Here is a 57,671-nt window from a genome sequence, read left to right as displayed (position 1 = left end):
CTACTTACATCAGAATGGTTCACGGTAATCTTTCAACTATGTTACTGTTGCGTTACCTGATAATAGTCTGTGTATGTCAGTGTATTTTAGCATTGCTTATTGACTCTTATCCGAATATAAAACAAATTATAGACCAATATGTTCAGCAGGGACAAGATTTTTTGAATAAGACTAATGTAAATCGTCTTTATGGAATTGGTGCCTCATTGGATGTTGCAGGGTCAAGATTTGCCGCACTACTTGTGATGATAGCTTTCTCGGTTACTGATATGTGTAAGACAGATGAAAGAAAATACATACCTCTTTTCTTGGTTGCATTCTTCCTGATAGCTGTTATAGGGAATATGATAGCAAGAACAACAACTATAGGATTGATTCTGGCTGTGGGCTATTGGATGTATATGTCAGGAGTTCTTACTTTTAAAATAGATACGAACTACAGTTCACTATGGAGCTGGTTTTTATGGATTCTGGCGGCAACGATAGTTATAGCTGTTTTTTGCTATCATTTTGTACCCAGAACCGAAGAAAAACTGCGTTTCGCTTTTGAAGGATTTTTCAGTCTTGTAGAAAAAGGAGAATGGTCAGTAAGTTCAAATGACCGTTTAAAGGGTATGTATGTGTTCCCGGAAACATTAAAGACCTGGCTTATAGGTGATGGATATTTCTCCAATCCAAGGAATATTGACCCTTATTTTATCGGTAAAGAAATAGGTGGATACTATATGGGTACTGATGTTGGATATTTACGTTTTATTTTCTATTTCGGTTTGGGTGGTCTGTTCGCAATGTGTATGGTTATCTATAAGGCCGGCAATTTCTGTATAAATAATCTTTCCCGTTATAGGGATATGTTTTTATTATTGCTGTTAGTAAACTATGTGGTCTGGTTTAAAGTCTCTACAGATATATTCCTTGTATTTGCAATGTTTCTTATGGTTGCCCGTAGCGAAGAGGAAGACAAACAATTACAGCACAAAATATGAAAATCGTTTATTGTATAGCAGGTACCTGTCATTCCGGAGGAATGGAAAGGGTATTGGCAAACAAGGCAAACTATTTGGCCGGGAGGGGATATGAGATTGTTATTGTAACTACCGACCAGCACGGAAGACAGCCTTTCTTCCCTCTGAACGAGCAGATCCGGTGTATTGACCTGGATATAAATTATGAAGACAATAACGGGAAGTCTTTTTTGAATAAACTGATGCATTATCCTGTTAAACAGTTGTTACACAGGAAAAGGCTTGAATCAGTTCTTATGAGGGAAAAACCTGACGTTACGGTCTGTATGTTCAATAATGATGCATCGTTTATAACCGGTATAAAGGATGGAAGCGCAAAACTGTTGGAGATACATTTCTCTAAATTCAAACGTTTGCAGTACGGACGCAAAGGACTGTGGAGAATAGCCGACAAGTGGAGAAGCAAACAGGATGAAAATATTGTCAGAAGATTCGACAGGTTTGTGGTTCTTACTGAGGAGGATAAGAGATATTGGGGTGAACTGAATAATATAGAAGTAATACCTAACGCAATTACATACATACCATCTGAGAAATCAAATCTTGAGAATAAAAAGGTGGTAGCAGTAGGAAGATATAGCTTTCAGAAGGGATTTGACAGGCTGATTGAAGCCTGGAGAATAGTGGTAAAAGATTTTCCGGATTGGAAACTTGATATCGTGGGGGATGGAGAAGAATATGAAAAGCTTAAAAAGCTGATATCAGGATATGGACTGGATAATTCGGTAGCATTGATAAAAACGAAAAAGAATATAGGGGATGTGTATAGAAACGCATCTGTATATGCAATGACATCACGCTATGAGGGCTTGCCGATGGTATTGCTGGAAGCCCAGTCATATGGTCTGCCTGTTGTGTCTTTTGACTGTAAATGCGGTCCAAAAGATATCATAGATGAGGGGGAAAACGGTTTTATCGTGGATGATGGGAACATCACACTATTTGCAGGAAGGATGGCTGAACTTATGATGGACATGTCGTTAAGAAAAAGAATGGGAGAAAAAGCCGGGATATCAATCCTTAAATATGATGAAACGACTGTCATGGATAAATGGATTCAAACATTCAAATCAATATCAGATAGATGAAAACTATTGTTGTTTCAGCGGTAAACCTGCGTAAGGGAGGCACACTGACTATTTTGAGAAACTGTCTGGAGTATCTTTCGCAGCTGGCTCAAAACGGAGAATATAAGGTTGTGGCACTGGTGCATAACAAGAATCTGGCGATGTATCCCGGAATAACATATATCGAAATGCCCTGGACTGTGAAAAGCTGGTTCTGCCGTATATGGTGTGAGTATATAACAATGTATAAAATTTCGAAGCAACTTTCTCCCGTTTATTTATGGCTGTCCTTGCATGACACAACGCCTAATGTAAAGGCTGAGAGGCGTACTGTTTATTGTCATAACCCTTTCCCGTTTTATCCCTGGAAATGGCGTGAGCTTTTCATGAATTACCGTATCGTATGTTTTGCCTGGTTCACAGAATATATTTACAGAATAAATATTCACAAGAATTATAAGATTGTTGTTCAGCAGGATTGGATGAAAAGAGAATTCATCAAACTTTTCAATCTTCATAAAGACAAAATTATTGTAGCGCTGCCGGAGAATAGAACGGATACTGTGGATATAAGAAATAAATATAAGTCTTCCGAATCAACTTATAATTTTATATACCCATCATACGGAGATATTCATAAGAACTTTGAACTGTTGTGTGAGGCGGCTGCTATGCTGGAAAATGAAATTGGAAAAGATAAGTTTAAGGTTTATATGACAATATCCGGTACAGAGAATAAATACACAAGATGGCTGTACAGGAAATGGGGGCATGTCAATTCTTTAGTTTTTACAGGATTCTTGGACCGTGTGAAACTTTATGAATTATATGGTAATGCCGATTGTCTGATATTTCCTTCGAAAGTTGAAACATGGGGATTGCCTATAAGTGAGTTTGCACAGTTTGAAAGGCCAATGCTGTTGGCTGATCTGCCATACGCGCATGAAACGGCAGCCGGAAGTGCAAAGACTTCATTCTTCAATATCCATGATGCAAATATTCTTAAGGGGAAAATGAAGAAACTGATTGATAACGACAATTCTTTTCTTGAACCGATATCCAAGTACGAACCAGAGGCTCCAGTAAGTCATACATGGGAAGAACTATTCAAGATGTTATTAGGATGAAACCGTATCTTTCATTTATAGACATATCTACATTCTCAGCAAAAGAAAGGATATCGTTACAGAAACGTTATGCCTTACACAAAAAATATGAGAAGGCTGTAAACTTATATATAGACACAGATATGTCGCAAAAGGCAATTGCCGAAAAATGTAATGTATCTTTAGCCGGACTCGGAAACTATCTGCGAAGGTATTGGAGAGAGCAAGTACTAATCAGGCATCAGATTCCTGTAGATAAAGTTGAGCCCGGCAAAATCAAAATAATTGCTGCAGGAAAGCAAAGTGTAAAAGCCCACGAAAAGTATAAGGATGCTATTGCTGCATGTGATTCATTAACTTATATTGAATTCAATATATCACAGATAGCAAGAAAATTCGGATTGAATGGAACTGCATTGGCCAATCATATGCGTATACACTATCAGGAAACTTTGGTCTTTAAGTCTATAGCAAAAAGATTTAATATCAATTATAACAGCTTAGGAGGATTTGTACGTCGTAACCGTCCTGACGTAATAATAAATCACAATAATCTACTTAAGGATAAAGAATAAAGCTATTTATTAGAGTTTATATAGAATAAGGAACAGGAATTATGATTATCAATACCCTAAACCTTATTCTATATAATGTCTATTATTTCAATAAATAAAATAATGGAAGAATCTGAAAGAAAAATACTTCAGCTGGGTAAGTTTTATCCAATTTATGGAGGTGTAGAAAAAGTCGAGTTCGAGCTTATGCTCGGGCTGTCGGAAAAGAACATTAAATGTGATATGCTATGTGCGGCATTGGAGGGGAAAAGCAAGAAATATGAATTTAATGATAAAGCGAAGCTACTTACCTGTCACTCATGGACAAAGGCAGCAGCTACAATGATTTCTCCTGCGATGATTCTCACTTTAAGAAGGTGCAAAGATGATTATGATGTAATACATGTACATCACCCTGACCCTATGGCTTCACTTGCATTGCTCATGTCCGGTTATAAAGGAAAGGTCGTATTACACTGGCACAGTGATATATTAAAGCAGAAGTTACTTCTTAAGTTTTATAAACCTATACAAGATTGGATAATTAAGCGAGCAGATATTATAGTCGGTACTTCTCCGATTTATCTAAAAGAGTCTATATATCTGAAAGATGTTCAGCAGAAAACTATTTGCGTGCCAATAGGAGTAGAACCAATTAAACCGGAAAGAGATAAGGTATCTGAGATTAGAGAAAAATATAAAGGGAAAAAGATAATTTTTTCATTAGGAAGACTGGTCGCTTATAAAGGATTCAGATATTTGATAGATGCAGCCAGTTATCTGAATGACAATTTTGTTATTCTGATAGGTGGTACCGGTCCTTTAAAAGAAGAGTTAGATAAACAGATAAAAGAAAAAAGGCTTGAAGATAAAGTTAAGTTGCTTGGTAGAATTTCTGATGATAAGCTACCATCATATTATGGAGCATGTGATGTGTTTTGCCTAAGTAGCATAATGAAAACAGAAGCTTTCGGAATAGTGCAGATAGAAGCTATGTCATGCGGTAAGCCGATAGTAGCTACAAATATACCACAGTCTGGTGTTCCTTTTGTAAATTCACATGGGATATCCGGTCTGAACGTAGAACCGGCAAATGCTGAGAATCTTGCGAAAGCCATAATGGATATAACCAAAGATTCAGAAACTTATAACCATTATTCTTCTGGAGCGATAAACAGATATAGTGAGCTATTTACAAAAGAAAAAATGATAGAAAACAGTATTAACCTATATAATAACCTTTAATAATTATTAAATGAGAATATTAGCAACATACCAATTGAATAACTTTCTGATATATAGTGATATTATGACTAACTATAACTTTATAAAACGCTCTTTGGATATTGTTTTAAGCATTTTAGGAATTATAATCACATCGCCACTATGTCTTGTCATATATTTATTGATAAAGCGTGAAGATGGAGGACCGGTAATCTTCAGACAGGAGCGTATAGGATATGGTGGAAAACCTTTCACGATATATAAGTTCCGCTCTATGATTATAGAGGCTGAAAAGGATGACAAACCAGTATTGTGTCAGAGAAACGATAAAAGGATGACAAAAGTAGGTTATTTTTTAAGAGAGCACCATCTGGATGAAATACCGCAGTTATGGAATATATTGAAAGGAGACATGAGTCTGGTAGGTCCACGCCCTGAAAGAAAGTTTTTTGTTGACCGTATTATCTCTGTCAATCCTGATTATAAGTTGCTGTATAAACTGAGACCGGGAATATTTTCGCCGGCAACACTTTATAACGGATATACCGATACTATGGAAAAAATGTTGGAACGTCTCCGAATGGATTTGGAATATATGCGTAACAAATCATTTTGGCTAGATGTAAAAATAATATATCTCACATTAACGTCTTTGCTGACAGGAAAGAAATTTTAAAGAATGATGATTGATAATAGAATACTACATACGAAGAATAATCTTAAATTAAGAAAAATAGGCAATCAATATATGATTGTAGAAGTTCGTGATGAACTGATAAACATGAGTGATGTTTACAGTATGAATAAAACAGCCGCAAACATCTGGAAACGTATAGATAAAGGTGGATGTACTTTTGAACAACTGGTTGAGTTTATATGTGACACATATGATGTTTTAAAAGATAAGGCCTCTTATGACCTGAAAAAACTACTTGAGGAGTGGGAGTCTTATGGTCTTATTTACTGAAAAGTTTCCCTTTTGCATGAATGATGGATATATCAAAAATACATAAAGCATTCTTTTCACTTCTGCAATCCGGACTTTGGGACTATGAAAACAGAGAAATTTCAATATTTCCGCTGACAGAAACCGAATGGAAGGTCCTGTACAGGTTGAGCAGAGAACAGACTGTAACTGGGCTAATATTTGCCGGTATCCAGAAATTACCAGAAAGTATTCAACCGAAAGAAAATCTTCTTGTGAGATGGATTGCAACTATTGATGCTATCGAACGGAGTAATCTGAAGATGAACTCTGTACTGGCAGAACTCTGTGAGATGTTTAAGAAAGCCGGAATTAATCCTGTACTGCTAAAGGGGCAGGGCATAGCTTCCTTATATAAGAACCCATTGTTGAGAGAGTGTGGGGATATTGATTTTTATTTCCCGACTGAAAAAGATTTTTTAGGCGCAAAGAATTGTATACATAGGGAGGGAATCAGAACAGAGAACAAGGCAGACGGAAGTATGTCTTATTTTTGGAAAGGAGTGAAGATAGAACACCATAAACGTATGTTTGATTTGTTTACGTCACGTTCGATAAGATATTCTAAAGAACTGGAAACGAGATACGGTGTGAAATCGATAACCCTCTGTGGAAATAATGATGTTCAGATAGATATACCACATCCTATCCTTAATATAATACAGCAGAGTACTCATATACTTAAACATGCTTTTGGATTGGGAATCGGACTGCGTCAGTTCTGTGATCTTGCCATCTCTTATTACACATGGTATGGTGAACTGGCAGGTGATGATATAAGGGTGATATGTTCCAAATTGGGATTGGATAGGTGGTGTTCATTGCAATTTTCATTCTTGGTAAAGTATATCAATCTTCCCAAACAGTATATTCCTAATCATGAGATAATGGTTTCTCCTGATGTCTTGTATGCTATAGTGTGGAATGGAGGAAATTTCGGGCATAATGCAATTACAACCGGAAAATGTGATTCTGTTATATTAAGAAAAGTACATACAGCCTGGTCTTTCTATAATAACATCCGTTTTGCATATAAAATCGCGCCTAAAGAGGCTTTAGGCCTTTTTATGTATCTTATAAAAGGGCAGTTAAAATGAAAAATGATTTTTATTATCGTATAGCCGGATTTGATATTAAAATATCGACGTTCAGGAACCTGTGTATAGACAGTGTTCTTCCCTCTTTCATTCCTTTTAAGTTGGAGAAACCGGTGAATGACTCATTTCTTATCAGATGTAAGATCCGGTCGTTGGATGAAGCATCATTTGTTGAACAGAATGGAAATCTACTCGATGAAACAGAAAATGAAATGGGAATTATCCGTCTGTATAAACACGACGCCGGGTATATGCTGGCTGTAAAGACTAATTTGTGGAATGAATGGCATTATATGCTGGCTGACAAACAGTTTAAAGCAATCGTAATATATACGAGAGTGCATGATAATAATGAGAACAATGAGCTTTCTTCTTTATTGAGAATAGCATTCTCACAGTCAATACTTAAATATGAAGCTGTTTCTGTTCATGCTGCTGCCGTTTATTCAGCTAATATATCATATTTCTTTATGGGAGAAAGCGGTACGGGTAAAAGTACTCATGCACAACTGTGGATTGGCAATATACCAGATACAGTGCTTCTGAATGACGACAATCCAGTCATTAGGATTATTGGAAATGAAATATATGGATATGGAACGCCATGGTCCGGTAAAACAGCCTGCTATAAGAATCTGTCCTTCCGTTTGGGAGGTATAGTAAGGCTTAAGCAGAGTGAAGTAAACAATTTCTCTCTACTTAAAGATGTGGATGCGTTTATATCTGTTTATCCCGGATGTTCAGTTATATCGTGTGATAAGGACTTAAGCAACATCATGCATGAAACACTGATAAAGATATGTCAGACTGTAGCTGTGGGAAAACTTGAATGCAGACCCGACAGGGAAGCTGCTCTAATGTGTTATAAAAATCTTGTAGTCAAATAAATTTCAACTAAAATCAAATGATGTATAAACAAATTATTTGGGCAATAGTTTTTGCCGTATCTTTTCTGACTTCGTGTACATCGAGTAAGAATATAGTCTATATGCAGGATATGCAGACAGGTGAGAAATATCCTTATAATGACCGAAAAGAGGCTACTATCAGACGTGATGACAGGTTGAGCATTACTGTCAGCAACAAGAATCCTGAACTTGCCATTCCGTTCAATATATATGGCGGTACTTTCAGAGTAGGTAGTGAGGGTGATATAAGAACAGAAGCTTCAACAAGAGTAAACGAAAAAGGATATCGTGTAGATATAGATGGTGATATTGAGTTCCCGATATTGGGAATAATACATGTAGAAGGTCTTACTGTGAGTGAACTTAGAGACTTGATAAAAGAAAAGATAGAGAAGGGGAATTATATGAAAGACCCGATAGTGAGTATCGAATTTCTGAACTTCAAATACACTGTATTAGGAGCTGTTGGTCGTAATGGAACATTTAATGTAGAAGGAGACCGTATCACTCTTCTGGAAGCCATCGCTAATGCCGGAGATATAGCTGTGAACGCGCGGATAGACCGTGTGGCTGTTATCAGGGAAGTTAATGGAGAACGTGAAATGTTTATGCATGACCTTCGCAGTAAGGAAATTTTTGATTCACCAGCCTTCTATCTGCAGCAGAATGATGTAGTGTATGTGGAACCTAAATACCGTAAAGCCGATATAGAAGACCGAGGATGGAAAATAACAACGTTTCTGTTGTCTGTTGTTTCGGCAATTTCATCTGTTATGTGGGCTATAAAGTAATAATATCAACATAAAAGAATATGCAAACTGAAAGAAATTCGAATTCGAAGAATGATCAAGGTATAAACCTTATAGACCTGTTACTGTATTTAGCTTCGAAGTGGAAATGGTTTTTACTGTCTGTACTAATCTGTACTGGTATTGCATGGTACAAATATGCCACTGCACCTTTCATATATTTCCGTTCAGCAACTGTAATAATAAAAGACCCATCAAATAAAGCATCCTCAGGAGGACTTGACCGTTTTGATAATTTTATCAACAAAGTCAATGTTGCCAATGAAATATTACAGTTCCGATCAAAGAAACTGATGAGAGAGGTGGTGCAACGTGTACATGCCGATATCAATTATAAGTTAGAAGATGGGCTGAGAAGTATAGAACTGTATACACAGTCGCCTGTATGTGTCAGTTTTAAGGATATCATGTCAGAACAGTCAATTAACTTTACAATAGAGATAAAAGATAAACAGACAATTGTCCTCTCTGGTCTGAAAGGTTTAGGTGAAGAAAAGGTATATACATCAAGCCTTAATGATACAATATCTCTTGATAACGGAATGAATATAGTAGTGACACCAACAAACAATTTTAATGAATCGTGGTTCGGTGAAAAAATACATATCAGTAAATATCCATTGGATGCTGTTGCCGATTTTTATAAAAACTCTTTGGGTATTCAGCAGGAAGAGGAGGAAGCCTCAATCCTGACACTTTCGCTGAAAGACAACTCGGCGAGAAAGGCAGAGGATATAATAAATATGCTTATAACAGTATATAACGAGGAGGCTATCAAGGACAAGAATCAGGTTGCAATCAATACGGCCGACTTCATTAATGAACGACTGATTATAATTGAGAATGAACTGGGTAGTGTAGAATCTGATTTAGAGAACTTTAAACAGAGCAATGAAATCGTAGATATTTCATCTGCTGCCGGCATGTATATGCAGGAAACGCAGAAGTATAACTCAAATGCTCTGGAACTAGAGACACAGCTGCGTCTGGCCAACTATATCAAAGAATATCTTACTAATCCGTCGAATGACAGGGAACTTATTCCATCCAATACAGGTATCGGTGACGATAACATTGAAAGTCAGATAAGCAGCTATAACAATGCCAAACTGAAACGTGACAGACTGATAGATGACTATAGTGTGAACAATCCTATAGTAGAGGAGTTGAACAATTCTCTTCTTGCCATGAAACAGAATATAATCAGGGCAGTAGAAAATATGATTGTAAGTATCAATATGAAACGTAATGACGCACAGAGCCACGAGAAAAGGGCAAAGGAGCGTATTACATCAATTCCTACAAAGGAACGGCAAATGCTGTCAATAGAACGTCAGCAGAAAATAAAGGAATCACTGTATCTTTTCCTTCTGAACAGAAGGGAAGAGAATGCACTGTCGCAGGCTATGGTAGATAACAATGCCAGAGTCATAGACGGTGCGGATGGTGGTAGTTATCCCATATCGCCAGACCGTAACAGAATTCTATTGTTGGGATTACTAATGGGGATGGCTATACCGGGGGTAACATTTCTTGCCATACTGTTTATGGATACGAGGGTTCGAAGCCGCAAGGATTTTGATGGTGTGGTAAATATACCTTTTCTTGGAGAGATTCCTTTGGATAAGAAAAAGAATCCTAAAAGCAACGATGTCCAGCCTGAGAATGAAGCGGGTGACAGTATAACGGCTGAAGCTTTCCGTATATTACGAACCAACATGTCGTTTATGAACCGCAAAGACCGACCGGTGAAGGTTATAACACTTACATCACTGAATGAGGGCGCCGGAAAGACTTATATATCACGCAATCTTGCAATGAGCTATGTGCTTACAAAAAAACGTGTACTTCTGCTCGATATGGATATAAGGAGGGGAACCCTAAGCAGATTCTTCAAGTTGTCTAAGACAGGTCTTACCAACTATATTGCAGATACCACATTAACCGTGGACGACATTATTCAAAAGAAAGGAAGCTTTGATATGATCGCAGCCGGTACAATAGCCCCAAATCCAGCTGAACTCCTGATGGAAGATAGACTGGATATGCTGATTGAAGAATTGAGAAGCAGATATGATTATATCATTGTGGACGGCGTACCTGTGGGTATAATAGCCGATGCTACAATCTCTAACAGAATAGCAGATATGACTCTTTTTGTAGTAAGATCCGGGCGACTAGACAGAAGACAGTTGCCTGATATAGAGGAGCTATATAAAGAGAATAAGCTGCGCAATATGGCTATTATCCTTAATGGAGCAGAAATGCATCGACGCTATGGATATTACGGACGCTATGGATATTATGGATATGGTTATAAGAAGAAATAAAATAAATGTGTAACAATAAATTTTGAACAATGAAAAATCAGGAAAAAGAAATTTATGAGACACCCAGAACAAAGAGAACAAGGGTGAAGTTGGAGAACAGTATATGTGTGGCTTCAGACAGAAAACCGGGAGATGATGTGAGTTCAGACCGTCATGTGAGTATAGAAGGACATAAAGGTGGTGGTAGTTTTACTTTTGAAAGTACTTCGTGGGAATAATTTAATATAACAAAGAAAAAACAGAAACTATGAGAAAGAAATTATATTTTCATCATCTTCTGCTTGGTATGGCTATCTTTATGGGTAGCTGTAGCGAGAACGAAGATTCAATACCGGCAAACCCGGGAGACGCTATATCGTTCTCTGCTGCAACGCCGCAGAGCAGAACCTATTATAGTGAATGGTTACAGCTTGATTGGGAGGAATATGACCAGATTGGTATATATTCTGCAGAAGCTAATGCACTGGATGCTGATATAAATAAGCCGAAGAATGCTGTATATGAGATAACTAACATTTATAAAGACGAGCCTGGGCATTATCATCATGCTGATTTTGAAGCTGTTGGCGATGATAGACTTAAATGGGGTAGCTATAATGACCATACATTTTATGGCGCATATCCGGCAGAACGTATAGAGACATATCCTAATGAAGGGGATATGAAAGGTATGTTTGAGATGAAATACATGACAAATCAGGTTTGTTCCGTCTCATCTTTAACCAGTCCGTATAAAACTACTCCGGATATGAAAAATGCATACATGGTAGCAAAGAATACTTTGCCTCCTACTTCGGATAAGCATGTCCTGCTGACATTCAGACCTGTCATGACAACTCTTCAGATAAATGTAACAGCTGGAAGTACCGGTAGCGATATTGGTACAGGCATCATACCTGGGCCTACAACAATAACAGGTGTTAGTGTTATTATGCCTAGGGCTTTAAATAATGGAGAGTTTTTGTATGATGTTGATAATGGCTATTTAAAGGAAGGTTCTGTTTTAGACGATACAAAGGAATCTGTGTTTGTTTCATTTAATAATAATAATGGTGAAAGATACATTAAATTAAACGCTGAAGAGAAAATCTCATTCTTGGTATTCCTTCCTCCCGTACTTATGGATGTAAGCAGGGGCGATACTGCTAAATTAAGAATTCATACAACAGGGTATCAGAACTATGTTATACCTATGAACGGTAACCTTCAGCAGGAATACAAATTTGATATAAAACTTCCAGATTTTGACCCTGAACGTATTCAACCTAATAACTGGATGAGCTACATGGATGATAAGGTTTATGTATCACAATTGTCTATACCAGGAAGTTATAGAAACCTGCAAAGCATACCAGCAGGAAACTTATTGAATATGGGTGTCAGAGCATTGGATTTGCGTTCAGCTGGAGATGAAATGAACACTATAATTGAAGAAATTGAATCTTTCTTGGGTAAGAATAGTCAGGAGTTTGTAATTGCGCTGTGTGGGGATGGAAGTACAGTATCGTCAACTAAAAAGATTGATTTTAAAGCAGATATGACACTTGCTGAAGCACGAGGAAGTATACTTTTCATAAATGAAAATATGAGTGGTATTACATTTAATAAAGATTATTCAGAGGATAAATACAATGAAAATGAGGCAAAATATGTTATTGACAATTTAAGAAATAATGTATCTAGAGCGTGGACTGTTACCTATTGTGCATATGATAATATGCCACAAGATATAGTTAAAAGCAGCAATAAAGCCATATATGACCATATAGTAAACACACAAGAAGGAAATACAGGGATTGTCATGATACCATATGCATGTACTGAAAATGTAGTGGGAGAACCTGAAGCAGGCAAGCCACAACTGTTTCAAACATATGGAGACCTTTTCACCCAGTCCATTATCGACTGTAACTTTAAGTTTATACATCAGTTTGCAAATAAATAAAATAAAAAAATAATATGATAAAACGATTCGGCTTAATAATAGCTTGTGCTGCCATAACTTCGGCAGTAAACGCACAGAAAGTAGACTCGACTGTTGTCGTGTCGGATGTTACAGAAGAAATTCAGTATAACAATGACAAATATAAAGTAGAAACCAACCATTTCTTTGATAACTGGTTTGTCAGTGGTGGTTTCGGCGGTCAGGTACTTTTCGGAAATCATGACAAACAGGTAAAGTTCTTTAACCGTATTGCGCCTGCACTTGATATCGCTGTAGGAAAATGGTTTACACCAGGAATCGGGGTGCGACTGATGTATAGCGGACTTTCCGTAAAAGGTGCCACACAAAAAGAAGGTCATGGTGAGTTTCCGACTCATAGTACCGGAGAGGATGTACCGGGTAAAGGTGGAGACGGCTATTGGCTGATGAAGCAGAAGTTCAAGTTCTATAACCTGCACCTGGATGCCTTGTTCAATATGTCAAACATATTGTACGGGTATAATGAAAAGCGTGTATATAACTGCTCTCCATATTTCGGTCTCGGATGGACCAGAGTATGGAAATCGCCACAAAGTATGGAAGTAAGTGCAAATGTTGGTATTCTGAATTCATTCCGTCTGAACGATGCACTCGATTTAAATCTGGATATCCGAGGAGCATACGTCAGTGACCGTTTCGACGGTGAGCTTGGCGGACGATGGGGGGAAGGTTTATGGAGTGCTACGATAGGACTGACATATAAATTCAAACCACGTGGATGGGATAGAAGCAAGACAATTATACGCACTCATGACCGTACATCAGAGCTCAAGGCAATGCAAGACAAACTTAATGATATGCAGGCTCAGCTTGCCAAACGCAAGACAGACTCTATCACTGTCATAAGAACAATGGCAGCAGCAAGCTTCGTGGTGTTCAAGATAGATACTTGGGATTTGACAAACGAAGCACGCGTACAATTAAGTCTGTTTGCTGAGAATATAAAGAAAGCAGATCCAAATGTAATATATATTATTACTGGTTATGCGGATAAAGGCACTGGTAGTGTAGAAAGAAATATCGTATTGAGTAAGAACCGTGCGAGAGTAGTTTACGAATGTCTGGTAAATGAGTTTGGTGTGCCTAAGAAACAGTTGAGAATTGATCATAAGGGTGGTGTTGATGATATGTTCTATAATGACCCTCGTATGAGCCGTGCTGTTATAACAAAGATATTGGAAGAAAAAGAATAAAAGATAATAACAATGAAGACTAAAATCAATGCATTGGCCGGTCACAGAGTGACTGGCTATGCACAAATAAAAAAGCTTGTATTGGCGGTTTCGTCAACAGTTCTTCTGTCGGGAGTATTTTCATCATGTGTGGATGATGAGTTTGCTATAGCAGGAACTTCAACTGAGACAACAAGAAGTGAAACAAAGGCTGTTAATACCGGAGGGCTGATTCAACAAGATGATGGAACATGGATGTCACAGAATTGTAGAGTTCCTATAGTTGGGCCGGGAAAGGTGGTAAATTCCTCTGCTGGTGATTTATTGAAAATAATAGATACAGGTTCTGACAATTTCGGAAGTATTGTTGATACTGATTTATATAATTATACGGCTTTCTCATCATCAGTAGTAAATGGGGAACTGAATTTAAAGGAACTTGTGTCTATTAGAGATATGTATCGTGTATATTCAAAAGGACAACAAGTTGGTTTTACATATATAGAAAAAGAGAATATCTCTGTATTGAAGGTAGGATTACTGAAGAATATGAATATTGTCCTTCGCAAAAGTGGAAATGAAGTTCAAAGAGTTCCTGTATCCAATACTAAGAATGAGAGCTTATATGTAAACCTACTTTCATTGGGATCTTTATCAGAAACGAGTTGGGCTGAACGTAGTATTTCAATTATAGCTAATGCTGATTTTGATGAAGTAGCTCTTGATTTTGGAGGCTTGGATATTTCTATACTTGAAGGATTTGAATTTTGTTTGAAGTATGCTTTTGTTGGTGAAAATCCGGAGATTAGGGCTACAAGTGAAGAATATTATACATATTATTGGGGAGAAAATACACCGGTAATTAATAGTGGGTTACAGGAAGAGCATATATTAGGTGACGATTATTACACGCAAGAGTTGGAAAATTATGATAATATAATACAAGATTCCAGTTATAATGCTTCTCATCGTTTTGGAATTACAGACTTATTATCTACGGATATACGTGCAACGGTAAATTTCAATCGGGCATTGCCAAAAGGCACCGAGATTGGTTTTAAATATTCTTTTTCGAATACTTTGATTAATGTAAATATATTAGGCAATTCTGGACCGGAATTATATACATACACTAACGGTACCAAGAATGAAACATCTTTACAAAAAGTAACGCCGCCTATTTCAGTTTTAAACCTTGGGCTGGATTTAATTGACGAAACTCCTGCTTATGTTGGCATGTTGGTTGAAAATGAAAATACTAAACAATTACAGCTTAGACTGTCTGGTAATATATTAGGAGTACTGGGAAATATAGTTGACGGGTTAACCAATAAAACTTTTAAGTTATTCTATGCCTATGTTCGTGAACCGGTAAAGCTTGACCCAACTAACTATTTCGCTATTAGCAATAGTGATAAAACAAATTCCACTACTTATAAACTGAAAACACCAACAGATGGAAATGTTCAATATATTTTAGAATCATATCCCAGCAATGCATCTCCTGGTATAACAGAAGATAAACATATATTATATGGAATGACGGTACCTGGAGAATATGTTATTCAGGCTATTTATACTGATGTTAATCAAAAACAAGTAGTTCAAACCATAACTATTTCAAAAGAAGAACAGTTACCGGATGAAAACTGTAATATTTATATAACAAAAGATGGGGAGTTTGAAGCAAAGATAGATGAAGCTTATGGACCACAAGGTGGTATATCAGTAATTTCTAATACAAATAATGTAGAAAATATCATTGATGGAAATTATAATAACTATGCTACATCTATTCGTATGGTGGAAATTTTGGGCTTTAGACCGATAGCCGCAATTACAACAAATAAAAAGGTTAATTCAGAGGGAAAGAGTGTGCGTGTTGGGTTTGAAGTGCAAGCTTTAACCGGATTATTGGATTTAACAGCAATAGAAACCTATAAGGTAAAGGTCTATGATGGTAATACTGAGATAAACACAGGTACGGACGGTAGTCTTCTTAATGTTGGTGTGTTAAACTATGATAACAGTAGAGTTCGTTTGAGTATAAATGTAAACCAACAGTTTGATCACATCGAACTATGGAGAGATGGAGTTGCGGGTGTTCTTGAAGCTCAAAGAATTTACAACGTATTCTATGAAAGTACTGATTGTAAGGAAGAAGGAGCAAACGAAGCTTGTATGGAAGTAATGACGAATGTTGGACATAATCTGAACATAGATTACGAGAACACTAAGGTTGGTGAAGGAATTGGGGCTATATTGGGAAATCTTGATAACCTCGAAAATTTACTTGATGCAAGTCTCGACACTTATGCAAGTTATTATACAACAGTAGGACTGTTATCTGGAGCAACCATAAGCCTTACATTTGACGAACAACCGGCAAAACAGCCGATAGGATTCGTTTTAGGAGGAAATGGAGATTTAATCAGTACAGAAGTTCTTGGAGGTTTTTCTTTAACAGTATTTAATGGGGACACTGAGGTAGGAAGTATAACAGACTTTACTACAGCAGATGTAAATGTAATCAGCAGAAACGGAAAAGTATATCTTGAGATACCGGGTGAAAAACTAACTTCTCCATATAATAGAATAGAACTTAAAATGGCGAGTACATTAAGTGTAATAAAAACTATATATCTTCGTGGTGTATATACTCGTGTTGATTCAGACGGCGACGGTATTCCGGACTGCTCGGACGATGTAACATCTGGTGTCCTGACTCTGGCAAGCGGCATCACCCATCTGTGCGAAGGCAACGCAGCCTTGATTCCAGTAGAAAGTACCACCCTGACAGACGGCACCGTACTTTCACTGGCATGGACCAACCGAGAGAACGGAACGACCGGAACCACGAACTGCACCTTCAGCGAGGACGGGAAGATCTTACGGGTAGACGATGATGCATCGTGGAAAAAAGGAAGATATTATGTGGACATACTTCAGGAAGGAGAACACCTGTGGGACAACGCCGAAGTGTACGTCCACCCGAAGCAGACCAAATGGAAACCGCAGGGCGAGTCCACGGACTGGAACAGATGGGAAAACTGGGACAATGGCTCGCCATGGGAATGTACTGACGTTATCCTTCCTTCTGGTGCTTCTATTTATCCTAGATTGGTGGACAGAGAAGATAATATGTGCCATTTTATCTATTTTGCACCAGGAGCGGAGCTTGAAAATACTCCGGCCTTTTCAGATAATTATCCTGAAAAGGTTTTCATTGATGCTAATCTGGAAGGTGGAAAATACAGTCTGTTTTCAGCACCATTAAATGGAATGTACACAGGAGATATGTTTGTATCTAATACCAATCCTGAATGCTTCTTTGTATCTTTAAATGAGACCACATATCCTGAACAGCGTTTTTCACCAATTATATATCAGCGTTTCTGGAGTAAAACAGTAGAAATGGTAGGTGTGAGTGAGAATGGTTCTATATCTGATATTAATATAGATCAGACGGACTGGTCAGGAACATTTAATGCTGTAAGTACTGATTATCAACCTGCACAGGGATTCTCTATCCGTCCGGGAAAAGACGGAGAATCAGGGGAATATACTTTCCGCTTCCCGAAAGAACATAAGACTTATAATTTCTTCTATGCTAACGGAGTGGCTACCGGTGAAAGTAGAACAATTGGTCGAAGTTCTGTTGGAAAGTTTATAATGGATAAATATGGAAGTATAGATTTGTCAATTGAAACATCCGGCACCCGCTTCCTGTTAGGAAATCCGTTCATGACTCATCTTGATATAAGAGAATTTCTGTTACAAAACTCAACAAATGTGAGTGCCGTAGAAATATATGACGGTTCAAATTACGTATCCGTTACACTAAATGGTGGAAATCTTGTTTCTACACTTGCAGAAACACCTACTACAGTTGCACCGATGGAAGCTATATTTGTACAGGCAAAAACACAAGGAGAAAGACTGACTGTCAATTTAACTAAAGGTATGTTCCATCAGAAGAATGGATCTACACCAGCCGCATTCCGTTCACGTTCTGTAAGCAGCCGTTCTTCTGTACCGAATGGAATGTTAAGAATAAATGCTACAGTTAACGGTAAAACTTCATCGTGTGTTGTCTTACAGTCACAAAGCGCCTCTGATTCATATAGCTCTAAAGAGGACATCAGCATACTGATAGACAATGAGGTCAAGCCTGAGGTTGCCGTATATACGGTGGCAGAAAGGAAAGCACTTGCCATCCAACGCATCAAGTCCGGTAAGAGTATTCCTTTGGGTCTTTATATGAAGCAATCAGGAAGCGTAAAACTGGATTTTGACAACGGTAGTAATTTCTGGGAAGGCTGGATGTTGCTTGACAGTAAAACTGGCAAGAAACATTCACTGAGAGAAAGTATCGTATTCAGCAATATTTCCTCTGTATCAAACAGATTCTACCTGATAAAGGAATAACTGATATCAAAAACAGAAATAAAACAGAATAGAGGATGTCACACTTTTGTGAGACATCCTCTATTCTGTTTTGTTTTAAAATTATGAATTTTACTTAGTATATAAAATGTACTATAGAGCTAGGACTTTTTTATCTGACATTTCTTTGTGTAAGCAGATAGTAATCCACTCTGTATCCTTGATGTCTGTTTTTCGACCGGGAAGCTGTTATATGAAATATGGATTGACGAGTTACTGTTCGAACATTTCTTTAAACACACGCAAAATAGGAATCAAATATATACGGTAATCTCCATTGTCAGTTCGGTTACTCCATGTTTCTGCAGTCATTCCAAATCAGGGGTCAATACACCGTATTTATGTTTAAAAATCTTGCCCGAATCATCTATTATACTAGGGAAAATACTATCTTTGTGAGTGACAACAATAGCATTCACTAATTATTAATTCTCCATCATGAAATATCCTATAGGAATACAGAGCTTTGACCGTATAATAGAGGACGATTTTGTTTATGTAGATAAGACTGATATGGTTTACAGCTTGGTGAAGGAAGGTTCAATATACTTCCTCAGCCGTCCGCGCCGTTTCGGCAAGAGTCTTCTTGTGTCAACATTGAAGAATTATTTCCTTGGCAGAAAGGAATTGTTCAAGGGATTGAAGATAGATGCGCTGGAAAAGGACTGGAAGGTGTATCCGGTGTTTCATATTGATTTCAACGGTTCTAATTTTATGAAGAGGGGGATTTTGGAGAACCGTATAAACAGCTATATATCCGATTGGGAGAAAGAGTATTCATTAGACTCGGGTGATATAGAAGCGGACCTTGGAAACCGCTTTTTGAAGGTGCTTAAGACTGCCTACGAACGGAGCGGTCTCCGTGCAGTGGTACTTATTGACGAGTATGACAAGCCAATCCTCGATGTCCTGGACTACGACAAGAACCTTGAGGAAGAACATCGCAACATCCTGAAAGGTTTTTATTCCACTTTCAAGGGTGCCGATGAGTACCTTCAGTTTGTATTTCTGACAGGTGTAACGAAGTTCTCGCAGGTGAGTGTTTTCAGCGGATTCAATCAGCCCAAGGATATAAGCATGCATGCCAAATATGAGACTCTTTGCGGTATATCTCAGTATGAACTTGAAAGTTATTTCAGAGAGCCTATAGAACAGATGGCTGACGAATACAGTTGTTCGTATGATGAAATGATGAATATGCTTAAGTCGCAGTATGACGGTTATCATTTCAGCGATAGAATGACCGATGTATATAATCCTTTCAGTTTGCTCAATGCTTTTGATGCCGGAAGAATATATGATTACTGGTTCAAGAGCGGTACACCGACATATCTTATCCGCCTGTTGTCGCATTCAGACGAGAATATGAACGAGATAACAGGGAAGTATTATTCTCCTGAAGAATTTATAGACTACAAAGCCAACATTGAGCAGCCATTGCCTATGATATATCAGAGTGGCTATCTCACTATAAAGAAATTCGATTTGGAAGAAATGACATTCCTGCTTGATTTTCCAAACAATGAGGTAAAACGCGGATTTCTTACGATGGTGGCTTCATCTTATTTTGGCGATAAAATGGAGACTGCATCATGGATAAGGAAAGCTGTCTCACAATTGAAAAAAGGTGAGATAGACGATTTCCGTACCGGTATGACTGCTTTCCTTGCAAGTATTCCCTATACGATGCGACGCAAAGAGAACGAGCGCGAAAAGGAAAGATATTTCCACTATACATTCTATCTTATCATGCGCCTTATCAGTGTCTATACAGTCTATACGGAGAAGGTGCAGAGCCACGGTCGTGTAGATTGTATCGTGGAAACTCCGGATTATGTCTATATATTTGAATTCAAGCTTGACGGAACTGCCGATGAGGCTATGCGTCAGATAGAGGAGAGGGGGTATGCCCGTGAATATGAGTCTGACAGACGTAGAGTATATAAGATAGGTGCTGTGTTCTCGTCAGAGACGGGGACTATAGAGGAATGGATGGTAGGATAAGTTATTATTATTTTGCTCATTCATTGAGCAAAATATTTCGAAAAATGCTCACTAATTGAGCAAAATATGTTTTCTTTGCAAAAAAGAGTATTATGCACAGATTACAGGAAAGATTCAGTAAACTTATTCAGGAAGTAAGTACGGACTATCACCGTTACATGTATAATAAAATAGACTGGAATAACCGTATGATAGGTTTGACGGGGCCAAGAGGAGTTGGTAAAACTATGCTCATCCTTCAATACATTAAAGAAAATCTTCCCAGAGAGATTTCCCTTTATGTAACAGCCGAGGATTTTTATTTTGCCGACCATCGTCTTCTGGACCTGGCAGACAGTTTTGTGAAACAGGGTGGGAAATATCTGTTTATCGATGAGATTCACCGTTATAAAGACTGGTCGAAAGAACTTAAACTGATGTATGACTATCATCCCGGGCTACAGATAGTCTTTACTGGTTCGTCAGTTCTGGATATACATAAAGGAGTGTCTGACCTGAGTCGTCGTACATCAATGTATCACATGCAGGGACTGTCTTTCCGTGAATATCTCAACATGTTCCATGGTTATGATTTTCGTTCATACACACTTGACGAAATTTTGAATTTAAAGTTAGAATTTCCGTCTGATTTCCGTCCTTTGCAATATTTTTCCGGTTATCTGAGGCAAGGATATTATCCTTTCCCTAAAAATAATTATGAGAATCAGCTGCTACAGATCGTTAATGTCACTATAGAGTCCGACATACCGCAATATGCCGGAATGAATGTATCTACAGCACGTAAGTTAAAACAACTATTGGCTGTGATTTCGAAAAGTGTACCGTTCAAACCAAATATTAGCAGTCTTGCGTCGGTATTGAATGTAAGCCGTAACAGCATTGCTGATTATTGTCTGTACATAGAAGAGGCTGGTATGATAGCTCAACTGAGGGATGATACAGGTGGAATACGTGGGCTTGGAAAGGTTGATAAGATATATCTCGATAATACAAACCTTATTTATGCGCTTGGCAGAGAAGATTCAGACATAGGCAATATTCGTGAGACTTATTTCTTCAACCAGTTACGTGTAAACCACGATATTGTCACTTCATCCGTTGCAGATTTCATGGTCGGAGACTTTACATTTGAGGTTGGAGGTCGCAAGAAAGGCCTGAAACAGATAGAAGGTATTGAAAATGCATATATTGTTAAGGACGATATAGAATTTGGTTATGGTAATATTGTTCCGTTGTGGAGCTTCGGATTTAATTATTGATGAATGTAAGGTAGAGTAGAGGATTCAGTTAACCATAGTTAACCGAGTGTTAGCTATGAGTTAACCGCAAATCTGGTTCCAACATACGATCTTTGTCATATAAACATTAAATGAATGTATTTATGAGAAAGATTATTACCTTTATTCTATTTCTTTCGGCTGTTGTGCTGAATGCGCAGGAAACAGCCTTGTTTCGCGTCACATACTATTGTGATGCTTTGTACAGTAAGACACGCAAAACCTACAGATGGTTTCTTGATGTAGGCAAAACCCAATCCGTTTTCTATAATCCGAATAACAGGGCATGGGCGTCGGAATATGATAATATTTCCAAAGAAACGGATATTGCGACAGCCTTGGCGAGGGCACAGAATGCAAACATAAAGTATGGAAACAAGAACTCTCTGGAAGTTCTGACGGGTGCGCCATCGTCTGATGAATATACCTATATGAAGTATATCAAGACAAATAAGTTTATATACACAGAGAAACTTCCGCAGATAGAGTGGGAATTATCTGACAGTACCAAAACGATTTGTGATTATCAGTGCAAGAAGGCCGTAGCAACAGTTTATGGCAGAACATGGACAGTATGGTACACACCCGATATCCCTGTTTCGGCAGGTCCTTATGTTCTGAAAGGTTTGCCCGGTGTGATTCTTGAAGCATGCGATGCTGACAATCTTTTTCATTTTGTTGCGGTAGGTTTGGAACAGAATGTTTCTGACGCCAGAATAGAGTTGTTCGAGAAGGACAAGGCTCTGAAGTGTTCACGTTCGAAATTTATGAAACTGAGAAAATCCGAGGAAGGGAAGACTTATGGAGAAGCGGTAAAAGAATTGGGTATCAACCTGGTAAAGGCTGTTGATATCAACGGTAAAGATATAACCAATACAGTCAAGCCTGCAAGTAATTATCTTGACCTGGAATAATGCCATTTGAAAATACATCATTCGTATGGTTATGGTAAGAATCATTCTGTTGTGTTTCTCCCTTGCTGTTTCTTTGTGTCTGCCTGCGCAATCTTCTGCTGTTTTCTTTGGTAAGGTGGTTGATACATCCGAAAATGGAATGTATGGAGTGAATATTGTGGCTTATAATGAATCTGGCAGGCAGCTGTGTTATGCCATTTCAGATGCTGAGGGTTACTTTACTCTTAAACCTGTAGGTGGAATTGCATATATCAGATTCAGCTTTCTGGGGTATGAAACACAGACTGTAAAGTATAATCCTGCGGTAAATACGGTTGTTGTCAGAATGAAAGAAACAAGCTTTCAGCTTCGTGAGGTTTCTGTAAAAGCCGAACGTATAAGTGAAAGGGGTGATACTCTGACATATTCCGTAGCAGGTTTCAAGCAGATACAGGACCGCAGTATAGCCGATGTGATAAGGAAAATGCCAGGTCTGGAAGTAAAGCCTAACGGCAGTATATCTTATCAGGGAAAATCGATAAATCATTTTTACATTGAAGGTCTTGATCTGATGGGAAGTCAATATGCCCAGGCCAGCAATAACATATCGGCAGACAAGGTGGAGAGTGTTCAGGTCTTGGAAAATCATCAGGCTGTAAAGTCCTTGCGTGATATTGAGTTCAGTGATAAAGCAGCATTGAACATAGTTCTTAAAGATGATGCCAAGTCTGTTTGGACGGGTTTGGCTGATATAGGATTGGGATTGGCGGAAAAGAGTGATGGCTTCCTTTACGAGAACCGTCTGATGGAGATGAATTTCAAGAAGAATTTCCAGACATTGTTGCTTTATAAAAACACCAATACAGGGACAAATATTGCAGATGAGATTTTAAGCCTTTCCGACTTGTTGGAATATCGTGGAGAAGCGAATATTATCAGTTTGCTCGATTTGGGCGGTCCTGCCTTTGATGTCGAAAGATATACATTCAATAAAAGTCATCTTCTTTCCGGTAACTGGCTGTGGAGGACTGGAAAAGATTCAGATCTGAGAATACAGGCAAGCGGACTGTTTGACAGTGAGGAACAGCTGAGAAAGAGCTCCACTACATATCTGGATTTGGACGGTTCGCCGGTAATTACGGAGGATTGGAATGTGGAAAGCAGGCGAAAGGAGGCAAAAGGAGAAATAACATATACGCTGAATAAGGAAAGAACATATCTGAAAAGCATTTCGAAAGTGTATTCCGACTGGAATGTAAGTCATGGCAATATACTTTATAATGACAGGCTTACCGCTCTTTCAGTCAAACCTTATAAACGTATGGTCTCGGAAGATTTACTGTTGTCGCATACTACGGCAGGGGGCAATGTCATTCAGTTCAATTCTTCTACCGGTTATACCCGTTTGCCGGGACAGTTGCTTACGATAAACGGCAACAGTCAGTTGCTTGATATGGATTTATTCTCTTCGAAAAATCATGTGCAGTATAAAAAGAAATTCGGAGCATTGTATTTTGATAATATGATGGGATTTGACAGTCGTTATCAGAAGATAAACAGCACTGATTGGAAGCTTCAACAGCTATATTGGAGTCCGTCTGTGAGTATGAGGCATAAAGGACATGAGTTAACGGCAAAGACCAAGGTCAGCTATGTGAATCAGTTATTGGATAATTCGGGGAATGGGGCTGCTGATAAGCTTCGTTCTTCAGACTTCTGGATTGAGCCTAATCTGAACTGGAGATGGGAAATGTCTCCCACATCGAAACTTATTCTTGATTACCGTCTGACGGCCGATCCGTATGATGCAAAGAAACTTGTTACAGAACCTCTTTTCACTTCGTATGCTCAATGTACTGTTGGAATAGGCGAACCGGAAACTCAATTTGCTCATTCTCTGAGCGCTTCGTTAACTTATCGTAATCTCCTTTACGGTCTGTTTGCCTATCTGCGACCTGTGTATATTCACAATATAGGTAACATTCTGTATAGCGGAGAGTTGGATTCCGGAGTGTATAATATGGTGGCTACATCCGGGCGTTATAGTACTGACTCATATATCGTTGACGGACGCATAGCCAAGAATTTCTTTTGGGCAAATACCACTCTTGGGATTGGAGGGGGAGTAAACTCCTCCGAATCGCAGATGTTAGTTTCCGGAGTGTTGGCTAAAAACAGGATGAATGTGTATAATGCGTCGTTAGACTATTCATTGAAGCCTGTGAAAGGTATATCAATACAGGGTGAGTCAAAAATGATGATATGCAATAGACAGGAAAAAACAGCTCCATACAATGAAAGTGGTGTAATTGACTGGTCGCATTCGCTTGGGGTAAATTTCAATCCCGCAGGCGGATGGATATTCTCGATGAATAATGAAATATATCACAGCAATGAAAAATCTTTTGGAGTGAACAGCTTCTGTGATATCTCTGTAGGGTATAAATCGAAGAAGTGGGAACTGTCGCTTGTGGCAGACAATATTATCGGCAATTCTGTTTATGAGCAGGTTAATGTAAGTTCAATCACCCGTTTTTACTCTATGACCCGACTCAGACCTCGTGAATATCTCATGAAGTTGAGTGTGGATTTGTGATTATATTGCCTTAAAACTATTACTTTTGTTCTGTTAAACAGATTTATTTGGTATGAAGATAGATAACAAACACAGATTCCTGATTATTGCAGTAATTTCAGTTGTCATGATTGCTGCTTATGAGGGGTATTGGCTTTCGGGGCTTTACAAGTCTCAACGACAGTCGTTGGAGATGCAGATCAGTTCATTGATTTCCAAGTCTGAGCTCGCAGCTTATTCGTTTCAGTTAAAACGAGAGCAACTGACAGACTCCATAGCATTTTTGAGTCCTGATAATTTGTCTAAGATTGTATCAATAAAAAGAGACTCTTCTTCTGGCAATAAAATCAGGTCAATAAGTGTTTACAGGCGTGATGACTTTAACAAACAGGTGGCATCTTCAGTGACTTCTCCGGAATTTTATGAAATGATGGATTCCATACTTTTTCAGAATTTTAAGGAGGCAGGTATAGATGAAGTCTTCCGTCCGTTGGATAGACAGGAGTTTTTATCTAATGTAAATCTCGATTCTGTTGTTCGAAATGGATATATCATAGTTAAATCAACTTTTGGTAAAACACCTTATTCATTTGATACTGGGCTGATGACCGGATATATACTGTTGAATATGTCCGGCATTATATTCACTTCGTTGATGGTTGTCGCCATAGTGATATTCTCTTTCTGGTTTTTTATTAGAACGCTGAAAAAGCAGATGGAACTGGACGAGATGAAAAGCAGCTTTACGAGCAATATCACTCACGAACTGAAGACTCCAATTGCAGTGGCATACGCGGCAAATGATGCATTGTTGAATTATGGCTTGGCGGATAATCCTGTAAAAAGGGAGGAATACCTGCTTGATACAAGGGAACAGCTGGAAAAACTGAGTGCCCTTGTGGAACGTATTCTTTCGATGTCAATGAAGGAAAGGGGTAATTTCCGGTTGGACGTATCGGAGACAAATATTAGAGATATGTTTGAGAAAATAGTACAGGAAACCAGGTTACGTACTGCAAAAGCCTGTGATATACAGATAGAGGCCGATGAAAATCTGACTGCAGTATTCGATGCAAAACTGATGTCGAGTGTGGTTTCTACTTTAGTCGATAATGCGGTAAAGTATTCAGGTGAACCGGTGAGGATATTGCTCAAGGCAATCAGAAAATCAGATAAGTTGTTTATTTCTGTATCAGACAATGGAATTGGAATAGCTCCGGAACACCAGAGACATGTATTTGAGAAATTCTATCGTGTTCCTCATGGCGATGTACACGAAGTGAAAGGATATGGCATTGGTCTTTATTTTGCAAAAACGATTGTGGAAAGACATGGAGGACGGATTTCATTAACCAGTACTCCGGGGGAGGGAAGTACGTTTACAATTGAATTATAATGATATGGGAAAGATAAAAGTATTGCTTGTTGAAGATGAAATAACTCTGGCAAAGATAATTAAAGATACACTGGAAAGTGTTGGCTTCGACGTCTGTCTTGCATACGATGGTGAGGAGGGACTGAAACTTTTCTTTGAATCAAAACCCGATGTCCTGATTTCGGATATAATGATGCCGAAAATATCTGGACTTGATGTGGTACAGAGAATACGAAAAACAGACCAGACTACACCCGTAATATTTCTTACGGCAAAAACAGAGGTGGACGATGTGGTGGCAGGATTTGAAACAGGTGCCAACGATTATATCCGTAAGCCGTTTGCCATGAAAGAACTTATAGTACGCATAAAAGCTCTTTCCGGACGTGTCTCTTCAAAAGAAGAATCGGAACAGCGGATTTTTAAAATTGGAGATTATGAGTTTGATGCGGACAGGGGGATTCTTTTATATATACCTACTGGTGATACAGAGCAACTTCCAAATAGAGAGACAGAGGTTCTGAAAAGATTTTGTCAGAATTTCGGTTCTATCGTCCCTATGCAGAACATATTGTTGGAATTATGGGGAAACGATGATTTTTTCTGTACCAGAAGTTTGCAGGTTCTGATAACGCGGATACGGCATCGCTTGTCGAAGGATAAACGTGTACAGATTATTAATATAAGGGGGAATGGATATAAGCTTACTATAGATGAATGTATGATAATATGATTATGAATGTCGTTTCTTTTATATAACTTTGTAACCTGAAATTTACTATTGATTTATCTATCATACATTTATATAAAAGATGACTGATTATCTTGATGAACTGAATGAAAGCCAGCGTGCTGCGGTGCTTTATAATGAAGGGCCATCGCTGGTTATAGCCGGAGCGGGTTCCGGAAAGACGAGGGTGCTGACGTACAAGATAGCATACCTGCTTGATAATGGGTATGAACCGTGGTCTATATTGGCACTTACGTTTACCAACAAGGCGGCACGCGAGATGAAGGAACGTATATCGCGTGCCGTAGGTACGGAAAAGGCCAAATATTTGTGGATGGGTACTTTCCATTCCATTTTTGCCCGTATATTACGTACTGAGGCTGCGGCTTTGGGCTATTCTTCGAATTTTACGATATATGATTCATCCGATTCCAAAAGCTTGATAAAATCTCTTCTTAAAGAATTGAATCTTGACGAAAAGGTGTATAAACCAGGGTTGATACAGTCGCGTATAAGCAATGCCAAGAATCATCTTGTTTCAGCTCAGGCATACGCTGCAAGCGCTGAGTTTTTCAGAAGCGACTCAGAGGCAAAAATTCCTGCTATGAGGGATATATATATAAGGTATTGCGAACGATGCAAGCAGAGTGACGCAATGGATTTCGACGACCTTCTGGTAAATACTTATCTGTTGTTCAAAAATCATCCGGATATATGCGAAAAATATGCCGACAGATTCAGATATGTTCTTGTGGACGAGTATCAGGACACAAACTTCGCACAACATAGCATAGTGCTGCAACTTACGAGCAAGCATCAGCGTGTATGTGTGGTTGGTGATGATGCCCAAAGTATTTATTCTTTTCGAGGAGCAAACATTGACAATATTCTGAAATTTACAAGACTATATAATGACGCGCGTCTGTTCAAGCTCGAACAGAACTATCGTTCTACACAGCTGATTGTGAAAGCGGCCAACAGTCTGATAGAGAAAAACCGTGAACAGATAAGGAAGGAAGTCTTTTCTGAAAACTCCGTTGGTGAACCTATAACCGTGACAAGCGCGTACAGTGATGTGGAAGAAGGCGAGATTGTGGTAAACAAGATTACCTCCATGCACGTTAAGGGAGGACAGCCTTACAGTGATTTTGCCATTCTGTACAGAACAAATGCGCAGAGTAGAATATTTGAGGAGGCTCTTCGTAAACGCGCTGTGGCATACAGGATATATGGAGGGCTGTCGTTCTATCAGCGTAAGGAGATAAAGGATGTTATCGCATATTTCCGCCTGGCTGTCAATCCGCACGACGGTGAGGCTCTGAAGAGGGTTATAAATTATCCGGCAAGGGGGATAGGTGATACTACGCTGAATAAGATTATTGCTACTGCAGCACAGGAAGGTGTCAGCCTGTGGACGGTCATATCGTCGCCTCTTGATTACGGATTGAATATTAATAAAGGTACTCACGCCAAACTGCAGGGATTCAAGGATATAATTGCGGAATTTATAGGTAAGGTTGAAACTGTCAATGCATACGAATTGGGCAAGGAGATTGTAGGCGCTTCAGGTATAATGGCTGATATTATTCAGGATACATCGCCCGAAGGTTTGAGCAGACGCGAGAATATTGATGAGTTGGTGAACGGTATTTACGATTTCTGTGATATCCGCCGTCAGGAAGGTAATGACCGAATGTTTCTCACTGATTATCTTTCGGAGGTAGCGTTGCTTACCGATCAGGATGGAGAAAAGGACGATAGTGTGCCTAAGGTTACTCTGATGACTATCCATTCGGCTAAGGGACTTGAGTTCAGGAATGTCTTTATTGTAGGTATGGAAGAAAATCTCTTCCCCGGACCTATGTCAGCCGATTCACCAAGAGCACTTGAAGAGGAAAGACGACTGTTTTATGTGGCGATAACCCGTGCGGAGGAGAATTGTTTCATTTCGTATGCCAAGAACAGGTATAAGTATGGCAAGCCTGAATTCTGTAATCCGAGCCGTTTCCTCAAGGATATTAATCCGGCTTACTTGAAACTGCCTGCTGACAGTGGATTTACATCGGTGCGGAATGAAGGGTATTCCAGACGTAATTATGAGCGTGGCTACGAGAAAAATGATACTTACAGAAGCAGCGGACCTTCTATGTTCGATGGTGGCGAGATTCCACAAGAACCGGTTAGATTCGTAAAGCCTGTACCGCCAAGAAATCTGAAAAGGATTGTTCCTTCTGTACCAAATACTGCGATAAACCGAAACATGTATTCAGGAAAGGCTGATACACACGGTGTGGAGGTAGGCCGCCTGATAGAGCATGAGCGTTTCGGCAGGGGAGAGGTCGTGAGACTGGAAGGTAGCGGCGACAACTGCAAAGCGACTGTAAGATTTGAGAATGCCGGCGAAAAACAACTGTTATTGAAATTTGCACGTTTTAAAATAATTGGATAATTAAGATTATGGATTTGACTAAAGTGCCTTCTCCATGCTATGTCATGGAAGAGGAATTGCTCAGAAAGAACCTGAGTCTGATAAAGAATGTAGCCGAATCGGCAGGAGTGGAAATTATTTTGGCTTTCAAGGCTTTTGCCATGTGGAAGTCGTTTCCTATCTTCAGGGAGTATATCAATTATACCACTGCAAGCTCTGAATATGAGGCACGTCTTGCCTTTGAGGAGTTCGGAAGCCGGGCGCACACATATTCGCCCGCATATACAGAGGAGAACTTTCCTGCTTTCCTGAAATACAGCAGTCATATTACGTTTAACTCTCTTTCGCAATTCAGCCGCTTTTATCCTATGGCGAAAGAATCGGGCGAGGATGTATCGTTCGGAATACGCGTAAATCCTGAATATTCGGAGGTGGAAGTCGAACTTTATAATCCATGTGCGCCGGGAACACGTTTCGGAGTGACTGCCGACTTGCTTCCGGAAACATTGCCTGAAGGCATTGATGGGTTTCATTGTCACTGCCATTGCGAATCGAGTTCGTACGAGCTTGAAAGGACTCTTGAACATATCGAGAAGAAGTTTTCAAAGTGGTTCCCGCAATTGAAATGGCTTAACTTGGGTGGCGGTCATCTGATGACGAGAAAGGATTATGACGTTAATCATCTTATCGGTCTTCTGAAAGGACTGAAACAGCGCTATCCTAATCTTCAGATTATACTCGAGCCGGGATCAGCTTTTACGTGGCAGACAGGTCCGCTGGTAGCCTCGGTGGTTGACGTAGTGGAAAGCAAAGGCATTCGTACTGCAATACTTGATGTAAGTTTCACATGTCACATGCCTGATTGTCTGGAAATGCCTTATCAGCCTGCTGTACGTGGAGCGGAATCTCTTCCTGCCGATGCGGTGAAGACGGCTTCACCTGAAGAACATGTTTACAGATTAGGTGGTAACAGTTGTTTAAGCGGTGATTATATGGGAAGCTGGAGATTTGATCATGAGTTGAGTGTAGGCGAAAGAATAGTGTTAGAGGATATGATACATTATACGATGGTAAAGACTAATATGTTCAATGGTATTCATCATCCTTCGATAGCAATATTGCATTCAGACGGTAATCTGGAAATTTACAGAACATTCCGTTATGAGGATTATAGAGACAGAATGTGCTGATTTATATGGTTTGCAATAATAAGTGGATTATTATTGCGAACCACACTTTTTTATGGGTGTTGATTATCAAGGGGTTGTGACTTATTGAGAAAAAAGTTTCAAAAAAAGTATTCAAATGTTTTGGTGGTTTCAGAAAAAGCTATACCTTTGCACTCGCAATCGGGAAAACAACTAACGGTTGAATAAACAATGCGGAAATAGCTCAGTTGGTAGAGCATAACCTTGCCAAGGTTAGGGTCGCGAGTTCGAGTCTCGTTTTCCGCTCAAAAAAGTGAAATTGACATTTTGAACAAGATGCGGAAATAGCTCAGTTGGTAGAGCATAACCTTGCCAAGGTTAGGGTCGCGAGTTCGAGTCTCGTTTTCCGCTCAAAAGCAAATCAATCGAGGTTTGTGTTTGCCCAGGTGGCGGAATGGTAGACGCGCACGTTTCAGGTGCGTGTGTCGAGAGGCATGCAGGTTCGAGTCCTGTTCTGGGCACAAGTCTTAAACGGTTTATGGAGGAATGGCGGAATTGGTAGACGCGCTACTTTGAGGGGGTAGTGACAATTATGTCGTGTGAGTTCGAGTCTCATTTCCTTCACATAAATAATAATGCGGAAATAGCTCAGTTGGTAGAGCATAACCTTGCCAAGGTTAGGGTCGCGAGTTCGAGTCTCGTTTTCCGCTCTTAGAAGAGAAATCAGTTAGATACTGGTTTCTCTTTTTTTGTTTTTACGGCATTGTGGCGATAATATAATGATTAAACTTTGTTTTCGCTTTGTACTTCACTTGGTTTACACTATATTTGTCTCGCAAAATATTAAAGACAGACTTAGATGAAAACTTATGACATTTACTTTTCTGACGGCGACTCTTATGATAACAAGGGGTTTTCGCTGAAGACAATGGAAAAGGCTATACACATGGCTGAGGATATGTTGGAAAAAGGTAATTCATATACCGAACAGTACGCCGGTGGAACAATATCGGTGGTCGATTCGGACGGGGAGACGGTGTGGAGTAAGCCTATTCCTGAATAAATCTTTTGAAAATAACGAATAATAAAAAATATTGTATTTATGTTCTCTGGTATTGTAGAAGAATTTGCAGAAGTTGTAAAGGTGGTTAAGGAACAGGAAAACCTTCACCTGACACTTAAATGTTCATTTGTAGATGAATTGAAGATAGACCAAAGTGTGTCGCATAATGGAGTGTGTCTTACTGTGGTTAGCATACAGGACGGCACTTATACTGTAACTGCCATGAAAGAAACTATAGAGCGTTCCAATATCGGTCTTTTGAAGGTTGGAGATAAAGTGAACGTAGAAAGAAGTATGATGATGAATGGTCGCCTTGACGGACATATCGTTCAGGGGCATGTTGACCAGACTGCTACTTGTGTCGCTGTAGATGACGCAGAAGGCAGCTGGTATTTTACCTTCAAGTATAAGTTTGACCCGGAAATGGCTAAACGTGGCTATTTTACGGTTGACAAGGGTTCTGTGACTGTGAATGGTGTAAGCCTTACTGTATGTAATCCTACAGAGGATACTTTTCAGGTCGCAATCATTCCTTATACTTTCGAGCATACCAATTTCCATACAATAAAGGTTGGTAGCGTGGTCAATATAGAATTTGATATTATAGGCAAGTATTTGAGCAGAATGATGAAGCTTACAGCTGAATAACTCTTTTTTTGATATATGATGAAAACGGCTCCCTAACATTAATCTTGTTTGGGAGCCGTTTCATATTTTATTATAAGTATGTTATTATAAATCCTTTAGCAATATCTGGTTGTTTTGTGAGGTGTATTCCTCGCGTGCTTTAATCATTGCGTTCCATGAAGCGGTGTATTGGCTTTTGTCGATGTTGAATTCTTCGAACCCTTTTGAATCGAGTTTGTTGAGCATTACTCCCAGTGTCAGGTTGTGTATGGCCATTCCTGGAAGATAGCATACTTCTTCAGTGTTGTTTTTTTCCTTCACTCCTTCATATATCAGCTGTAAGTCCTGCAACTCGTAAAGGATGTCTTTTGTGAGTCTTATTGGAATCTTGTTTTCTTTGCTTAGTTCTTCTGCGGTATATGGGTCATCTCCGTTTTCAAAGCGCTTGCATATTCTGGACAGGATTATTGTACAGAAAAAATCATGATATCTTCGGCTGATGTTCTTTGATTCTTTTCCGTATTTGAATGATTCTAAATTTTGGCTTACATAGTTCATTTCCGCTCCGAATAGACAGATGCTCCACGATATTTGTGTCCATAAAAGAAACATCGGTATGGCGGCAAAACTTCCGTATATGGCATTGTAGTTTGATACCCATATCTGGCTGTTTATGTATATGTACTGGAATAACTGGAAAGCGCTTCCGGCAACTATTCCCGGCATAATGGCATGGCTAAGCTTGACCTTAGTGTTTGGGATGAATATAAACAGACCGATAAACATAGCCCAGATAATGGCGTATGGGAGGAGTTGTATAAAGAATTTCATTATCGGTGCAAGCAGTGCAAACGACTCCATCTCTTTCATAAATGTTGTCATGAATATTGACAGCCCGCTTGAGAATACTATCAGTAGCGGCAGGAGAAGTATCATTGAAAAATAGTCCGTTATTTTCCGGAATACCGTTCTTGGGCGTTTGACCTGCCATATCATATTGAAACTTCGCTCAATATTGTCAGTCAGTATGAGGATTGTCCAGAGGAGCATGACTACACCTACACCTATGAAGACTCCACTTTTGGCATGTTGCAGATAGGAGTTAATCCACGTGATGACAAGCTCTGCCTGATGGCTGCTCATATTGTCGCGGAATAGTCCTTCTAAAATAGAATCAAAACCGAATCCTCTTGCTATGGCGAAAAGTATGGCTAATATAGGAATTATAGATAGTAGGGTGCTGTATGTGAGTGCTGATGCACGGACTACTATTCTGTTGCTGTTGAATTGTTCTGTTGAAAGAATTATGATTCGTATTGCCTTTATTATACTCCTAATTATAGGCGGATATTTTTCTTCATCGGCAATCCAAAGTTCTTTTTGGAAAAATTTCTTCCATTTGTCAATCTGGAGTTTTGGCATAGTATGTAGTAATGGTGAAATCATTATGAAATAAAGAAAGCAGCATACCTGTAAGCCGGGTTCTGTATCCCTGACAAGCAGGGGTGTCTGTCATTTATCTACACCTGACGTCACCGTCAGGCTCAAGCGGTCCACCCTCCGACGTGGGGCGAGCAACCCTCGTTAATGCCGGTTTACATGACCTTACAACTCCTAAGATGCACAGCCCGGATATCGCTATCCGGCTGGTGGGCTCTTACCCCGCCTTCTCACCCTTACCCCGAATGAGGCGGTTGTTTTCTTCTGCATTACTCTACCCTTGCGGACAGCTTTCTGTTAGGAAGTAGGATGCTCTATGTTGCCCGGACTTTCCTCTTGTATAATATACCAGCGACAGACCGGTTTGCTGCTTTCTCAGTGCAAAGGTAGGGAAATAAACTGAAAAAACGGCAGACTTGGTATAAATACTTTGATATTTATCGTAATCGGGCTCTTGTAATGAATGTAAATTTGGCAGTTTACCCGTTAACACCAGTTAATCGATTATATGTCAATGTTAAAAGAGAGAAAAAACTGATACTTAGGAGTACAACCGTATGGAATTTGTTATACTTTAGCGGATGAAACGTTAAATCAATAGCGGAATTAACAATTTAATATAGATAAGATTATGAAATCAGTAACTAAATTTGCGATAGGAGCAGCCTCAATGGTTGCGGTAAGTGCAGGTGTTGCAGGTGTTACGGCATACTTCGTTTCACAGAATAATCAACCGAAAGAAAGCCAGACTTTTTATGAATCATTCAATACTATGCCTTTGACTCGTGCTGTAGCTATGGATTCAAACAGCATGCAGCCGGTTGACTTGACTAAAGCTGCGGAAAGCTCTTTGAATTCTGTTGTGCATATAGTAGCTACACAAAGAAGCAAAGTGCAGACTATTCAGCAGATGCCTGATATTTTCGACTATTTCTTTGGTGACGGTCGTGGACGCCAGCGTCAGATTGAAACTCCTGAACAGAAAGGTTTCGGTTCTGGTGTTATAATCTCTAAGGACGGTTATATCGTAACCAATAACCACGTTATCGATGGAGCGGACGAAATCAGTGTAAAGCTTCAGGATAGCAGAGAGCTTAAGGGTAGAGTAATAGGTACAGACCCTACATCGGACCTTGCATTGGTGAAGATTGAAGGGGATGATTTTCCGGCAATACCTGTTGGTGACTCTGACAAGCTTAAAGTAGGAGAGTGGGTGCTGGCTGTTGGTAACCCGTTCAACTTGGGCTCTACAGTAACTGCCGGTGTGGTAAGTGCCAAATCAAGAGGTCTTGGCGCTAATCAGGTAGAATCGTTCATTCAGACTGATGCCGCAATCAACAAGGGTAACAGTGGTGGCGCATTGGTTAACGCTCAAGGTGAGTTGGTAGGTATCAACGCAATGCTGTTCTCACCTACTGGAGCATATTCCGGATACGGATTTGCAATCCCTACAAGCATAATGACTAAGGTTGTAACAGACTTGAAGCAGTATGGAACAGTACAGCGTGCATTGCTTGGAATAGGTGGTAGAAATATGGGTGATGAAAATATGAACTATACTGATGAAATTAAGAAAGAACAAAAAGAACTTGGAATAAATGAAGGTGTACAGGTGGCAGAAGTTACCGAGGGTGGTTCGGCTGATGGTATATTGAAAAAGAATGATGTGATACTTGAACTTAACGGAAAGAAAGTAAAGACAATGGCCGATCTTCAAGGTGGACTTGCACAGTATCGTCCTGGTGATAAAGTCAGGGTGACAGTATTCCGTGACAAGAAAGAAAAAGAATTTACCATCACACTGAAGAATGCACAGGGTAATACCAAAGTGGTTAAGAAGGCTGACATGGAGATGCTTGGAGCTGCATTCCGTGCTGTGCCTGATGAATTGAAACGCCAGTTGAATCTTGGATATGGTGTTCAGGTTACAGGTGTTACAGACGGTAGAATGGCTGAAAGCGGTATCCGTAAGGGATTCATTATCCTGAAAGCTAACGGCAAGCAGCTTAAGACCGTCCAGGATCTTGAAGATGTAATGAAGGCCGCATCCCAGTCGCCTGATCAGGTATTGTTCATGACAGGTGTTTATCCTTCAGGAAAACGTGCCAACTATGCTGTTGATTTGTCACAGGCAGAATAACTGAAATAATATTCATCGGTAAATATAATAGGTATTATTTAAGGTAAAAGTGTTTTGGGAGGCGTTTTATGTCGGTTATGACATGAACGCCTCTCTTTATCATTTATTTTGTATAAAAAGTTATAATAATGAAAGGGATAGTTGCCTTTTTATTGATATTTTTATAACTTTGCACCCAAATCGATTTTAAAGAATGAGACAATTAAAGATTACCAAAAGTATCACTAACCGAGAGAGCGCTTCTCTGGATAAGTATTTGCAGGAAATAGGTCGCGAAGATTTGATTACAGTCGAAGAAGAAGTAGAGCTTGCTCAGCGTATCCGTAAGGGGGACAGAATAGCGTTAGAGAAACTTACAAGAGCCAACCTGCGATTCGTCGTTTCTGTCGCAAAACAGTATCAGAATCAAGGATTAAGTTTGCCAGACCTTATTAATGAGGGTAACCTCGGACTGATAAAAGCGGCCGAAAAGTTTGACGAAACACGTGGTTTTAAATTTATCAGTTATGCTGTGTGGTGGATTCGTCAGTCAATCCTTCAGGCTTTGGCAGAGCAGTCAAGAATTGTAAGGTTGCCGTTGAATCAGGTGGGTTCACTTAACAAAATCAGTAAGGCTTTCTCTAAATTCGAACAAGAAAACGAACGTCGCCCGTCGCCGGAAGAGCTTGCCGACGAACTTGAAATTCCTGTAGATAAGATTTCTGATACTCTTAAAGTATCCGGACGTCATATTTCAGTGGATGCACCTTTTGTTGAGGGTGAAGACAATAGTCTGCTTGACGTGTTGGTGAACGATGATTCGCCTATGGCGGACCGTTCTTTGGTTAATGAGTCACTTTCGAAGGAAATCGACAGAGCACTATCTACGTTGACCGACAGAGAGAAGGATATTATCCAGATGTTTTTCGGTATTAACACGCAGGAAATGACGTTGGAAGAAATCGGCGATAAATTCGGGCTTACTCGTGAGCGCGTTCGTCAGATTAAGGAAAAAGCTATCAGAAGATTAAGAAACAATTCACGTAGCAAGTTGCTCAAGTCTTATTTGGGATAAGATAGAGATTGGTTTCCGAAAAGAATAACAGAATCAAACTAAATATCGTTTGGTTCTGTTTTTTTGTTTCTGTATGTTAAATAATAGCCTTGAACTTCTTAGATTGACTATAATTCATTACTTTTGTCACATTATAAACAATTGAATATGCGATATATAAAATTATTATGCTTTTTGTTTGCTGTATCTATGGTTGTAGGTGCAACGGCAAAGAAATCAAAAGATAAAGATAAATATGGTGTTTATATGGCAGGCGTTTCTGCTTCGTTTACCGATTCTCTTATTTATTTTACAGATATTCAGTATCTGGACAGTGCTATGGTTGATGGTAAAGGCTTTTTGGTTGGTCGTTCCCAATACAGTGTACAGTTGAAAGATTATCTTGAAACAAAAGAGGGCGGTAAAAACCGTACATGCTTTATGTTCTTTAATGTAAAGAAGAACAAGTTGGAAAAAGAAATTTCAAAACTGAGGGAAAAATATAAAAAGGGTAATAACATGGTGATTAAAAGTGTTAACCCTGAGTTTAAGTTTGAGAAGGCTGAAGTTTATTAGTCTTCATGATTTGCGTATCGTTTTACTTTCTTGTGTTGGAGAGTATGGCGATACGTTTTTTGTTTATTAAGAATTTGATTTTTAGATGAAAAAGCTATTATTACTTCTATTGTCCGTATTTGTTCTTGTCTCATGTTCGGACGAGATTCCTGAAGAAAAAATTCCTTTGAAATCAGGAAGAACATTACTTGCCTATCTGATTTCCAACAATAATTCCGGAAGTTTGGATAAGTACTTGAAGGATAATCTTGTGGATATGTATTCAGGTCTGTCACAGACTACAGACTCATGTACTCTTATAGTGTATTACAGACCATATAATAATGATAACGATGGTTTGGCTGGTCCGAGTCTATTGCAATACAATTCTGATGGAAAGGGTAATATCAATAATAAAAAAAGTCTGCAAGGTTCAGATTTGACTCCTTCAAATGTTATCAGTGAAGCTTATTGTAGTACTTACACTGAGGGGAATCATAATGCTACGGACCCGAAAACAATGGCTCGTGTTTTAGATCAGATGGTAAAACTGTCTCCATCAACAAACTATGGTCTTGTTTTTGGCTCTCATGGTACAAGTTGGATGCCCGGTAATTCCGTTTCTGGACGCGCATTTGGCGATGATGCCGGGTATAATATCAATATTCCGGACATGGCTGACGCTTTGGAAGAAGTATTTAGCGGGAAACAATTGGATTTTATCCTTTTCGACGCATGTATGATGGGTACAGCCGAGGTCGCTTATGAATTAAAGGATGTAACTGATTATCTTATCGGTGCTGTGGTGGAGACCCATGTTTATGGTCTTCCATACGATATAATATTGCCAAAACTATATAATGCAGAAATTCCATATAATGAAGTTTGTAAAGATTATATAGATTATAGCAGACAGTTGGGAGCTTGGGGAACATGTGCGGCAATAGATTGTAGCAAGATGGATGATTTGGCAGAATGGGTTGGTGCTAATCTGGAAACTTATTCAGAGAAAATGTCTTCTTTAGATGTTGATAATATTCAACAATATGGGGTTAGTTCATTTAAGTATTTTTCATTTGATGTTGTCGATTTCTTTAAATCCTTGAATGACGGAAATACTCCTGATGGGTTGCAGGACATTATAAATAAGGTGGTTATTGCAGCTGATGCTTTATATGGTGTAAAATATGCAATTGTAGGTAACAGTTTATATACGATAGAAAAAGGCCGTTTTTGCGGTATAGGCATGTATTTCCCTTATAAGGTGTCAAAATCGAGCTGGAATACTTATTACGAAACCCTTTCGTGGTATAAGGCTGTAGGTTGGGACCGTTTTAAGACTTCATTAAGCAGCAATTAATTAAACAAAAACTAAACAATGGATAAAACTAAAACGATTGCCGCACTATTCGATTTTGACGGTGTGGTAATGGATACAGAATCACAATATACTATTTATTGGAATGGGGTAGGACGAAAATACCATCCTGATAAGGAAAACTTCGGACTGCTTATCAAAGGACAGACCTTGTCGCAGATATACGACCGTTTTTTCAAGGGTATGGATGCGGAACAGGCTGAAATAACTAAAGGACTGGATAAGTTCGAAAGTGAGATGGAGTACGAATATGTTCCAGGTGTGGTAGAGTTTATGAAAGAACTTCGTAATAATGGGGTGAAGATAGCTATCGTTACAAGCTCTAACGAGAAAAAGATGTCGAATGTATATTCGTCTCATCCTGAACTTAAGGGGCTTGTTGACAGAATACTTACCGCCGAGATGTTTACCCGCTCAAAACCGGCTCCCGACTGTTTCCTTCTTGGTGCAAAGGTGTTTGATACAGTGCCTGAAAACAGTGTCGTTTTCGAGGACTCGTTTCATGGATTACAGGCCGGAAAGTCTGCCGGGATGCTTGTAGTTGGACTTAGTACAACCAACTCGAAGGAGGCGATAAAGGATAAATGCGACGTTGTGATTCCTGATTTCAGCAACTTTACTTTTTCCGATTTAATTTCACTTCTGAACAAGTAAAATCAAACTTAATTTGTTTAAGTGATATAAAACATCTAATTTTGCCAAGATTTTAGACTTAATTGAAATTAAATTATGGCAGGATATTTATCTGGTGATGTGCGTAAGGTTACCACACACCGTTTGACAGAGATGAAACAGAGAGGTGAGAAAATTTCTATGCTTACCTCATACGACTACACTATGGCGCAGATTGTTGACGGAGCGGGAGTTGACGTAATCCTTGTTGGAGACTCGGCTTCGAATGTTATGGCAGGTAATGTCACAACGTTGCCTATAACAATCGAACAGATGATTTATCATGGCAAGTCTGTTATGCGAGGTGTTAAACGTGCCTTGGTTGTAGTGGATATGCCTTTCGGAACATATCAGGCCGACGCTTACGACGGAGTGCGTAACGCTATCCGCATAATGAAGGAAACACATGCCGATGCGCTTAAACTCGAAGGTGGTGAGGAAATAATCGATACTGTTAAGAAAATTATCGGTGCCGGAATGCCTGTAATGGGACATTTGGGACTCATGCCTCAGTCTATCAACAAATACGGAACATATACTGTTCGTGCAAAGGAAGATGCTGAGGCAGAGAAACTTGTACGTGATGCTCATTTGTTGGAGGAGGCAGGATGTTTTGCTCTTGTGCTTGAAAAGATACCTGCGGAGCTTGCCAAAAGAGTCGCTTCAGAACTTACAATTCCTGTAATCGGAATCGGAGCAGGTGGCGGCGTTGACGGACAGGTACTGGTGGTAACGGATATGCTCGGAATGACTAAAGGCTTCAGCCCTAAGTTCCTGCGCAGATATGCAGACCTGCATACAATAATGACCGATGCTATAGGACAGTATGTCTCGGATGTAAAATCGAGTGATTTCCCTAATGAATCAGAACAATATTAATTCTAACATATAGGATTGGGACTAATAAATGAAGAACACCTTATTTATTGAGGTAAAAGTATCTTCATTTGTTGGTCCTATGTTTTTTTATAATGTTTCCCTAATTTTACAGTAATGTATGTACAACACTTCTTATAATACTGTTGAGCAAGGATTTTGGAATAAGAATTTCGTACTTCTCATTCTGTCTAATGTATTATTGTACATAAGCGTGTATATGCTGTTTCCTGTGCTGCAAGCCTGGATAGTAGGCAGATGGGGATATTCACCAACCGGTGCGGCATTCGTATCTTCATTGTTTGGTATAGCATTGTTTTTGCCTGGTGCGGTAAACAATTACCTTGTAGATGCATTTAAGCGAAAAAGTGTATGTACAAGGAGTATTATGTTGTTTGCGCTTCTCGGATTGCTGTATCCTTACGCAGACCAGATGTGGATGATATATACCTTGCGTGCCCTTCAGGGAGTATTGTTTGCCATAGCGCTAATGGTGACAGGGAGTACGCTGGTCATTGATGTCACACCAAGTCCGTTCAGGAGCAAGGCCAATTGGGTATTCGCTTTTTCAGGGGGTATAGGTATGCTGTTGGGAGCGTCCGGAGGATTGTTTTTTTCTTCCATTTTCTCCTTGAACAATATGATGTACATATCGGCAGGCTTTGCCGGAGTGGCGTTGTTTCTTGTGTCGATGATTGAGATTTGTTTCCGTGCCCCCCTCGAACCGCCATTGTTTTCTTTCGACAGATTTATACTGTTCCGCAACATTCCTCCGGGAATAAATATGATGACCGTTCCTTTTGTTTTGGGAACAGTTGTTTCATATAAACCCGATTCTTTTTTCTATCTTTGTATTGCACTCGGATTTATAATCTTCTGGTTCATTCCAAAAGCTATAAAGAGAAAGGCAGACGGTATAGTACGTGTAGTATCAGGCTATACAATAATGACCATATCTGTATATATCATTTCAGCTTATACGCAGACTCTTACATTATGTGTTGCAGGCGTCATGATGGGATTTGGAGTAGCCTCTGCAATGTGTGAGTTTCTGAAAATAATGATAAAGTTGCCGAAACATTGCGAACGCGGTACGGGATACCACACATATCAGCTGATGTGGGAAACCGGAATAATGATTGGTGTTACTTTAGGCTTTTATGCGTGCAGATATTACGATTTAAGCCCTATGGCTTTGGCAGGCCTGTTATGTATGCTTGGTCTATTATGTTATATTCTGTTTACACGCAGATATTTTCAGAAAAGAATGGAAATCAATTCAACAATTAAATAAATAAAGAATATGGCAGACGACAAAAAAATTATCTTTTCAATGGTCGGAGTGAGCAAGTCATTCCAGAACAACAAGCAGGTATTGAAAGACATCTACCTATCCTTTTTCTATGGAGCAAAAATCGGTATCATCGGTTTGAACGGTTCCGGTAAGTCAACTTTGATGAAAATCATTGCCGGTATTGAGAAAAGCTACCAGGGCGAAGTGGTATTCTCGCCTGGATATTCAGTGGGATATCTTGCTCAGGAACCGCAGCTGGACGATACAAAGACTGTGAAGGAAGTAGTAATGGAAGGTGTTCAGCAAGTCGTAGATACACTGGCAGAGTATGAAGAAATCAACAATAAATTCGGTCTGCCGGAATATTACGAAGACCCTGAGAAGATGGATGCACTCTTCGCGCGCCAGGCAGAATTGCAGGACATTATCGATGCTACAGACGCATGGAACCTCGACAGCAAGCTGGAACGTGCTATGGACGCACTGCGCTGTCCGCCTGAAGACCAGTTGGTGAAGAATCTTTCAGGTGGTGAACGCCGCCGTGTGGCATTGTGCCGTCTCCTTCTTCAGAAACCTGATATCCTCCTTCTTGACGAGCCTACCAACCACCTTGATGCTGAAAGTATTGACTGGCTGGAACAGCACTTGCAGCAGTATGAAGGTACAGTAATTGCCGTTACCCACGACCGTTACTTCCTCGACCACGTTGCAGGATGGATTCTTGAACTCGACCGTGGCGAAGGTATTCCATGGAAAGGTAACTATTCAAGCTGGCTTGAACAGAAGACAAAGCGTATGGAGATGGAAGAAAAGACAGCCAGCAAGCGCCGCAAGACTCTCGAACGCGAGCTTGAATGGGTACGCATGGCTCCTAAGGCACGTCAGGCCAAAGGTAAGGCACGTCTTAATTCATACGACAAACTCCTCAACGAAGACGTTAAGGCTAAGGAAGAAAAACTTGAAATCTTTATTCCAAACGGACCACGTCTCGGCAACAAAGTTATCGAAGCCAAGCATGTGGCTAAGGCATACGGCGAGAAGCTTCTGTTCGATGACCTCAACTTCATGCTTCCGCCTAACGGTATAGTAGGTGTCATCGGTCCTAACGGAGCCGGTAAGACAACCCTTTTCCGTCTGATTATGGGACTAGAAACTCCTGATAAGGGCGAATTCGAAGTCGGAGAAACTGTAAAAGTGGCATACGTTGACCAGCAGCACAAGGATATCGACCCTAACAAGACTGTATATCAGGTGATAAGCGGCGGAAACGACCTTATCCGTATGGGTAACCGTGATGTCAATGCCCGCGCATATCTGAGTCGCTTCAATTTCTCAGGTGCTGATCAGGAAAAACTTTGCGGAATGCTTTCAGGCGGTGAGAGAAACCGTCTTCACCTTGCAATGGCACTGAAGGAAGAAGGCAACGTATTGCTTCTCGACGAGCCTACAAACGATATTGACGTAAATACTCTTCGTGCCCTTGAAGAAGGTCTTGAGGATTTTGCGGGATGTGCCGTAGTAATCAGCCACGACCGTTGGTTCCTCGACCGTATCTGTACTCACATCCTTGCTTTCGAAGGCAATAGTGAAGTGTTCTACTTCGAAGGTTCATATACCGAATACGAAGAAAACAAGATGAAGCGCATGGGTAATGTAGAACCTAAGAGGGTACGTTACCGCAAGCTGATGGAAGATTGATAGATATACATGATAATATGATTAAAGCCGTTGGAGATAGTTCTTCAGCGGCTTTAATTTTTTTATTTTGGTTTTAAGTTCAATAAAAGCTAATACTTTACAAGAGTCCTGCCATATAAACAGGAAGACATAATATATCTTTGTCTTTGCGTACATCTTTTGTATATAAAAGATAACGGTTCTTTATTCTGGACGAATATTTTTCCTGAAACTTATCTAATGATTTATGGGAATTGTAACCCGATGACTTGACTTCAATTGGGCAGATTTTATCTTTTCGGGATAATAAGAAATCTACTTCATAATTGCGTACAACAGGGTTGTCCTCTGCATTGACTTTTTCAACTTTTTCCTTAAAAGTATAATAGAATAATTCGTTTCCTGAGCTTTTTAGGATTTGTGCAATAACATTTTCATAAACATATCCCAAATCTGTACTTAATTTATCGGAAAGTAATTTACGATATATGTCATTGTCGGTGTAGTCTTTATCCATAAATGCTAAAGTTACAAACAATCCTGTATCATTCAGGAACATCTTGAAACAATCATAGTCTGCATGAAGTGGTAAGCCTACACTTGGATCGTTAGCATGATATGCAAAATTCACAGTCATCGAATCCGCCATATCCATCAATAATTCTCCAAGGCGTGAAGCTGTGGCATTTTCTATTATGCTCCCGATCTTATAACGCATTGTGTTGCGTGATAATTCAGAAGGGATAGAGAGAAAAAGTCGTGAGGCTTTACCTGTAGGGTCTATTTTTCGGAAATCATCCATATATAATTCCAGAATATTTCGTTTAATTGCATCTACAGTAGAGAAATCATTTGAGTTTAAATATTCATTCACAGCTTGTGGCATTCCTCCAATGAGCATGTATAAACGGAAATCTTTCATTAATTCTCTGTTTACAGCATCTCCCATTGATTTTAGATTGTTGAATGAATATTGTATAAGTTCGAATGTTGGAGCTTTATTTACTGCCCAAAGAAATTCCTCGTAATCCATTGGATACATTGATATTCTGGTTTCTTCGCTTGGTATCAGAATGCCTTTTACGTTCTTTTTGATTGAAAGTAGGGAACCGGTTTCTATATAATCGTATCTATGGTCTTTTACCAAGTGTTTTATTGCCTGTCTTGCCGGAGGGTAAAGTTGTACTTCATCAAAAATTATAACGGATTTTCTTTGATGCAATGAGGTGTTGAATAGTGATTGTAGACGTAAAAAAAAGAAGTTAAGATCGGATAATTGATTAAACAATTCTTTTACGCTTTTGTCTGCTATTGAGAAATCAATCAGAATATATGATTCATATTCTTTGCGTGCAAATTCTTCAGCTATAGTTGATTTGCCGACACGTCGTGCTCCTTTTATTAAGAGAGCGGTATTACCATTGCTTTCTGCTTTCCATTTGATCATCCTATCATATATCTTTCTTTTGAATATTCTATCTACTGCCATGATAACTGATAATTATATTGTTATGTGTACTAAAATACTGTAAATTCATGATATGGCAAAATGTTTTAGCCCGTTTTTTGTCGTAAAATGGAAAATGTTTTAGACGTTTTTTGTCGTAAAATGGAAAATGTATGGTTGGCCTAATACCATATTTATAATAAAGATTCAAGTTACAAACCTGCAAATAACCTTACAAAATCTCTATCTACAACTTATATTTATAAAAACACAATTTGTAGATATATAAATATAAGTTGTATATACATATAAATAATCTGTATTTATAGAAAATGTCGAATCAAAAATGTTTTATTTCATGCCCATGATAAGTTTTTCTCCGTGTGATTAATTCTTTCTATTACAACCGTAATAAATGTTAATCATTTTGTTTATTGGGAAAATAGTTATTTCTTTGCAAAAGTTTCCGATGGAAAATATTTAAAGCGGTGAATAAAACAATAATACATTATGAAGTATCTTATAGTAGGAGGTGTGGCTGGAGGTGCCACTGCAGCGGCAAGAATCCGCAGAAATACGGAGAAGGCTGAGATTATCATGTTCGAGAAAGGGCAGTACATTTCGTATGCAAACTGTGGATTGCCATATTATATCGGCGGAGTGATAGACGACAGGAATAAACTTTTCGTTCAGACTCCGGAGGCTTTCGGCAAGAGATTCAATATCGACGTTAGAACAAATTCGGAAGTTGTATCGGTTGACGTGAAGAATAAGACAGTTGCAGTACGTACCAAGGACGGCAGAGAATATACCGAGCAGTACGACAAACTTCTGTTGTCGCCGGGAGCATCTCCGGTGGTTCCGCCGTTGCAGGGAATAGACAGCAAAGGGATATTCACACTGAGAAACGTAAACGATACTGACAAAATCAAGGAATATATCAGCAAAAACACTGTGAAGCGTGCCGTTATTGTGGGTGGTGGTTTTATCGGTCTTGAGATGGCTGAAAACCTTAAACATGCAGGAATGGAAGTGGCTGTAGTGGAAATGGCAAATCAGGTGATGGGACCAATCGACTATTCCATGGCGGCACTCGTGCACGAACATCTGCAGCAGCAGGGCGTGAAGCTGTATCTTGAACAGGCGGTTGAGTCTTTCAAGGATAACGGTACTTCCCTCGATGTAAACTTCAAGTCCGGAATTTCGCTTACCGCCGAACTGGTGATACTTTCTATCGGTGTTCGCGCGGAGACAAGACTTGCGGCAGAGGCAGGATTGAAACTGGGCGAAATGAAGGGTATCTATGTGAACGAATATCTTCAGACATCGGATGCCGACGTATATGCGGTGGGCGATGCCATAGAGTTCCCTCATCCCGTAACAGGCAAGCCATGGCTAAACTTCCTTGCTGGGCCGGCAAACCGTCAGGCAAGAATTGTGGCCGACAATATGGTGTTCGGCAACAAGGTGAAATACGAAGGTTCGATAGGAACAGCCATTGCCAAGGTGTTCGACCTTACTGTAGCTTCTACAGGTCTTCCTGCAAAGCGTCTGAAACAGATGGAGATACCGTATCTTTCGGCTACAATACATTCAGGTTCACATGCCGGTTATTATCCCGGAGCATTGCAGATGGATATAAAGATTACTTTCTCACCGGAGGACGGTCGTCTGTACGGAGCGCAGATTGTGGGTTATGACGGTGTGGACAAGCGTATAGATGAGTATGCTTTGGTAGTGAAGAACGGAGGTACGGTGTATGACCTTACAAGACTGGAACATGCGTACGCTCCACCATTCTCGTCAGCCAAAGACCCTGTGGCTGTTTCAGGTTATGTGGCAGGAAACATCCTTTCGGGCAAGATGACTCCGCTTTACTGGCGTGAACTTCGTGATGCAGATCTTTCGAAAGTCACTCTTATAGACGTGAGAACTCCTGATGAATATTCTTTGGGCAATATCCACGGTTCGATAAATATCCCTCTTGACGATATGCGTGACAGAATGGGCGAGATACCGACTGACAAACCTGTGTTCCTGTATTGCGGAGTAGGGTTGAGAGGTTATCTTGCATCGAACATTCTGAAGGAAAACGGGTTCAAGGATGTGCGCAATCTGATAGGTGGTGTAAAGACATACAAGGCAGCCGTGACAAAAGTCTGCACTCCCGGCGATGATGCCATGAAGTGTGCTGCCGAAGCAAAAGAGGCATGTTCGTGTGTAGTGGAACAGAGCGAAGCAAAGACCATAAAGGTTGATGCATGCGGTATGCAGTGCCCTGGTCCGATATTGAAACTGAAAAAGACAATGGAAGGACTCAAACCGGGTGAAAGACTTGAGATATCAGCTACAGATGCCGGTTTCCCAAGAGATGCAGAATCATGGTGCCGCACTACGGGTAATAAGTTCATATCTTCTTCACCTTCTGCAGGTATATATAAGGTGGTAATCGAGAAGGCTACGGCATGTGCCGCAGAGGCAGTAAAGCAGCAATCTTCGGCAGACGGAAAGTCATTTATCCTTTTCAGCGATGACCTCGACAAGGCTCTTGCCACATTCGTACTGGCAAACGGAGCTGCCGCCACAGGGAAGAAAGTCACTATCTTCTTCACATTCTGGGGACTTAATGCCATCAAGAAGGAACGCAAGCCGAGTGTACAGAAAGACATCTTCGGAAAGATGTTCGGCATGATGCTGCCTTCAAGCTCTAAGAAACTCAAACTCTCGAAGATGAATATGGGCGGTATAGGCTCTAAGATGATGAGATACATCATGAAGAACAAGGGTATCGAATCGCTGGAATCCCTCAGACAACAGGCTATCGACAATGGCGTAGAGTTCATCGCCTGCCAGATGTCGATGGACGTAATGGGAGTGAAGAAAGAAGAGTTGCTCGACAATGTAACGATAGGAGGAGTAGCTACATACATGGACAGAGCACAGGAGTCAAACGTAAATCTGTTTATCTGACGCATGGAGAAAATATCATGTATATGCAAGATGCGTGAACTTTATAAGGCTATCACCGAACTGGAGGATAGCCTTATGGAGATTTACGGCATATCACTCAACGAGGCTATGGTGATGTGCAGCATTGGCAGCAGGAAAGTTGCCGCAGGAGAGATTTCACAAATCACGGGATTTAAGTCGTCGCACCTCTCAAAGGTCCTTCGCTCGATAGAGGACAAGGGATTTCTGATAAGGGATTTCGGCGACAAGGACAAACGCCAGATTTATTTCTCTCTCACAACAGAGGCCATGCAGTGTATGGAGAAACTGAAGTGCGAAGGTCTTCCCGTACCGGAACTCTTGAGTGAGTTCTTCGCGTGCGGTCATGGAGAAAAAATGTAAGTATTATTTTAAATTTATAGATATATGAAGAAAATAGCATTACCGACAAGAAATGGCAATATTGACGACCATTTCGGACATTGTGCGTTCTACACGATTATAACTGTCAATGATAATAATGAAGTTGCAAAAACAGAAATCATGCCTTCTCCGGAAGGATGCGGATGCAAGTCGAACATTGCATACCAGCTTCAGGAAGACGGCATAACACTTATGCTGGCTGGTAATATGGGTATGGGTGCCCTAAACAAATTATCGTCTTGCGGAATCGAGGTGGTGAGAGGTTGCAGCGGTCCTGTGATGGATGTGGTTGAGGCTTATCTCAAAGGTGAGTTGAAAGACTCTGGCGAGGCATGCAGCCATCATGGTGAGGACGGACATGAGTGTCATAATCATTGATATCTGATATGGGAACAAAATTATAGACTTTCTGTGTAGAATTATCAAGACAGTTTCTTACCTTTGTCCCGATAAAAGAATCGAACATGTACGTAAAACTTATAATATCCTCTTCTGTATCTCGTTTCGGGACTATTTCTTTCACTTGTAGCAGGACTATCCTTAAGTGGATGCGTTCCTGCATGACGCTTTTTCTTGTCATGTTGTTCTTTGTGGGCAGCCTGCGGGCGCAGAAGCAGGACGGCTACTTCGGCGACAGCACCCTCTACGCCCTGTCCATGCAGATGTTCGACAGCATCCGGACGCCCGCCTTCTTCGACATGCAGCGGCGCGGACTGGAGCGTGCCGTGGCCACCGGCAGCAAGCACTTCGACTATGTGTTCCGCTCAGCCATGCTTTCACGCTACGAAATGACGGGCGACAAGCCGGGCTTCCTGCGTGCCGCCGACGAGCTGATAGCCTACTACCAGGCACAGGCCGACGACTCCTTGCTCTATTCCACCTGGGCGCGCCGTGCCGACCGCCTGCTCGTGTGGGGCGACTACGTGGATGCTGTCCTTTCCCTGCGCGGCATGGCCGACTATGCCCGCCGCCACAACCACCCGTTCGGGCTGCTGAACGCCGACTTCTACTTCGGCCAGTGCTACCTGAGCAACGGTCAGGACTCCGTGGCCGCCCGCCACTACCGCCAGGCCCTCGACGGGGCCATCCGCTACGGTTCGCCCGGACTGGCAGCCCGCAGCGGCTTCAACCTCGTCAACATCCTGCAAGGCTGGGGACGTTACGATGAGGCTCTGGCCTTGAGTGACTCTCTGCCTGCTTACATTCATCAGTGGGAGGTGATGAAAGGCATCGCCGTCAATCCCGTGCTGCGGGTGCAGAACGCCATGTACCGCCTCAAGGTGCTCATCAGCCGGGCCGACCTGCCTGCCGCCACCGCCTGGCGCGACACGATGCTCCTTTATAACAACATGTATGCCGACCCCTCGCAGCAGGAGGAACTACAATACACGCTGGCCCGCTACGAGCGCCTGGCAGGAAACAACACCGAGGCCGAACGCATCCTGCGCATGCTGGCCGACTACAGCCGCAGCCGGGGCAACCAGGCCCGCATGGCTCGTTACTACCGTTCGTTGGCCGATGTCCTGCGAGCCGAAGGTAAGTATGCCGAGGCTGCCGACAGCTATCACCTCTACGCCGGAGCTGCGGACAGTGCGCAGACAGCCGCCTCGAACGCTCAGCTTAACCGCCTGTCGCGCCTCTACCGCCTGGACGAGCTGGAGCAGGAGAAGCGCGTGGCCCTGGCCGAGCAGAGCCGTGCCCGCACGTTGGCCGGGTCTGCACTGACAGTAGCCGTGTTGCTGTTGGCCCTGTGCGTGCTGCTGGTGGTGCATCACCGCCGCCTGCGTCAGAAGAACCGCGAGCTGGTGGCACGCATCCGCAGTCAGGAAGAAGCCGAGCGGCGTGCCGAGGAGGCTGCCCGACAGGCCAAGACTGAACAGCCCGCTGATGAACTGTCGCGCGAGATGCAGCTCTTCCGCCGCCTGCAAGCGTTGCTGGCCGATGCGGAAATATTGCGTCAGCCTAAATTGGGACGCGACGAGCTGGCGGAAATACTGGGTACCAACCGCACCTACGTGGCCGATGCCATAACTGCCTGTACGCAGAAAACAGTCTCACAGTATGTTTCGGATATGCGGGTGAAACATGCCCGCTATCTGCTGGACCATCATCCTGAAATATCGTTGGCGGACATCAGTGTGGCCTGTGGTTTCCTGTCGCAGAGTAACTTTACCCGTTGTTACCGTATCTATTATAGCATTACCCCTGGCGAATACCGTAAACTGGTTACCGAAGAGCCGGTTGATTAATCATTGTTATGGCAGATTTGCAATCAATCTGCCATATTCACCGCAGATTGCAAATCTGCGGTAACACAAACGCCTCATTGTTGTGGCAGATGCAGTCTGATGATAAAAAAGTTTGTTTCTATTTCATTGAATATTAGTGTTTTGCGTATACATCAAAAGAAATTGCGTATACAACATAGCTTTTCCCCGCCAATTCTTACCTTCACGCCACATTATTAAAACAGATGTGTATACGATGAATCTTTTTGCTTCAGACACCTGCTGGATTTATATCACCCGGAGTACTTTTCGCGGGGTAAAACGTCATATCCATTATAGCGGCGGGGAGGATCGGGAGGCCTTCTTGTTACGCTGTGCGGAGCAGGGCGAACATCCGGTGTACTGCCGTCGCTTCGACAACACCTTCGACGCTTTGGCCCATAAACTGATGTTGGAGCACTTGTCTGTCGCGACGCTGGATTTTCTGATACGGCGTTATGGGGAGAGTGGTGAACATAGTCTGTAGTAAGAATGGTACAACTGATATTATTATTTATTCATTCATTAATTAATACATTATTATTATGAGAACAATTGAAGAAACAAAAATGAACGGAGAAGTTTACGAAGCCCCACAGTGTGAAATCATCGAAATGCAGGCCGAAGGCATCCTGTGTGCCAGCGGAGAAGATTATCAGGATGGAGGCTCCTTGGGCAGTACAGCTCATTGGTAATAAAACCTTCCGGTAAGGATTTTGAAAACGAATGACTGATTAAACAACAGAACGGAAACAGAATGAAGAGACTACATGCAAAATGGCTGCTGCCCCTGCTGGCGGCAGCATGTGCTGTAACCGGTTGTGATACTGCCGGAGTACAGGAAGATGATGATACCAGCCAGGAACGTCCGTTCCGGGCTACTTCGCGGATAGGCGGAAACGATACCCGTGCCACCGTCGACAGCGACGCGCTGACATTCAAGTGGGAGAATAAGTCTGAGGAAGCCCACCTGGTCTACAAGGACGGTGAACAGACGGGCTATACTTTTACCATCGATCAGAATACAATTTCGGATGACGGACGTCAGGCCGATTTCGGGGCGGAAAGCGGTTTCGAGGCAGAAGCTGGAACCTGGTTGCTGGCCGCAATTCCTACTACTGGCTATACTGCCGCTGAAGGTGGAAGCTATACCTTCACGATGCCCGAGGAGGATGTCGTACAGACAGGGAATAACAGTACGGAGCATATCGGCCTGCGGATGCCCATGTACGCCCGGGCGCAGGCTACGGCCGAACGTACCGCGTCTTTCAGTTTCAAACACCTGGGTTCGTTGTTACGCTTCCGGGTGAAGAATCTTAACTCCGGAGCGGAAACCATAACCGGTATCGGGGTGGAAGCGGAGAATGGCAGAGGGGTTTTCGGCCGTAGTGTTACGTTGACAGCAGACGGAGCGTCTGTAACGGCCACTTATGCGGACGAAGGCGATTCCCGTATCGGAGTGACGCTGTCCGATTGTACCGTTGCGTCGGGCGAAATGCTGACTGCCTATACGGCTACGCTGCCCGGCGCGTCATTCGGCGATGGAACCGTTCTGAAAGTGGTGCTGACCACAGGCGGTGGAAGTTATGTAAGCGACCGTTTTACCATTACTGACGGCAGCGGCCTTTCCTTGACAGACGGCAAATGGACTCCCGGAAAATTCTATACCTTGAATCTGACACTCGACAATGAGCTGCGGTTTGAAGGAGTGAATCACGATGGCTTTACAGAGACCGACAATGATATAGAGTGGTAGGAGCTGGCTGAAAATTGAGAACGCTGAATAACGAAATCCATGTAAAATTCAAGTGTATGAATACAATGAGACATCTTTTCCGGGCGCTGCCGCTCGGGGTCGCCTCGTGTGACAAGGAAGATATCCCCATCAGCTACGGCGGCGATTCTTCTGAAATCACCGTTACAGGAGGAGAAACCATCTGGGCAGACTGAGATTGGTATATCAGGTCAGAACTTGAAACTCCTATACCGGGCAGGAGTATTTGTGCCCGGAAACCATTCATATTTTTATAAGCATGAAAACACATGATAATGACGTTTATTTTTTCTGTAATGAAATAAGTTCCTTCCGTTTTGACGTTATAGGCCACTCCATTACAAGCGGCCAGAGTTTTGAAGGGGTGACGGAGGCCTGTAAAGATTCGGGCGGTTGGAAAATAACGGTAAAGGCCGGACGTAAAGGTTCTGGAAGTGTGGCAGGCTGGTTCAAGGACAAGGTACTCCCCGGTAAGGCTACAGCTACAAAGAATCACGGAGATTGGCCGGATGAATTGAATTTCGCGGTCGAAGGTACACTGCTGGTAGTAGCGGACGGAAAAGAGTATAAGAGTAACCAGAACTGGATAATCGCGCAAGGACATACGGCAGGAGGCTACAACAACTGGTGGCTTGGCAGCAAGGACATGGGAAACCTTGGAGAAGGCAGTGGTTTCAGTTTTTTGAGCAACGAATATTCCGTCACTTTATCGCCGACTGACGGTAAAGGTGAGCAGATAGCCCTTTCGTTTACGGAAAAGGATACCAACGAGTTCAATATGCAGCTGACAAAGCAACACAGAGGTCTGGAAGTGCCGTGTCACAAAGAGAAGCTGGATGGACAGAAACATCGGTGCAGTGATAATTTTTCGACGAAATTGTTTCCGAAAGACAAACCGTTCGTATGGATGTGTCCGGATGGGGTAACGTTTACCGTAATGGAAGCCAAGAAGGCAGCTACCGATAATACCGTCTTCAAGAACGTCGGAAACCGTACGATAACCCCGTATAAGGATGCTGAAAATCTATATATTGCAGACGTGAAGGTAAGCTCCGGTATGTCTGTAGAGGATGTCTTTACAGTAACGGTATGTCCTGTAACCTATTCGGGAGTCGATGAATTGACCTTTTCATCCATTTCAGATTTACATCTGGGAGCCACTGAAGAAGGGGATATCGTACCGCCTGAAACAAAAGGGGTACAGCTGAGAGACTACCAGGGAGAAGATAAGGCTTTGATTGAGGAGAAATATAGCTCGGACCGGCGTCTGGTAAATCTGGAGAAGGCATTGCTGGAAAAAGAAGGTGGAAGCTTTACCATTATCCAGGGGGATATAACTACCGGAACTAAAAACAACCAGCTGGACAAGTATAAGGATTGTTTTATTCCGGTGATGGAACAGGAAAATTGCATGCCGATGTGTGAAGGATGGGGAAATCATGATGTCTATTGTTTTTCCTTCTCTGCCAATGTAGGAAACTTTGTTAAGGACCGTAATCGGGATGTACGTAAGAATTGGTTGCCTGATTTCCATTTTGGTGACAATGATTCTAAAGACGCAGCAGATAAGGAGAACGGACATTATTGCTTTAAAATCCAACTGAGAGGAAACGGATATGCTGATACGATACCTGTGAATTTCTTCATGCTGAATCTTTATCCCGGATATGGCAATTTAGACCATCCTGAGAATGAGTATTCCCGTAGTAAGAATAATCCGTTCTACTCAGCGGAGTTCCTGAAAAAATACCTGCCTGAGAATAAAGACGAAATCATATTCATAGCATTCCATTACAACGATTCAGAAGGTTATGAATCGTTGGATGAATTATGCGAAGGTTATACCAATGTGTTCCTGCTGACCGGTCATGACCATAGTAACGATTACATAACACCGAATGTAGGGAAAAGTACATACATAACGACAAATGGCAAGAGTATCGTGAAATTTGTTTGTGCGGGAGGTATGAATACCCAAGAACTGAAATTCCTTACTGTCAATTTGAAACGTACCGGTGAAAAGACTGTGCAGATGACTTATAAATGGGTGACCAGATGCGATGGGGATGAATCGAATACATGCGGTGACGAAACAAGTATTGTCTTGAATTATGATAAAGGGGCAGACTGACCTGCTTGAAACGTAACGCATTGAACCAATAAAAAAGAAATGACAAATGAAAACAAGGAAAATATGAAAGCAAAACACATTCTATTGACCGCACTGGCCCTGCTGTTGGCAGCCTGCGGCAACGAAGAAATCATTGAGAACAACGAAAGCGGCAGCACGGGGAAGGTACACATGACCTTTACCGCCGGAACACCGCAGACACGTACCTCGCTGGCCGAGGACGGCCATGCCGTAAACTGGACGCAGGGCGACCTGGTAGCCATCTACGACGGAACGGAAACCATCTGCAAGTTTGAAGCAACCGAAGTCAGCGGCAGCACCGCCACCCTGAAAGGCGAGGCAGCCGAGACCGATACCTACACCGCCTTCTATCCCTACACCGACGACGGGACGCTGACCCTCACCCACGATGCCATCACCTTCACCCTGCCCGCCACGCAGACAGCCACGGCAGGCGGCTTTGCCAATGGGCTGAACCCCTCGTGGGCACAGGCGACGGACGGCAGCAAAAATCTGACGTTCCGGAACCTCTGCGCCCTGGCCAAGTTCACCGTGGACGCAGACGGTGTGACGGAAGTTACCCTGACCGCCAATAATACCGGCGATGCACTGTCAGGCGGGCTGACCTATACCATCGCCGATGGTACGCTGACCGCCACGGGAAGCGCTTCCCGGTCGGTAACGCTGACGGGAACCTTCACGAGAGGCGAGGAGTACTACTTCGTCGTGGCTCCCGGCACGCTGACGGGCGGCATTACCCTGAACTATATGGGTGAAGGCGGCAAGACATACGTCAAGACCACCCAAAGCGAGGTGACCTTCACCGCCGGAAAGATTACCAACCTGGGCGCACTGGATATCGCCAATTTCACCGAGGCCCTCAATGCGGCGTTTGCCAATGCCGTGAAAGAATTCAACCCAAATATCGGCTGGAGGGCGAACCCCGATGGCACCGTATCCCTGGATGAGAATAACCGAATGCAAATAATAATGAATGGGGGAACTTTCTTGTTTTTGCAAAATAAAAACATTACCAGCCTTGCCGGCATTGAGTACTTCACCGATCTGGAGACTTTGGATTGCATGGATAATCAATTGACTACCCTTGATGTAACCAAGCTGACCAGTCTGAAGTTTTTGGTGTGCAACGATAATCAACTGACTGCCCTTGATGTAACCGGGCTGACCAGTCTGAAGAATTTATTCTGCAGCGATAATCAACTGACTACCCTTGATGTAACCGGGCTGACCAGTCTGACGGATTTGGAGTGCAACGGTAATCAACTTGTCTCGTTGGATGTCAGCACTTTGAAAGAGCTTCAAATTTTGTGGTGTCATGGCAACAAGATGACGGCTCTCGATATAACCAATAACGCATATTTGGGGGATTTGAAGTGCGGGAACCAGCAAGATAATCAGCAACTGACCCTGACATTGTGGGACACCAAGAAGGAGTTTTGGGACAGGATGTTAAACATGTATTCAGATGAAAACAGCAATGTCACAACCAATGTTAAACCGAGTCCTGTCGAAGCCGGACATAACGGCTACGAAGATGACGGCGGAGAACCCGTATTGCAGTAAACCGGAATCAGCCGACATAGGTTGGTAGCAAGCCCTTAGTGTCATCGTACCGCGAATAGATGAAAATATTTCGGTTCCAGCCCCTAGTGTTCCGGCAGATTTGCAATCTGCCGTTTGGCGGGTGCGGAGTCGCAACTACTGTTCTGGCAGATTTGCAATCTACCATATCCTATTATACCGCAGATTACAAATCTGCGGTAACGTGTGAAAGGGTAACGTGATTACAAATCTGCGGTAACGTGTGAAAGGGTAACGTGTTAAAGAGTAATATATCAGGCAGAGAAACGAAAGAATAAAATTTCAGTTCTTTTGTTTTTCTGCCTATTTTCGTATCTTTGTTCCAAACGTGCATCGGCTTCGTCCCTAAATTTTAATTCTTAATTCTTAATTATTAATTGAACAACATGAAATACCCGATAGGAATCCAGAGCTTTGAGCAGATAATCGAAGATGGTTATGTCTATATCGACAAGACCGACCTGGTATATAAACTTACCCACGAAGGCAAGATTTATTTCCTTAGCCGTCCGCGGCGTTTCGGTAAAAGCCTTCTTGTCTCCACGCTAAAGAACTATTACTTAGGGCATAAGGAACTTTTCAAGGGACTGAAGATAGACAGCCTGGAGAAGGACTGGAATGTACATCCGGTGTTCCATGTGGATTTCAATGGTTCCAACTTCTTGGATGAAGGCGTTCTGGAGAAACGCCTGTACGCTTATGTGAGGGATTGGGAAAGGCAGTATGGTCTTGTTTCGGATGCTGACAGTCTTGACTTGGGAGGACGTTTTATGGAAGTCCTTCGTGCCGCCCACGAACAGACAGGCCGTCGTGCCGTAGTCCTGATTGATGAGTACGACAAGCCTATCTTGGATGTACTTGATACTGATTACGGTCTTGAAGACCGTCACCGTAACGTATTGAAAGGATTCTATTCCGTGTTCAAGGTGGCCGATAGCCACCTCCAGTTCGTGCTTCTCACGGGAGTAACGAAATTCTCTCAGGTGAGCGTGTTCAGCGGCTTCAACCAGCCTGACGACATCAGCATGGATGCCCGCTACGAGACTCTTTGCGGCATAACTCAGGAAGAGCTCCGGAATTATTTCTCCGAGCCTGTCAGGGATATGGCATCCGTTTATCATTGTACGGAGGAAGAGATGATGCAAAGATTGAAAGGACAATACGACGGTTATCATTTCAGCGACAG

General features: G+C 41.2%; 45 protein-coding genes, 5 tRNA genes and 1 other RNA gene (1 of these 51 running past the window's edge). 48 read left to right on the top strand and 3 right to left on the bottom strand.

Annotated features, from left to right (window positions below; translation table 11 throughout):
• From H6A27_RS03075 to H6A27_RS02930, 30 genes are all read left to right on the top strand, one after another.
• Window positions 1-986, top strand: partial view of a hypothetical protein gene (locus H6A27_RS03075; RefSeq protein ID WP_204507627.1) — the 3' portion only. Its footprint begins 217 nt before the window's first position; 986 of the gene's 1,203 nt are visible here — the last part of the coding sequence; its start codon lies off the left edge, out of view; it ends in the stop codon at window positions 984-986.
• The gene (locus H6A27_RS03070; RefSeq protein ID WP_204507626.1) at window positions 983-2,113 is read left to right on the top strand and encodes a glycosyltransferase family 4 protein; all 1,131 of its coding nucleotides are present in this window, start codon (window positions 983-985) and stop codon (window positions 2,111-2,113) included. Before H6A27_RS03075 ends, H6A27_RS03070 begins: the two co-directional genes overlap by 4 nt.
• Window positions 2,110-3,219 carry a glycosyltransferase family 4 protein gene (locus H6A27_RS03065; RefSeq protein ID WP_204507625.1) on the top strand — a complete coding sequence of 370 codons (1,110 nt, stop codon included), beginning with the start codon at window positions 2,110-2,112 and terminating at the stop codon, window positions 3,217-3,219. The genes H6A27_RS03070 and H6A27_RS03065 overlap by 4 nt, the downstream gene beginning before the upstream one ends.
• A complete protein-coding gene (locus H6A27_RS03060) occupies window positions 3,216-3,773 on the top strand; it encodes a hypothetical protein (protein WP_204507624.1) in 558 nt (185 codons plus the stop codon). The genes H6A27_RS03065 and H6A27_RS03060 overlap by 4 nt, the downstream gene beginning before the upstream one ends.
• Window positions 3,774-3,875: 102 nt before the next feature.
• A complete protein-coding gene (locus H6A27_RS03055; RefSeq protein WP_204507623.1) occupies window positions 3,876-4,997 on the top strand; it encodes a glycosyltransferase in 1,122 nt (373 codons plus the stop codon).
• A gap of 10 nt (window positions 4,998-5,007) precedes the next feature.
• Window positions 5,008-5,652, top strand: a complete 645-nt coding sequence (locus H6A27_RS03050) for a sugar transferase (RefSeq protein ID WP_204507622.1) — start codon at window positions 5,008-5,010, stop codon at window positions 5,650-5,652.
• A gap of 72 nt (window positions 5,653-5,724) precedes the next feature.
• Window positions 5,725-5,943 (top strand): PqqD family protein, encoded by a 219-nt coding sequence (locus H6A27_RS03045; protein WP_239469550.1) that lies wholly within the window; start codon window positions 5,725-5,727, stop codon window positions 5,941-5,943.
• Window positions 5,944-5,963: 20 nt separating this feature from the next.
• The gene (locus tag H6A27_RS03040; RefSeq protein WP_204507621.1) at window positions 5,964-7,058 is read left to right on the top strand and encodes a nucleotidyltransferase domain-containing protein; all 1,095 of its coding nucleotides are present in this window, start codon (window positions 5,964-5,966) and stop codon (window positions 7,056-7,058) included.
• Window positions 7,055-7,945, top strand: coding sequence for a phosphoenolpyruvate carboxykinase (locus H6A27_RS03035; RefSeq protein WP_204507620.1), 891 nt, complete (start codon window positions 7,055-7,057; stop codon window positions 7,943-7,945). The genes H6A27_RS03040 and H6A27_RS03035 overlap by 4 nt, the downstream gene beginning before the upstream one ends.
• Before the next feature lie 17 nt (window positions 7,946-7,962).
• Window positions 7,963-8,757, top strand: coding sequence for a polysaccharide biosynthesis/export family protein (locus tag H6A27_RS03030; protein ID WP_239469549.1), 795 nt, complete (start codon window positions 7,963-7,965; stop codon window positions 8,755-8,757).
• 20 nt (window positions 8,758-8,777) lie between these two features.
• Window positions 8,778-11,105, top strand: a complete 2,328-nt coding sequence (locus H6A27_RS03025) for a GumC family protein (protein WP_204507619.1) — start codon at window positions 8,778-8,780, stop codon at window positions 11,103-11,105.
• 29 nt (window positions 11,106-11,134) lie between these two features.
• A complete protein-coding gene (locus H6A27_RS03020) occupies window positions 11,135-11,323 on the top strand; it encodes a hypothetical protein (protein WP_204507618.1) in 189 nt (62 codons plus the stop codon).
• A 29-nt stretch (window positions 11,324-11,352) separates the two neighbouring features.
• A complete protein-coding gene (locus H6A27_RS03015; protein ID WP_204507617.1) occupies window positions 11,353-13,050 on the top strand; it encodes a PI-PLC domain-containing protein in 1,698 nt (565 codons plus the stop codon).
• Between the two features lie 14 nt (window positions 13,051-13,064).
• On the top strand, window positions 13,065-14,282 hold the full coding sequence (locus tag H6A27_RS03010; protein ID WP_204507616.1) for an OmpA family protein: 1,218 nt from the start codon (window positions 13,065-13,067) through the stop codon (window positions 14,280-14,282).
• A 12-nt stretch (window positions 14,283-14,294) separates the two neighbouring features.
• Complete coding sequence (locus H6A27_RS03005) at window positions 14,295-18,689, top strand: hypothetical protein (RefSeq protein ID WP_204507615.1); 4,395 nt, start codon at window positions 14,295-14,297, stop codon at window positions 18,687-18,689.
• Window positions 18,690-19,145: 456 nt separating this feature from the next.
• Window positions 19,146-20,711: an ATP-binding protein gene (locus H6A27_RS03000; protein WP_204507614.1), complete on the top strand. Its 1,566-nt coding sequence runs from the start codon at window positions 19,146-19,148 to the stop codon at window positions 20,709-20,711.
• A 92-nt stretch (window positions 20,712-20,803) separates the two neighbouring features.
• Window positions 20,804-21,970 (top strand): ATP-binding protein, encoded by a 1,167-nt coding sequence (locus H6A27_RS02995; protein WP_204404789.1) that lies wholly within the window; start codon window positions 20,804-20,806, stop codon window positions 21,968-21,970.
• 122 nt (window positions 21,971-22,092) lie between these two features.
• Window positions 22,093-22,902: a GLPGLI family protein gene (locus tag H6A27_RS02990; RefSeq protein WP_204507613.1), complete on the top strand. Its 810-nt coding sequence runs from the start codon at window positions 22,093-22,095 to the stop codon at window positions 22,900-22,902.
• A 25-nt stretch (window positions 22,903-22,927) separates the two neighbouring features.
• Window positions 22,928-25,477 carry a carboxypeptidase-like regulatory domain-containing protein gene (locus tag H6A27_RS02985; RefSeq protein ID WP_204507612.1) on the top strand — a complete coding sequence of 850 codons (2,550 nt, stop codon included), beginning with the start codon at window positions 22,928-22,930 and terminating at the stop codon, window positions 25,475-25,477.
• Window positions 25,478-25,529: 52 nt separating this feature from the next.
• Window positions 25,530-26,852: a sensor histidine kinase gene (locus tag H6A27_RS02980; RefSeq protein ID WP_204507611.1), complete on the top strand. Its 1,323-nt coding sequence runs from the start codon at window positions 25,530-25,532 to the stop codon at window positions 26,850-26,852.
• A 4-nt stretch (window positions 26,853-26,856) separates the two neighbouring features.
• The gene (locus H6A27_RS02975) at window positions 26,857-27,564 is read left to right on the top strand and encodes a response regulator transcription factor (RefSeq protein WP_204507610.1); all 708 of its coding nucleotides are present in this window, start codon (window positions 26,857-26,859) and stop codon (window positions 27,562-27,564) included.
• 79 nt (window positions 27,565-27,643) lie between these two features.
• A complete protein-coding gene (locus tag H6A27_RS02970; protein ID WP_204507609.1) occupies window positions 27,644-30,010 on the top strand; it encodes an ATP-dependent helicase in 2,367 nt (788 codons plus the stop codon).
• Between the two features lie 8 nt (window positions 30,011-30,018).
• On the top strand, window positions 30,019-31,179 hold the full coding sequence (nspC, locus tag H6A27_RS02965) for a carboxynorspermidine decarboxylase (protein ID WP_239469548.1): 1,161 nt from the start codon (window positions 30,019-30,021) through the stop codon (window positions 31,177-31,179).
• Window positions 31,180-31,370: 191 nt separating this feature from the next.
• Window positions 31,371-31,443, top strand: a tRNA-Gly gene (locus H6A27_RS02960).
• A 32-nt stretch (window positions 31,444-31,475) separates the two neighbouring features.
• Window positions 31,476-31,548, top strand: a tRNA-Gly gene (locus H6A27_RS02955).
• 29 nt (window positions 31,549-31,577) lie between these two features.
• Window positions 31,578-31,658 (top strand) — tRNA-Leu (locus tag H6A27_RS02950).
• Between the two features lie 19 nt (window positions 31,659-31,677).
• Window positions 31,678-31,761, top strand: a tRNA-Leu gene (locus H6A27_RS02945).
• A 13-nt stretch (window positions 31,762-31,774) separates the two neighbouring features.
• Window positions 31,775-31,847, top strand: a tRNA-Gly gene (locus H6A27_RS02940).
• 149 nt (window positions 31,848-31,996) lie between these two features.
• Window positions 31,997-32,200: a hypothetical protein gene (locus tag H6A27_RS02935; RefSeq protein ID WP_204404795.1), complete on the top strand. Its 204-nt coding sequence runs from the start codon at window positions 31,997-31,999 to the stop codon at window positions 32,198-32,200.
• A gap of 39 nt (window positions 32,201-32,239) precedes the next feature.
• A complete protein-coding gene (locus tag H6A27_RS02930) occupies window positions 32,240-32,848 on the top strand; it encodes a riboflavin synthase (RefSeq protein ID WP_204507608.1) in 609 nt (202 codons plus the stop codon).
• A gap of 84 nt (window positions 32,849-32,932) precedes the next feature.
• Here the strand turns inward: H6A27_RS02930 and H6A27_RS02925 are convergent, their stop codons facing one another.
• Together H6A27_RS02925 and rnpB are read right to left on the bottom strand one after the other, a co-directional pair.
• Window positions 32,933-34,249, bottom strand: a complete 1,317-nt coding sequence (locus H6A27_RS02925) for a YihY/virulence factor BrkB family protein (RefSeq protein ID WP_204507607.1) — start codon at window positions 34,247-34,249, stop codon at window positions 32,933-32,935.
• A 35-nt stretch (window positions 34,250-34,284) separates the two neighbouring features.
• An RNA gene (gene rnpB / locus H6A27_RS02920) (RNase P RNA component class A) lies at window positions 34,285-34,638 on the bottom strand.
• A gap of 260 nt (window positions 34,639-34,898) precedes the next feature.
• Here rnpB and H6A27_RS02915 point away from each other — a divergent pair.
• The 8 genes from H6A27_RS02915 (at window position 34,899) to ettA (ending at window position 43,913) form a co-directional block, all read left to right on the top strand.
• The gene (locus tag H6A27_RS02915; RefSeq protein ID WP_204507606.1) at window positions 34,899-36,407 is read left to right on the top strand and encodes a trypsin-like peptidase domain-containing protein; all 1,509 of its coding nucleotides are present in this window, start codon (window positions 34,899-34,901) and stop codon (window positions 36,405-36,407) included.
• A 193-nt stretch (window positions 36,408-36,600) separates the two neighbouring features.
• Window positions 36,601-37,461 carry a sigma-70 family RNA polymerase sigma factor gene (locus tag H6A27_RS02910; protein WP_154044561.1) on the top strand — a complete coding sequence of 287 codons (861 nt, stop codon included), beginning with the start codon at window positions 36,601-36,603 and terminating at the stop codon, window positions 37,459-37,461.
• A 147-nt stretch (window positions 37,462-37,608) separates the two neighbouring features.
• The gene (locus tag H6A27_RS02905; protein WP_204404799.1) at window positions 37,609-38,016 is read left to right on the top strand and encodes a hypothetical protein; all 408 of its coding nucleotides are present in this window, start codon (window positions 37,609-37,611) and stop codon (window positions 38,014-38,016) included.
• 85 nt (window positions 38,017-38,101) lie between these two features.
• Window positions 38,102-39,355, top strand: a complete 1,254-nt coding sequence (locus H6A27_RS02900; protein ID WP_204507605.1) for a clostripain-related cysteine peptidase — start codon at window positions 38,102-38,104, stop codon at window positions 39,353-39,355.
• A gap of 18 nt (window positions 39,356-39,373) precedes the next feature.
• Window positions 39,374-40,027 carry an HAD family hydrolase gene (locus H6A27_RS02895; protein ID WP_204404801.1) on the top strand — a complete coding sequence of 218 codons (654 nt, stop codon included), beginning with the start codon at window positions 39,374-39,376 and terminating at the stop codon, window positions 40,025-40,027.
• A 75-nt stretch (window positions 40,028-40,102) separates the two neighbouring features.
• Window positions 40,103-40,924, top strand: a complete 822-nt coding sequence (gene panB / locus H6A27_RS02890; protein WP_204404802.1) for a 3-methyl-2-oxobutanoate hydroxymethyltransferase — start codon at window positions 40,103-40,105, stop codon at window positions 40,922-40,924.
• 118 nt (window positions 40,925-41,042) lie between these two features.
• Complete coding sequence (locus H6A27_RS02885; protein ID WP_204507604.1) at window positions 41,043-42,215, top strand: MFS transporter; 1,173 nt, start codon at window positions 41,043-41,045, stop codon at window positions 42,213-42,215.
• A gap of 9 nt (window positions 42,216-42,224) precedes the next feature.
• Window positions 42,225-43,913 (top strand): energy-dependent translational throttle protein EttA, encoded by a 1,689-nt coding sequence (gene ettA, locus H6A27_RS02880; RefSeq protein WP_204507603.1) that lies wholly within the window; start codon window positions 42,225-42,227, stop codon window positions 43,911-43,913.
• Window positions 43,914-44,010: 97 nt separating this feature from the next.
• Here ettA and H6A27_RS02875 read toward each other — a convergent pair whose 3' ends face one another.
• Window positions 44,011-45,381 (bottom strand): ATP-binding protein, encoded by a 1,371-nt coding sequence (locus H6A27_RS02875; protein WP_204507602.1) that lies wholly within the window; start codon window positions 45,379-45,381, stop codon window positions 44,011-44,013.
• Between the two features lie 468 nt (window positions 45,382-45,849).
• Between H6A27_RS02875 and H6A27_RS02870 the strand changes: the two genes are divergently transcribed.
• The 10 genes from H6A27_RS02870 to H6A27_RS02825 all read left to right on the top strand — a co-directional run.
• Window positions 45,850-48,309, top strand: coding sequence for an FAD-dependent oxidoreductase (locus H6A27_RS02870; RefSeq protein WP_204507601.1), 2,460 nt, complete (start codon window positions 45,850-45,852; stop codon window positions 48,307-48,309).
• A 3-nt stretch (window positions 48,310-48,312) separates the two neighbouring features.
• On the top strand, window positions 48,313-48,690 hold the full coding sequence (locus tag H6A27_RS02865; RefSeq protein WP_154044569.1) for a MarR family winged helix-turn-helix transcriptional regulator: 378 nt from the start codon (window positions 48,313-48,315) through the stop codon (window positions 48,688-48,690).
• Window positions 48,691-48,714: 24 nt separating this feature from the next.
• Window positions 48,715-49,089: a NifB/NifX family molybdenum-iron cluster-binding protein gene (locus H6A27_RS02860; RefSeq protein WP_204392682.1), complete on the top strand. Its 375-nt coding sequence runs from the start codon at window positions 48,715-48,717 to the stop codon at window positions 49,087-49,089.
• A gap of 86 nt (window positions 49,090-49,175) precedes the next feature.
• Complete coding sequence (locus H6A27_RS02855) at window positions 49,176-50,960, top strand: helix-turn-helix domain-containing protein (RefSeq protein ID WP_204507600.1); 1,785 nt, start codon at window positions 49,176-49,178, stop codon at window positions 50,958-50,960.
• Between the two features lie 563 nt (window positions 50,961-51,523).
• Window positions 51,524-51,673 (top strand): hypothetical protein, encoded by a 150-nt coding sequence (locus H6A27_RS02850; protein WP_204507599.1) that lies wholly within the window; start codon window positions 51,524-51,526, stop codon window positions 51,671-51,673.
• A gap of 62 nt (window positions 51,674-51,735) precedes the next feature.
• Window positions 51,736-52,734 (top strand): fimbrillin family protein, encoded by a 999-nt coding sequence (locus tag H6A27_RS02845; RefSeq protein ID WP_204507598.1) that lies wholly within the window; start codon window positions 51,736-51,738, stop codon window positions 52,732-52,734.
• A 14-nt stretch (window positions 52,735-52,748) separates the two neighbouring features.
• Window positions 52,749-52,928, top strand: coding sequence for a hypothetical protein (locus H6A27_RS02840; protein WP_204507597.1), 180 nt, complete (start codon window positions 52,749-52,751; stop codon window positions 52,926-52,928).
• An 83-nt stretch (window positions 52,929-53,011) separates the two neighbouring features.
• On the top strand, window positions 53,012-54,883 hold the full coding sequence (locus H6A27_RS02835; RefSeq protein ID WP_204507596.1) for a metallophosphoesterase: 1,872 nt from the start codon (window positions 53,012-53,014) through the stop codon (window positions 54,881-54,883).
• A gap of 39 nt (window positions 54,884-54,922) precedes the next feature.
• Window positions 54,923-56,467 carry a leucine-rich repeat domain-containing protein gene (locus tag H6A27_RS02830; RefSeq protein WP_204507595.1) on the top strand — a complete coding sequence of 515 codons (1,545 nt, stop codon included), beginning with the start codon at window positions 54,923-54,925 and terminating at the stop codon, window positions 56,465-56,467.
• Between the two features lie 404 nt (window positions 56,468-56,871).
• Window positions 56,872-57,671: ATP-binding protein (locus H6A27_RS02825; protein WP_204507594.1), on the top strand; the 800-nt coding region annotated here is incomplete at its 3' end.

Source organism: Bacteroides caecigallinarum (genome assembly GCF_016902295.1).
Taxonomy (GTDB): domain Bacteria; phylum Bacteroidota; class Bacteroidia; order Bacteroidales; family Bacteroidaceae; genus Phocaeicola; species Phocaeicola caecigallinarum_A.
This window is presented reverse-complemented; position numbering and strand designations above follow the sequence as displayed.

Excerpts from the sequence above, each read along its gene's own strand:
- H6A27_RS03070 (WP_204507626.1), top strand. The coding sequence starts at position 983 with ATGAAAATCGTTTATTGTATAGCAGGTACCTGTCATTCCGGAGGAATG.
- H6A27_RS03065 (WP_204507625.1), top strand. The coding sequence starts at position 2,110 with ATGAAAACTATTGTTGTTTCAGCGGTAAACCTGCGTAAGGGAGGCACA.
- H6A27_RS03060 (WP_204507624.1), top strand. The coding sequence starts at position 3,216 with ATGAAACCGTATCTTTCATTTATAGACATATCTACATTCTCAGCAAAA.
- H6A27_RS03055 (WP_204507623.1), top strand. The coding sequence starts at position 3,876 with ATGGAAGAATCTGAAAGAAAAATACTTCAGCTGGGTAAGTTTTATCCA.
- H6A27_RS03050 (WP_204507622.1), top strand. The coding sequence starts at position 5,008 with ATGAGAATATTAGCAACATACCAATTGAATAACTTTCTGATATATAGT.
- H6A27_RS03045 (WP_239469550.1), top strand. The coding sequence starts at position 5,725 with ATGATTGTAGAAGTTCGTGATGAACTGATAAACATGAGTGATGTTTAC.
- H6A27_RS03040 (WP_204507621.1), top strand. The coding sequence starts at position 5,964 with ATGATGGATATATCAAAAATACATAAAGCATTCTTTTCACTTCTGCAA.
- H6A27_RS03035 (WP_204507620.1), top strand. The coding sequence starts at position 7,055 with ATGAAAAATGATTTTTATTATCGTATAGCCGGATTTGATATTAAAATA.
- H6A27_RS03030 (WP_239469549.1), top strand. The coding sequence starts at position 7,963 with ATGATGTATAAACAAATTATTTGGGCAATAGTTTTTGCCGTATCTTTT.
- H6A27_RS03025 (WP_204507619.1), top strand. The coding sequence starts at position 8,778 with ATGCAAACTGAAAGAAATTCGAATTCGAAGAATGATCAAGGTATAAAC.
- H6A27_RS03020 (WP_204507618.1), top strand. The coding sequence starts at position 11,135 with ATGAAAAATCAGGAAAAAGAAATTTATGAGACACCCAGAACAAAGAGA.
- H6A27_RS03015 (WP_204507617.1), top strand. The coding sequence starts at position 11,353 with ATGAGAAAGAAATTATATTTTCATCATCTTCTGCTTGGTATGGCTATC.
- H6A27_RS03010 (WP_204507616.1), top strand. The coding sequence starts at position 13,065 with ATGATAAAACGATTCGGCTTAATAATAGCTTGTGCTGCCATAACTTCG.
- H6A27_RS03005 (WP_204507615.1), top strand. The coding sequence starts at position 14,295 with ATGAAGACTAAAATCAATGCATTGGCCGGTCACAGAGTGACTGGCTAT.
- H6A27_RS03000 (WP_204507614.1), top strand. The coding sequence starts at position 19,146 with ATGAAATATCCTATAGGAATACAGAGCTTTGACCGTATAATAGAGGAC.
- H6A27_RS02995 (WP_204404789.1), top strand. The coding sequence starts at position 20,804 with ATGCACAGATTACAGGAAAGATTCAGTAAACTTATTCAGGAAGTAAGT.
- H6A27_RS02990 (WP_204507613.1), top strand. The coding sequence starts at position 22,093 with ATGAGAAAGATTATTACCTTTATTCTATTTCTTTCGGCTGTTGTGCTG.
- H6A27_RS02985 (WP_204507612.1), top strand. The coding sequence starts at position 22,928 with ATGGTTATGGTAAGAATCATTCTGTTGTGTTTCTCCCTTGCTGTTTCT.
- H6A27_RS02980 (WP_204507611.1), top strand. The coding sequence starts at position 25,530 with ATGAAGATAGATAACAAACACAGATTCCTGATTATTGCAGTAATTTCA.
- H6A27_RS02975 (WP_204507610.1), top strand. The coding sequence starts at position 26,857 with ATGGGAAAGATAAAAGTATTGCTTGTTGAAGATGAAATAACTCTGGCA.
- H6A27_RS02970 (WP_204507609.1), top strand. The coding sequence starts at position 27,644 with ATGACTGATTATCTTGATGAACTGAATGAAAGCCAGCGTGCTGCGGTG.
- nspC (WP_239469548.1), top strand. The coding sequence starts at position 30,019 with ATGGATTTGACTAAAGTGCCTTCTCCATGCTATGTCATGGAAGAGGAA.
- H6A27_RS02935 (WP_204404795.1), top strand. The coding sequence starts at position 31,997 with ATGAAAACTTATGACATTTACTTTTCTGACGGCGACTCTTATGATAAC.
- H6A27_RS02930 (WP_204507608.1), top strand. The coding sequence starts at position 32,240 with ATGTTCTCTGGTATTGTAGAAGAATTTGCAGAAGTTGTAAAGGTGGTT.
- H6A27_RS02925 (WP_204507607.1), bottom strand. The coding sequence starts at position 34,249 with ATGCCAAAACTCCAGATTGACAAATGGAAGAAATTTTTCCAAAAAGAA.
- H6A27_RS02915 (WP_204507606.1), top strand. The coding sequence starts at position 34,899 with ATGAAATCAGTAACTAAATTTGCGATAGGAGCAGCCTCAATGGTTGCG.
- H6A27_RS02910 (WP_154044561.1), top strand. The coding sequence starts at position 36,601 with ATGAGACAATTAAAGATTACCAAAAGTATCACTAACCGAGAGAGCGCT.
- H6A27_RS02905 (WP_204404799.1), top strand. The coding sequence starts at position 37,609 with ATGCGATATATAAAATTATTATGCTTTTTGTTTGCTGTATCTATGGTT.
- H6A27_RS02900 (WP_204507605.1), top strand. The coding sequence starts at position 38,102 with ATGAAAAAGCTATTATTACTTCTATTGTCCGTATTTGTTCTTGTCTCA.
- H6A27_RS02895 (WP_204404801.1), top strand. The coding sequence starts at position 39,374 with ATGGATAAAACTAAAACGATTGCCGCACTATTCGATTTTGACGGTGTG.
- panB (WP_204404802.1), top strand. The coding sequence starts at position 40,103 with ATGGCAGGATATTTATCTGGTGATGTGCGTAAGGTTACCACACACCGT.
- H6A27_RS02885 (WP_204507604.1), top strand. The coding sequence starts at position 41,043 with ATGTACAACACTTCTTATAATACTGTTGAGCAAGGATTTTGGAATAAG.
- ettA (WP_204507603.1), top strand. The coding sequence starts at position 42,225 with ATGGCAGACGACAAAAAAATTATCTTTTCAATGGTCGGAGTGAGCAAG.
- H6A27_RS02875 (WP_204507602.1), bottom strand. The coding sequence starts at position 45,381 with ATGGCAGTAGATAGAATATTCAAAAGAAAGATATATGATAGGATGATC.
- H6A27_RS02870 (WP_204507601.1), top strand. The coding sequence starts at position 45,850 with ATGAAGTATCTTATAGTAGGAGGTGTGGCTGGAGGTGCCACTGCAGCG.
- H6A27_RS02865 (WP_154044569.1), top strand. The coding sequence starts at position 48,313 with ATGGAGAAAATATCATGTATATGCAAGATGCGTGAACTTTATAAGGCT.
- H6A27_RS02860 (WP_204392682.1), top strand. The coding sequence starts at position 48,715 with ATGAAGAAAATAGCATTACCGACAAGAAATGGCAATATTGACGACCAT.
- H6A27_RS02855 (WP_204507600.1), top strand. The coding sequence starts at position 49,176 with ATGTACGTAAAACTTATAATATCCTCTTCTGTATCTCGTTTCGGGACT.
- H6A27_RS02850 (WP_204507599.1), top strand. The coding sequence starts at position 51,524 with ATGAGAACAATTGAAGAAACAAAAATGAACGGAGAAGTTTACGAAGCC.
- H6A27_RS02845 (WP_204507598.1), top strand. The coding sequence starts at position 51,736 with ATGAAGAGACTACATGCAAAATGGCTGCTGCCCCTGCTGGCGGCAGCA.
- H6A27_RS02835 (WP_204507596.1), top strand. The coding sequence starts at position 53,012 with ATGAAAACACATGATAATGACGTTTATTTTTTCTGTAATGAAATAAGT.
- H6A27_RS02830 (WP_204507595.1), top strand. The coding sequence starts at position 54,923 with ATGACAAATGAAAACAAGGAAAATATGAAAGCAAAACACATTCTATTG.